Below are 57,671 nucleotides of genomic sequence, written 5' to 3' on the forward strand. Positions count from 1 at the left end.
AGTCCATCCAATGGGCCGCACTGTCCCCAGACGCGGTCAAGCAACGTTTTGACCGCCTCTCCATCGCTAAGATCGCAGGCAAACGGCTGGATCCGGCCGCCCGCCGCTTCGACCTTTTCGACTGTTTCGGCCATGGACGAGCGTCCGACCGCGACCACTTCGCCGCCAGCCCGGGCGACCGATACCGCGATGCCTTGGCCGATCCCGGTGTTGGCACCCGTAACCAGCACGCGCTTGCCGTCGAGGCTGAAGGCCGAGAGATCGCTCATCGCAACGTCTCCATCGGGACCGGGTCGGCGTCGGTGTAGTCGACATTGTCCCCCGCCATCGCCCAGATGAAGGCATAGCTGGAGGTGCCGCAACCGGAATGTATAGACCACACCGGCGACAGCACCGCCTCTTCGTTCGCCATCACGATATGGCGGGTTTCGGAAGGCTCTCCGAGAAAATGGAAAACCCGCGCCGGCTCCGGAAGGTCGAAATAAAGATAGACCTCCATGCGTCGATCATGGATGTGCGCCGGCATCGTGTTCCACACCGACCCTTCCTTCAGTTCCGTCATTCCGACGACCAGCTGGCAGGTCTCGATCCCATTGGTGAACTGAAAGATCGATCGTTCGTTCGATGTTTCCAGGCTGCCGAGATCGAGACGTTTCGCGCCCGCGATCGTCAAAAGCGCTGTCGGGTAAGTACGGTGCGCGGGGGCTGACAACAGATAGAACTTTGCCGGCTTCGACCGGTCGTCCGACGAGAACACCACGTCCGACCCCATGCCGACATAGATCATGTCACGGGGACCGAGCACATGGCTCTTTCCGGAAACGACGGCCCGCCCCGGCCCGCCGATGTTGACGGCAATCAGCTCGCGGCGCTCGAGAAACGTCTTCGTTCCCATCGGCTTGATGGCTTCGAGCGTCAGCTCCGCCTCGACCGGCATCGCCCCAGCGATCACCATGCGGTCGTAATGGGTATAGGTGAGGTTGACGCGATCGCTCGCAAACAAACCGCCAATGTGGAAATTGTGACGCAGCTCGTCGGTTCCCATCGCTGCGGCAGCAAGCGGATCGATGGCGTGGCGGGATGTAAAATCGGGGATCGTCATATCAAGTCTTTCGGTCGTTGTGGCAGGATCGAGGATGTCAGAGCGGTACGCCGCGCATCAGCGTTACGGTTGTCCCCGTCTCGGACACGCGCCGTCGCAGCGCTCCGACGTCGGGTGCTGCAGGCAAGCGGGATAGTTTCCTTGTCCCCTCTGTCGCATCGGCCTGCGCAAGCACGGCGACGGCGAGCGTGCTGACGCCGACTGGAACAGTACCGCGCAATTGCGGAACCAAGGTTTTTGCGGAAACCAGGTTGGTGTTTGGGGCAGCGATATGGCAGCGGCCCTCCCGAGGGTTCGTCGAACCGATGTCGAGGATGGCTGACAGGTCCGTCGCCGTGGCAACGACAGCGCGGCCGGCACCCTGTTTGCAAACTTCGCCGGCGTCTCGCCCGACTGCAAAGCCGCCTTCGATCGTGGCGAGCGTCCGCGGCGTGTCGATGCGGTGAAGCCGAACCTGGAAATCGCCGTCCCAGTAAAGCCAGGTCTCGACCAAGACATCGGCGAAGGGCCGCCAACGCGCATAGAGAAGGTTGTTGGCGACGAGCGCCTCTTCGTTGGTTTCGCGCACGCGGAAATGCACGCCGTCATCGCTGAAGCCGATCATGGATTCGAGCACGGAATTGTCGAACCGCCAGAGATCGTTCTCGATGCTGAAGCCGTATCGCCCCGAATAGGCGAACTTCGCGTATTTCTCAGGCGCGAAGCGGATGAAGGTGTTCTCGGCGCTCGTGTGCTGGCCACAGGAGAGCGCAATGGCATCCCCTGCCGGATTGGCGATCAGGAAACCGATATGGCGCTGCGTGGAGACGGCGGATCGCTGTGGGCAGGCGTCCTCATCGCTCGCCCAGAACGGATGGTCCGCCGGCAGCATCAGCGGAAGGAAGGCCTTCAGCGCCCAATAGGGCGATTGCGCGGAATTGTACGGTTCCGACATGATGAGGTTGGGATAGGCGTAGCCGACGGGCATCACGCCATCGCGCGCGGCGAAGGGGCGCTTCGCCCACCAGCGCAGATGACGCAGGAAGTAACCCTTCTGTTGTCCGAAGGGGATCTCCTCTTCGCCTGCGAGCGCCATGGCGCCGAAGAGGCCGGCAATGGCAAAACGATAGGTCATCGAGCGACCGAAGCAGAGCGCCGGTCCGTCATCGGCAAACCATCTCGCCATGTCTCCGGCGATCAGTCGGGCCCGCTCCCGATACCTTTTCGTCCAGTCGCCGCCATCGAGGGCCGCCAGGATCAGGCCATAGAAGTGAAAGGCGAAGGGAATGTAGTGGTCGGCGCGGCGCGTATCCCCATCGTGATACCAGCCATCGCCGAGGTAGAACGCGTCGAGTTCCTGCCGGTACTGGTCGTCGAGTTCTCGATCACAATCGACCCCGACATGTCTCAAACCCATGCTGACGAGCAACCGGAAGAACTTCCAATTGTTGTCGCTATATTCGCAGGCATGGCCTTTGAGCAGATAGGCAACAACGTTTCGCCGTTCGGCCGTAGACAGGGGCGCCCAGAGCTTGTCTGGAACGAGCCTCAGTGCAAATCCGATCGCTGCGAGTTCCACGAGGCGCTGGCTGCGGTCGAACGGGTCGCCCCAGTATTCCGGATGGGCCGGATCACAGCCATTGGCAAGACCGCGCGCGATCGGCGTCCAATCGATCCACGTTGCGCCGCCGACCTCGGCCGGTGCCAGGCCCCAGAGCAGACGGGAATAGCCCTCCAAGTCGGCGGACGCCTGGTCGAAATGTGCCGCATGCGCATCCAGCCGGATGCGAGCGCCGCCGGCAGACCGATATTGTTCAACCGGCTCCACCAGCGCCTTGAGCGCGGCCTCGACATCGGCGCGGCTTTTGAGCGGATTGCCCGCCCACGGTTTAAACAGGGTTTCGGGGAAGATCATGTCGGTCATGCCAAAGGTTTCCGTTCGAACATTGCCGCGCGGGGGGATGACTTCCCGCGCGGCCCGGCAAAGTGGAGCGGATGCTCAGGCCTTGAGAATGCGGTCGGCCGATGAGACGAGTTCGTTGCCTGCTTCCGCCGGCGTCAGCTGGCCGAAGGCGACCTTGTCGGCGAGCGGCCGGAAGACGCGCTCGTCAAGTTCACCAGCACCGAGCGGCACGGCCGGCGGGTAGGTGCCGACGCGATCCGCAATGCCGTTGACATAGTCGACCTTCTTTTTCGCCGTGGCGTCGATCGAGGGAAGAACGGCGGTCTGCACGTCGGTGTTTACAGGCACGCCGCGCTCGACCTGAAGGATCTTGCCGGCCTCCAGGTCGTTGACGAAAAAGTCGATGAATTGCGCTGCGAGTTCCGGGTTCTTCGCGGTGCTTGCGATCGACCAGTGCAAGCCGGGGCGATAGAAAAGCCCGGAGGGACCATCCGCACTGCTGACCGGCAGCGACGTGATATCGAGCGTGCTCTTGGAGATCTTCTGGAAGGCAGGGAGCTGGTTTGAGAAGGCAATCGCGATGGCCGCGTTGCCGGTCGCCAGCGGGTTGCTGTCGACCAGCACCTTGTCGAGCGCTTGTATCTCGGCGGAGACGCAGCCGCCGTTCTTGGTGAGGCTCTCCCAATAGCCGAACCAATCGGCCGCATCGCTGGCCTCATAGCCGAGCTTTCCGGCTTCCGTGTAGAGCTTCTTGCCGCGCTGATGCAAAAACGCCTCGAAGGCGTATGTGTAGCGCGACGCGTTTCCAACCGCCCAGACGTTCTTCTTGCCTATTGCCTTGGTAAGGTCGATCGAGAACTTGGCGAAGTCGTCCCAGGTGGTTTTGGCCGAAGGCGGGATAAGCCCGGCTTTCGTGACCGCATCAGCGTCGTAGATCATGGCAAAGGCGTTCAGCGACAACGGCATACCGGTCACCTTGCCGTCGACCGTTCCAAGATCGAGCACACCTGGCACCAGCTTGTCCGTGCGGATGACCTTGCCGAGATAGTCGTTGAGCGGCAGGTTGGTGGACCGGCGGCTATAATCGGCAAAGCGGCTGGGCTCGAGCTGGAAAATGTCCGGGGCGTTCCCACCGGCGATCATCGTCGTCAGTTTGGCCCAGTAATCGCTCCCGCCCACTTCGCCGACGATCTTGGCGCCGGAATGCGCCGCCTCGAAGAGCTTGGCAACGCCAAGCGTGCGCTCGGCGCGGCTGGGTGTACCCCACCAATAAAGGCGCATGGAATCCTCCGCAAAGGCGCGGATCGCGGGCATCGTCGCGAGCGTGGCGCCGGCCCCGAAAAGCGCGGCGTTACGCAGAAAATGGCGTCTGTTGATCATGTTCTCCTCCTCCATGATTTGTTCCTTGAGATCTCTCTTTGCGATCAATGGCCGATGCGGTCGCCGGCCCCGTCGAACAGGTGGCAGTTTTCCGCGGCAATCCGGACGTCCAGCGTTGAGCCGGCAGTGATCGGGCGTTGGCCATCGAGAGCAACCGTCAGCGACTGCCCGTCGGTGAGCCGCCCGTAAACGATGGTCTGACCGCCGAGATGCTCGACATGGACGACCGTCAGCGCGCCAAGTTCGAGCCCGCCGGTCGCGTCGATACCGATATGTTCGGGCCGCAGGCCGAGGCTGACCTTTGTGCCAACCGCGATGCGCTCCTCGATCGGGAGCCGCGCAATTCTGCCGGCAACATCGATCGAGATACCGCCGTCGCGGATGTCGCGTGCGACGGCATCGAGGAAATTCATCTTGGGCGAGCCGATGAAGCCGGCGACGAAGCGGTTGGCGGGCCGGTTATAGCGGCGTGCCGTGCTGTTCGATGACCCCGGCGCGCAAGACGACGATGCGGTCTGCAAGCGTCATTGCCTCCACCTGGTCATGGGTGACGTAGATCATCGTCGCGCCGATATCCTTGTGCAGCTTGGCTATCTCGACGCGCGTCTGGACGCGAAGCTCCGCATCGAGATTGGACAGCGGCTCGTCGAACAGGAAGATCTTCGGGTCGCGCACGATTGCCCTGCCGATCGCTACGCGCTGCCGCTGGCCGCCAGAGAGTTGCTTCGGCTTGCGGTCGAGCAGATGGGTAATCTGCAGGATGTCGGCGGCCTTGCGGACCCGCTTGTCGATCTCCGGCTTCGGCATCTTTGCCGTTTCGAGACCGAAGGACATGTTCTTGTAGACGCTCATATGCGGGTAGAGCGCATAGGACTGGAAGACCATGGCGATGCCGCGCTGGCTCGCCTCCTTCTCGTTCATGCGCTCGCCGCCGATGGAAAGTTCGCCGCCGCTGATCGGCTCGAGCCCCGCAATCATGCGCAAAAGGGTCGACTTGCCGCACCCCGATGGGCCGACGAAAACCACGAACTCTCCGGAGCCGATCGCCAGATCGACGCCGCGGATGATGTCGAGATTGCCAAAGCTCTTCTTGATCTTGCTCAAAGCCAGCGTCGTCATCGTTTCCGTCCCTATCTCTCAATTCCAGTTGGTGTCAGCGCTTCATGCCGGTTGTCGCGATGCCTTCGATCAGCAGTCGCTGGAACAGCATGAAGAGGATGAAGATTGGCAGCACCGTCAGCGTCGACATGGCAAAGAGCGAACCCCAGTCCGACGTCCCGGTGGAGTCGACGAAGGTGCGCAGACCGAGCTGGGCGGTGTATTTTTCGATGTCATTCAGGTAGATGAGCGGCGCAAAGAAATCGTCCCAGGTCCAGATGAACGAGAAGACCGCTGCCGTCGCCAACACCGGCGTTGAGAGCGGCAGGATCACCTTCAGGAAGATGCGCAGCGGGCCGCAACCATCCATGATGGCCGCCTCGTCAAGCTCGCGCGGGATGCCCCGGAAAAACTGCACCATCAGGAAGATGAAGAAGGCGTCGATCGCCAGGAATTTCGGCACCACCAGTGGCAGGATGGAGTTCACCCAGCCAAGCTTCAGGAACATCACATATTGCGGGATCAGCACCGCATGCTGCGGCATCATCAAGGTGCCGAGCATCAGTGTGAACCAGAAACCGCGCCCCTTGAAACGTAGGCGCGTGAAGGCATAGGCCGCCATCGAGCAGGAAATGAGGTTGCCGATGACGACGAGCAGCGAAATCACCAGCGAATTGAAGAACATCCAGCCAAAGCCGATACTCAAGCCGGTCCAGCCGCGGCGATAGGCATCGACTGTCGGGTCAGTCGGGATCAGCCCCGTCGAGGTGAAGATCTCGCTGTCCGGCTTGAACGAGCTCGCGACCATCCAGAGCAGCGGATAGAGCATGAGAAAGCTGACCGCGACGAGCAGCGCATAAAGCAGAGCACGTTTCCACGGGGATGTGCCAGATACGCCGGCGTCGGCGCGCGAAGCGATGGTGGTCGTCGAAAGAGCGGCATCAGTCATCGTAGTGAACCCAGTACCTGGCTGTCAGGAATGACATGGCGGTGAAGAAGGCGATGATGAGCACCAGGACCCAGGCCAGCGCCGAGGCATAGCCGAAGCGGAAATTGGTGAAGGCCTCCTGGTAGAGGTAGAGCGTGTAAAACAGCGTGGAGTCGATCGGACCGCCGGTTCCGTCGCTGATGACAAAGGCCGAGGTGAAGGCCTTGAAGGCATCGATCGTCAGGATCACGGCATTAAAGAAGATCACCGGCGTCAAAAGCGGCAAGGTGATCTTGAAGAACTGCCGGGCCTTGCTGGCGCCATCTATGCTTGCCGCCTCGTACATGTCCTGCGGGATCTGACGCAGACCGGCAAGAAAGATGATCATCGAGGATCCAAACTGCCAAACCGCCAGGAGAACGAGCGTATAAAGCGACGTCGAAGGGTTCGAGATCCAGCTTGGCCCTTCGAAACCCAACAACGCGTTAAGCGCCTGATTGAGTAATCCGTCGCCGGCAAACACCTGTCGCCACAGGACCGCCACGGCGACGCTGCCGCCGACCAGTGACGGCAGATAGAAGATCGCACGAAAGAGCGACAGGCCTTCAAGCCCCCGGTTCAGCGCCACTGCCACGGCAAGCGCAAATAGCAACTTCAAGGGAACCGACAGCAGCACGAAGGTGAAGGTCACGTTCATCGCCGTCCAGAAGCGCGGATCATCGGTCGCGATGCGCACGTAGTTCTCCGCGCCAACCCAGTTTGCTGCGCCAAGGCCGCTGTAGTCGGTCAGAGACAAATAGAACGAGGCGACAGCAGGCCCGAGCGTCAGCAGAAAAAAGCCGATAAGCCACGGCGTGATAAAGCCGTACCCGGCCAGGCTCTCTGCGAGCCTGAACCCGCTGCCGGCAGCCGGCCTTTCAGTTGTCCCTAATGTGGACATTGTATCTCTCTCCAGCGATGCCCGGCTCCTCCCGAGCATCCGACTCCTAGCGGTTAGAAATTTTCCCGTCAACAGAAAGTTTCGTAGTTGACGAAATTATCGTATTTGTGCGAAAACTTCACGAAACCAACGTGAGGCTTATCATGCGCATCGAACGAAACAGCTACTTCAACGCCGTCGAAATGGTTGGCAATCGCCCCAATCGCGAACGTCACCAGCAGGCTTTGGAACGCTGCATTGCCAAATTGCGCCAGACCATGCCGACAATCGGTCTGCGCAATCCGAAGATTGGCCTGCCGGATCAGACGTGGAGCTATTGCGGGCCCTTTGACTGGGTCGTGAGCTTTCACGCCGGCCAGCTCTGGCTTGCGCTGGAACTCACGGGCGATCCCAGCTTCCTGAACGCCGCCCGGGCCCGCCGCGCCATTTTTCGCGACATCTTGCGCCATCGCGATGCGCAAGACCACGATCTCGGCTTCCAGTTTTCTTTGAGCTGCGTTGCGGAGTGGCTGCTGACAGGCGACCAGGAGGCTCGCGATCTCGCTCTTGAAGCTGCGGCGAGGCTGCTTGAGCGCTATCGCCCGGATGCACGATATATCCAGGCCTGGAATGCTCGCTCGATCCACGGTGGCATTCGCTCCGAATTCGTCAATGGGCGCGTCATCGTCGATACGATGCAAAACCTCGCGCTGCTACACTGGGCCCACCGCGAGACCGGCCGCGGCGATTTTGCCGAAGCCGCCGATGGCCACGCCGAAACGACCCTGAAGCACCTGGTTCGCGCCGACGACACAAGCTTCCACACCTTCCTGTTCGACCCTTCAAGCGGTAAGCCCCTGCGCGGGGAGACCCATCAAGGATATGCGGATGATTCCTGCTGGTCACGCGGCCAGGCCTGGCTGATCCATGGCTATGCGCAGTGCGCGGCAACCACCGGCAACCCTCACTTCGCCGACGCCGCCAGACGTCTGGCTGCCAAGGCCGAAGCTCTGATGGGCGACGACGGCGTCCCCGTCTGGGACTATTCGGTTCCTGATGCCAAGTCAGCGCCCCGCGACAGTTCCGCCGGCGCGATCATGGCGGCCGGCATCTTCATCCTCGCCGGGCTTTGTGAACCGGAGGAGGCACAACGCTGGTACGCATTCGGCGATCGCCTGATCGGTGGCCTGCTCGACACTTGCGATCTGACGGGCGATCCCAAGGCCGAAGGGCTGCTCGCCCATGGCGCAGCCCATGCCAGCGCCGGCTATTCCGATGCGATGCTGCCCTACGGCGACTATTATTTCATGGAGGCGCTGATGCGTTCGCTTGGGCACACGCGCTTCTTCTGGTAGTGGACGATCATGACCATGCAGCCGCGATCAATCTCGCCCACTCCGGCCAGATAGGAACCTTCGTCGAAATGGATGACGAATCGAACGCCCCGACACTCAAGGACATCGCCGACGCCGCGGGCGTTTCGGTCGCGTCCGTATCGAAGGTGCTCAACAATCGCGGTGGCGTCGGCGACGAAAGCCGGCGCAAGATCCTCGACCATGCGGAGCGCCTGGGCTACCAGGTCCGGGCGGCCCGCTCGCTCATCCGCGCCGGCGTCGAGAGCACTGTGCTGGTGATGCCGGCACAGTTTTATGCCAGTTCGGCTTTCTACGAGGACGTGATCCAGGGCGTGCTTGCAGAGGCCAGCACAAGCTCGCTCAGGATCGACGTCAGGCTTGTCTCGCTGGATGCGGAGATCGCGATCAGCGAAATCTCTGACATTCTGCGCGACATCCGGCCGGGCGCCCTTGTCGTGCTCGGCATGGACCATCCCGTCATGATCGACAGGATTGTCGATAGCGGCATCCCGGCCGTCATCATCAACGGCATGGACCGGACGATGCGGCTCTCATGCGTGCTGCCCGACAACTGGTCTGCCGGCTGGCTCGCTGCACAAAGGTTACTTGCGGCCGGCCACCGCGAGATCGTGCACGTGACAATTCCCCACCGCCTGTCGCTACGCCGGCGCCTTGAAGGCTTCCGGATCGCGCTGGAGGAGGCCGGAATTGCCTTCGACGAAAACAGACACATCTTTGATCTCGGTCGCATGGGCCTGCAAGAGCCCGACACCACGCCGGCGATACGGCAGGCCATAAAGCAGGGGCGTTTCACCGACACAACCGCGTTCTTCTGCAGCACCGATCTAATCGCGATCAACGTCATGCAAGCTCTCGAAGCGAGTAGTCACTCGGTTCCGGAAGACTTCTCGATCATCGGGGTCGACGATATCGCGATCGCCCGGCACAGCCGCCCGCCGCTGACGACGATGCGGATCGACCGGGGTGAGCTTGGCCGTGCCGGCATCCAACTCCTGCTGGAACGGATCAACGACCCCGAAATCAATGTGCGCCGGGTCAATCTCGGCGTCCGCTTGGTTGAACGCTCCACAGTCGCCGTACCAAGGAGCAGCCCTCACGCGAAAAGAGCGTAAGAGGTAGCAGGAACGAAAGCGCCTCTGCCTGGCGCGCACCACGTTCGACGGACGAGACCCGTGTGTCGGGAGCGCGGAGCCGTAAAATGATGTGGTCAACCACACGGCCACTCTCACGCGTGGCCGCACCTCACCTGCCATCGATGGATGGCCGCGTCACGCCCCACAAGCCATGTCACGCAACTGTCACGCGCAATAGATCAACGAGACTGCTAAGAAGTAGAAAAGTTATCATTGCTCGAGTGGCAACATGCCCCGATACCTCTTTCATATTCACCTGTCCGGCAGGATCAGTCGCGATGACCATGGAGCGTTTCACGCCAATGACAGTCAGGCGGTGACCAATGGCAGGTCGATCGCCGACAAGATCGCTGAAGACGACAGGCACCGTAGCGTCATCGTGACTGTCGAACGAGCCGGCGGCGTCGTTCTGGCCCGCGTGACTGCCAGGAGAGCAATGCCACCCTGGCAATCTGCGAGTTCGAAATTCGAACACGCTTGGAGAGAACTGTCCGACCTTGACGTTAGCCAATTCCGCAGGGCGCGTTAGAAATCCTGGCCCTGTTTTATTGACGTCAGCGAGGCGTCCCCTTTCGGTTAGGGGATGGCTCGCACGCGACGGTCGCCGGTGGTCCATAAGCCCTATGCCGCGACAATAGTTGCGAGCACGCTGACGCAATCACCGGATTTGACGAGGCCGGGGAAATGGCGAGCGACGAGGATGCCGTCCATCTTTGCCCGTATGTTCAGCGGTTCGTCGCCTGTACGGCCGATCGGATAGATGCGGGCGACGATTTCCCCGCTCCTCACCTGGTCGCCGAGATCGACGAACGGTTCAACAAGGCCGCCGTTCTCGGCAAAGCAAAAGCAGTTGCCGTCGGGCATGTCGAGCCACGTGGTTTCGCCGCTTTCGACTGCCCCTTTCAAGATACCTGCCGCCTTCAGCACGTTGGAAACGCCCGCCTTGGCGATACGCGCGCTCCTGGCCGTCGCCGTGCCGCCACCGCCGAGCTCGGTGGTGATGAAGACCTTGCCCATCTCCTCCGCCGCCGTGTCGTACATGCCGACGGCATCGATCTCCAGCATCTTCATCGACCATGGGGCGCCGAAGGCCCTGACGAGTTCGAAGGATTTTTCCTCCTGTGCCTTGTCTGGCAGCACATGGGCGGCGCAGAAAGGCAGAAAGTCGAGCGTCTTTCCGCCTGAATGAAAGTCGAGCACGATCTCGGCAAGCGGTAACAGCGTGCGCTGGAAATAGTCCGCGATCTTCTGGGTGACCGTGCCGTCCGGCGCGCCTGGAAAGCTTCGGTTCATGTTGCCCTTGTCGATCGGCGAGGTGCGGGTGCCGGCCAAAAAGGCCGGATAGTTCATCGCCGGCACGATGATGACGCGGCCCGTGACGTCATCGGCCTTCAGCGTGCGGGCGAGATCGAAGAGCGCAATCGGGCCCTCATACTCATCGCCGTGGTTGCCGCCGGTGAGAAGGGCCGTCGGGCCCTCCCCGTTCTTCACGACTGTCACCGGGATCATCACCGAGCCCCAGGCGGAATCGTCGCGGCTGTGAGGCAGACGCAGGAAACCATGCTGAACGCCCTCGGCCGAAAAATCGACCGTAGAACTGATCGGCGAAGGACGAAGGTTGATTTCCCGCATGGCTCAATCCTTCACGAGCAGTTTGCGCGGCACGTTGGCGAGGCACTCGACACCGCTCTCGGTGATCAGGATGCTTTCCGTGGTCTCAAAACCCATGTCCTCGAGCCAGAGGCCCGTCATGAAGTGGAAAGTCATGCCGGGTTTGAGTTCGCTGCGGTCACCTGGACGCAGGCTCATCGTGCGCTCGCCCCAGTCCGGCGGATAGGAAACGCCGATGCCGTAGCCTGTGCGATTGTCCTTCACGATGCCGTACTTCTTCAGCACGGCGAAGAAAGCGTTTGCGATATCCTCGCAGGTATTGCCGGGCCGTGCCTTTTCGAGGCCTGCCTCCATGCCTTCCAGCGTCGCCTTCTCGGCATCGAGGAACGCCTGTGTCGGCTTGCCGAGAAAGACGGTGCGCGACAGCGGCACGTGATAACGGTGGTAGCAGCCGGCAATCTCGAAGAACGTACCTTCGCCTCTCTTCATCGGCCGGTCGTCCCAGGTCAGGTGCGGCGCGGAAGCCTCCACGCCCGAAGGCAACAGCGGCACGATTGCTGGATAATCGCCGCCGATGCCATCGACCCCTCGGGTACCGGCATCGTAAATCTCCGCGACCAGATCGCATTTGCGCATGCCGACCGCGATCTTGTCGAAGATGCGTTCATGCATCTTTTCGACGATCCTTGCGGCGTTGCGCATGTAGCGGATTTCGGCCTCGCTCTTGACCGCGCGCTGCCAGTTGACGAGTGCGGTCGCATCGATGAAACGCGCATTCGGCAGATGCTTCACTAGTGAAGCGAAGGCGGCGGCGGAGAACCAGTAATTGTCCATCTCCACGCCGATCGTCAGCTTGTCGAGGCCCCGTTCGGCGAGCTTGGCCGAGAGGTAATCCATCGGGTGGCGCTCGGTGGACTGCACATAGTGGTCCGGATAGCCGACAATGTTCTCGTGTTTGAGGTAGGCGGTGAATTTGGCGCCGTTGGCATCCTGGCCGCGTCCGTACCAGATGGGCTCGCCCGTCGGCGGCACGACGACGCATTGGTGCACGTAGAAAGACCAGCCGTCATAGCCGGTCAGCCAGTTCATGTTCGACGGATCGCTGACGATCAGCACGTCGATGCCCTTGGCTTCCATCGCTTTTCGCGTTTTTTGAAGACGCGTTTCATACTCCGGAAGTGAGAACTTCAGGTTCGCTTGTTTCATCGGTTTTTCCTCTATACCCGGCGAAAAGCCGGTCTCAACTCTCGAAGATCGTGCCGGCGCCCGCCATTGCCGCGCGGGCGCCAGCAAGCGTAGCTATGGCCGTGTCCTGAATGCCCGTGCCGGTAAGGTCCGCCACGGTGATCTGCTCGGGGCCGCTGCGGCCCGGTTTGCGCCCGGCGACGATCTCGCCGAGTTCGGGGAAGATCGTATCCTCCGTCACGAGGCCCGCTTCGATGGCATGATGCAATTCGCCGAGCCTGCGCGTCTGCTTCAGGCTATCGGCGACATAGAGGCCGGCGGTGGCGACAATGGCGGGTTCGATCTCGTTTTTGTGCTCGGCGTCCGACCCCATGGCCGTGACATGCTGGCCAGGCTGGAGCCATTCGGCCCGAAGCACCGGTGTTTCGGAAGGCGTGGTGGTGACGATGATCTCCGCACCATCGACAGCCGCCCGGCCGTCGGCCTCCGCCCGAACCGGAAAGCCGAGCTTCACCGTCAAGTCCGCAGCGACGGCCTCGGCTTTAGCAGCATCTCTCGCCCAGATGCGCGCTTCGCGGATCGGCCGCACCAGACTTAAGGCCTCAAGCTGCAACCTTGCCTGCATGCCGGCGCCGAAGATGGCGGCAACCGCGGCATCCGAGCGCGAAAGTTGTCGAGCCGCGACCGCGCCGGCCGCCGCTGTGCGCACATCCGTCAGGTAACCGTTGTCGAGGAGGACGGCCTCTACCAGGCCGGTCTTCGCCGAAAGCAGCACCATCAGGCCGTTGGTGCTCTGCAGGCCGATCTTCGGATTATTGAAGAAGCCGGGGCTGATCTTGATGGCGAAACCGTCGAGACCGGGCACGTAAGCCGTCTTAACATCGACCTCACCGCGCTCTTCAGGGATGTCGAGCCTCAGGATCGGCGGCATCGCCACCGCTTTGGTGGCAAGCGCGTGAAACGCTCCTTCGACGCAGGCAATGGCATCGAGATCGAGCGGAACGATACGCCTGAGTTCCGCCTCGGTAAGAATTCTCATCGCCGTCATGCCGCGGTCTCCGCTAGCGGATCGACACCGCCATTGATGACCCGTCGATGCAGGTCCATGTCGACATTGCGGCCGGAGAGGATGACCGCCACCGGCCCCTCCAGCCGGCCAAACCGGCGGGAAAGCAAGGCCGCGATGCCGACGGCCCCTGCCCCCTCGATCACCTCGCGCTCCTGGGAATACGCATGCCGGATACCGGCCGCGATCTCGGCTTCAGACAGCAAGATCACGTCGTCGAGCAGCGCGCGGCACATTTCGAAGGTCACGGCGTTATCAAGGCCGATGCCGCCACCGAGGGAATCGGCAAGGCTTGCCACCTCCTCGACTTGCACCGGCCGCCCTGCGTTAAGGCTCGCCTTCATTGCCGCGCCACGTTCCATCGTAAGGCCGATGACGCGGGTCTTCGGTGACCGCCCTTTCACGGCCGCGGCGACACCGGCCGCAAGCCCACCGCCGGAAAGCGGCACAAAAACCGTCGCCACATCCGGCATTGCCTCGACGATCTCCAGACCGAGCGTGCCCTGCCCGGCAACGACCGTTCGATTATCGAAGGGTGGCACCATGACGAGACCCTCTTCAGCCACCAGCCGATCCACCTCAAGCTGGGCTTCGTCCTGCGATTTGCCGACGATCAGGACATTGGCCCCAAGCCTTCGGATGTCCGACACCTTGTTGTTGGGCACGAGTTTGGACACGCAGATTGTCGCGACTGATCCTTCGGCCTTGGCGGCATGGGCGAGCGCCCGGCCGTGATTGCCGGTCGAGGCGGCGACGACACCCCTCGCCCGCTCTTCCGACGTCAGCGAGAGCACGGCATTCGTGGCGCCGCGGAGCTTGAAGCTGCCTGTCGCCTGGTGGTGCTCAAGCTTCAGGCCGACGGGCACACCGAAGCGTTCGCAAAGCGAAGCGGAAAGCACGAATGGCGTATTCAAGACCCGGCCCTTTATGCGCCGCGCCGCCTGTTCGATATCCGCCACTGTTACGGGAAGGTTCGACATCGCTAGCGGTCCAAATAGGCAAGTGTCATGAGTTGCCCGAGATCCGGCCGTGCCGTCTCATTGCCGCAGAGGCGCAGGCAGGCCCAGGCGGTGGCGAGATTGCTGGTAACGACCGGCTTGCCGATGACGGCCTCGATCTCGGCCGCGACGCCTGCCGCGCGCACCGCCGTACACGATATGAAAAGCGCGTCGCTGTCTGGCGCCGTCGCTTGCTTCGCAAAGGCGACGATTTCGTCCGGAGAAATGCGCGCCATCTCCCGGTCGTCATCAAGACCGAGGCAAGTGAAACGGGCGATGTCGAAGCCAAGCGACACGAAATAGTTAGCCATCGGCTCGCTGGTCTCGATCGTGTAGGGCGTCAGTACGGAAATCCGCTTGGCACCGAACGCCTTGAGGCCAGACGCCGCCGCCGCAGTCGGCGTGACGACGGAAGCACTTGGCTTGGCCGCATGGACCGCCGCCTTGACTTGCGCGTCGCCGATGACGACGGACGCGGAGGTGCAGGAATACATGACGATGTCTAGAGGTTCGTCCGGCAGGATCAGTGCGGCCGCTGATGTCAGCGAGGGCTGCATGGCGCGCAAGTTCTCCGGCGTCACCGGGTTCGCGTAGGGAATGCGCGTCGCATAGACGCCAATCTGCTCGCTTGCAACCATGCGATGGAAGTCCACTTCCGTGGTGTGGTCGGTCGCAAGGATGATCAGGCCGATGCGCTTGTCGAGCGGACGCTCATCCAGCTTCGGCATGCGCGAGGAAAGTGTAAGATCGACCGCTCGCATCAGCGCTCCTCCACTTGGGCGTATCGTTCTTCCAGCCAACGCAGGAAGACGACGGAGATCAGGCTCATGATCAGGAAGAAGACCCCGACCAGCGTCATCGGCTCGATGTAGCGATAGCTGCTGTTGGCCACGCTTTTCGCCTGGTTCATCAGTTCGAGCACTGTGATGGCGGAAAGGAGCGGTGTCTCCTTGAACATGGCGATCAGATAGTTGGCCAGCGCCGGGATCATCGGCGGGATCGCCTGTGGCAGGATGACGTGGACCCAGGTCTGGCGGCCGGTGAGGTTCGTCGCCTTGGCCGCCTCCCATTGGCCGCGCGGCACGTTCTCGATACCGGCGCGGTAGACCTCCGCCGCATAGGTGCCATAGTGGAGCCCAAGGCCGATGATGCCGGCGAGCATTGCCGGCAGGCGAACGCCAATATCCGGCAACACGAAGAAGATGAAGTAGAGCTGGACCAGGAGCGGCGTGCCGCGAATGAACTCCACGATGAAGCCCGTGACCTTCGCAATCGGCTTAGGCGCGGTCATGCGCAGGATGGCAAAGACGAGGCCGATGATGGCAGCGAGTGCCGCGCCGAAAACGGTTGCCAATATGGTGATCTTCAGACCCTCAAGCAGGGTCGGCATGATTTCCCAAACGAAATTCCAGTCCCATTCCATCGTCAGGTCCTCACGCCATCAAGGCCGCGTGTTACCCGGCGTTCCAGCCAGCGCATGCCGTTGGAGATGGCGAGTGCCATCAGGAAGTAGAGCACGAGAATCGTTGCGAAAGGAACGAGCGTGCTGCCGGTCTGGGCGCGGACCACCTGGGCCTGAAAGGTCATGTCGGTGAGCGAGATCAGCGACACGACGGCCGTACCCTTCAAGAGCTCGATCGCGTTGTTGCAGAAGGTCGGAAGCATCAGCGGCAGGGCCTGCGGAAGGACAACGTAACGCATCGACTGATAGCGCGAGAGATTGAGCGCTATGCAGGCCTCGCGTTGCTCGCGGCCGATCGCTTTGACCGCGCCGCGCACGACCTCCGCCCCATAAGCTCCCACGTTCAGTCCCAGCGCCAGTACGCCGGCCTGAAGCGGCGACAAGGTGACGCCGGCGAATGGCAGCACGAAGTAGACCCAGAACAGCTGGACGAAGATCGACGTGCCGCGGAAAAACTCGATATAGGTGGTGGCAAGCGCGCGAACCACGAAAATGCGGCTGACGCGCCCAAGACCCGCGACGAATGCCATGACGAGCGCGAGCAATGAGCCGAGCACGGTAAGCTCAAGCGTCACGAGCGCGCCTTCAAGGATCAGCCCTATGTAGCCGGACCAGTCGGTCATCGTTCTTCCATATACGAGGGAGCGTACTGCCTCTCCCCGGTTTGGGAAGAGGCCCGATTGCTGCGGCCTTACTTTGCGGCGCAGAGCTTTTCGCGGGTCGTCGACATCGCGGCCGCGGCAGAGAAGCCATAGGGTTCGATGATCTTGGCAAACTCGCCCGACTGCTTGAGCTTTGCGAGTTCCACGTCGAAGGCATCGCGCAAGGCTTCCTCGCCCTTCTTGAAGGCCGCGCCGTCGCAATAGACCGGCGCGCCTTCAACCGGCGCCACGACTTCGACACTGGGGTCGTTCGCCTTGGCGACAAGAGCGTTGATGGAAAGCACCGGCAGCGAATAGACGTCGATACGGCCGTCCTGCAGCATCTTCAGGCCGCTCTGGCCATCCGGAACGACAATGACACGATCGCGCGGGACGCCGGCTTCGAGCGCGAGCTTTTCTTCCGTACCGCCACCTGGCGCGCCGATCTTGGCGTCCGGGTTGTCGGCGATATCCTTGTAGCTCTTGAGCTTCAGCGGGTTGCCCTTTTTCAGCGCGAAGGCTTCGGCGTCACAAAGGATCGGTTCTGAATAGGCAACCGCGTTGCAACGTTCCGGCTTCATGAAGAGGCCGGCAGTGATGACATCATGACGGCCGGCCTGAAGACCCGGGATCATCGCGCCATATTCCGAGATCGAGGCGACGATGTCTTCGACACCGAGGCGCTTGAAGACCTCACGCGCGACGTCCGGAGCTGCGCCAGAAACTTTGCCGTCGGCGGCAACTGCCGTGAAGGGCGGTTCGTTGGCGATGGCGACACGGGCGAAACCCTGTTCCTTCAGTTCCTCAAGCTTGCCGTCGGCCCAGGCTGGCGCTGCGGCAACCATTGCCGTGAGGGCGCCCGCGCTGGCGGTTATGGTCAAATAGGTTCTCATGCTCATAGTTGCGAACTCCTCTGGCTGTCCCGGGTTTTTGTTTGGAGCCTTGTTTCCGGGCGGCAAAGCCGCTCAGACGCGGTGCCCTGCCGCGATGATCTTGCGCAGGAAGGTCTGCGTGCGTTCCTGCTTGGGCGTGCGGAAAATCTCGTCCGGCTTGCCCGCCTCGACGATCTTGCCGCGGTCGAAAAAGAGAATGCGATCGGCAAAATCATGGGCGAAACCCATCTCATGCGTGACGAGCAGCATGGTCATGTCTGTTTCGACCGCAAGCTTGCGCATGACATTCAGCACTTCTTCGACCAGTTCCGGGTCGAGTGCCGAGGTCACCTCGTCAAACAGCATGATCTTTGGCGAAAGAGCCAGCGCCCGGGCGATCGCAACGCGCTGCTTCTGTCCGCCGGACAATTGCGCGGGCATGCTCTTTGCCTTGTCGGCCATGCCCACCATGTCGAGAAGCTCCATCGCCCGCTTCTCCGCCGCGGCCTTCGCCATGCCTTTCGTCAGCATCGGCGCGAGCGTGACATTGTCGAGCACGCATTTGTGCGGGAAGAGATTGAAGTGCTGGAAGACCATGCCGATCTTCTCGCGCATCTTGTGCAGATGGCGGTCGTCGGCCGGCGCGAGGCTGCCGTTCTTCGGCATATGATATAGCTGGTCGCCGTCGACCTCGATATGGCCGCCGCTGATCGCCTCCAATGTCATGAGAATGCGCAGGATCGTTGTCTTGCCCGATCCGGAGGGACCGATAAGCGCCAGCTTTTCACCCGGCAGCACGTCCATCGACAAACCGTCGAGTACGGTCAAGGGACCGTAGCGTTTGGTGATGTTGTCGATGCGGATGATCGGCGCTGCCATGCATGTCTCTCCCTATTGAGACAAGTGATGGAGCAACGATGCGCGGCAAACAAAATCATGTCAATGTCAATAATAATATCAGTACAATTATTCTGACATCGCCCATTTGCAAGGCAGTTCACTCAAATCGCGAGCAACAGCGCTTCTGGATTTCCGCTGGCGAGTGAGGCGAGAATGCCAAGTCCGGTGCGCAATTCCTGCTCGGTGGTCGAGCCGAGCGAAATGCGCACCGCCGGCTGCCAACCCTGGTCGGCCGTGCGGAACGAAGAGCCGGGCGCAATAGCGACACCGCGCAGACGCGCCTGGGATACGAACCCTTCCTCCGCATGCCCTTCCGGTAAGGGTAGCCACACATGCAGGCTCTGCGGATGGCTATAATAGGGCAAGCCCGCAAGCGCATCCTCGGCGATCGCGTGACGTACGCCAAGTGCCCGGCGCTGCCAATTGACGAGTTCCATCGCCGTGCCGTCGCTGACCCAAAGTGTTGCGATCTCGGCGATTGAAGGCGTCGCCATCCAGTTGGAGACGAGATGGCGGTTGGCAACCGCTGCGACATAGCGATCCGGAGCGGCAAGATAGCCGATGCGCAGGCCCGGTACCGTGATCTTTGTGAAGCTGGTGACGTAGAGGGTACGCTCCGGCGCATAGGCCGCAATCGGCGGTGCCCGACCTTCCACAAGCGGCCCCAGGATGTCGTTCTCGATGATCGCGATATCGTGGCGTCGTGCAACCTCGGCAAGCGCCTGCCGGCGCTCGGGCCCCATCAACGCCGCGGTCGGATTGATCACCGAGGGCTGGAGAAAGACGGCGCGGATCACGCCGGTGCGGCAAGCTTCATCCAACGCCTCGGGGATCATGCCTTCGCGATCGATCGGCAAGCCCTCGAGATGAAGGCCAAGGTAGCTGGAAAGCGGCACGAGCGTGTGGTGGCTGATCGCCTCGGTCGCAACGGTCGAGCCCGGCGGAGCGACGCTCATCAGCGCCACTGTCATGCCTGAGGTTGCGCCATTCGTCAGACTGATATTGAGGGGTGATACATCGAGACCGCACTGCGACAGCCACTCGGCCGCGACGGTGCGATGGCGCGGGAAAACCATATTCGGCCGGAAGGAAAGCGCCGAACTTGACGGCAGGTTCTCCGCCAGCCACCCGAAGGCTGCGCGCATGCGCTCCAGATGGAGTTGCTCGCACACGGGCTTCAGGATCGAGAGATCCACCAGTTCGCCAAGACGCTCCGGCAGGTAGGGTGGCTCAGGTTCCTTCGGCCTTGTCTGCACGAAGGAACCGCGACCAATCTCTCCGGAAATGAGCCCTCGTCGGATCAGTTCGTCATAGGCGCGGCTGACGGTTTGCACGGAAAGTTTCAGGTCGTCGGCGAGCTTGCGATGCGGCAGCAGGCGCGTCCCGTTCGGCAGATGCCCTTCCTGGATGGCGCGGGCGATCTGCTCGGCGAGGGAGAGATAGGCCGGCCGGCGCAACTGGGATATGTCGGGTCGCCAATTTGTCATGATTTCGACAGTGCTCAAAATCAGTTCAATTGACAATGCCAAAATGGTTTCCCATTGTCTTTTCCTCCGCTTTGACACGATCCCCGCCCGGAGGGCGCCCCGAATGAAACTCGACGCCATCGACCTGCGTATCCTGGAGGCGATCCAGCAGAACGGACGCATCACCAAGCTGGCGCTGGCGGAACGGGCGGGTCTATCACCAACGCCCTGCTGGCTGCGCCTGCGCAAGCTGGAAAGGGCCGGCATCGTCACGGGATATCACGCGCGTGTTGCGGTGCGACGCGTTGCGCCTGTTGCCAGCGTGATGATGGAGGTGACGCTCGCCAATCATCGGCAGGTGGATTTCGAACGCTTCGAACGGGCTGTCGCGACAACGCCCGAGATCGTGGCCTGCTGGTCGGTCGGCGGTGGCGTCGATTACATCCTGAAGATCGTGGCGCGCGATATCGATGCGTACCAGCGCCTTGTCGACAGCCTGCTTGACCGTGAGCTCGGCATCGACCGCTACTTCACCTACATCGTCACCAAGACGGTGAAGGAGGAGACCGTGCTTCCACTCGAGACGTTGCTTCCCCCTTCCGAATAGAGAGATTGTCTACGGCCGGGCCAATCTTTAGCCAAAGTCTCTGACGCCCACCCCGGCAATGGACAATCTGTCCCTCGCCCTCTGGCAGACTCCCTCCAGACACCAAGAGGAGGCTGCCATGACCGCCGTATTTGCCCGCACGACCTTTCACGACGCGCTTGCCCGCCTTGCCGATCCGCACCTCTTAAGGGAGCTCTCCTATGTCGGTGGGCGCTGGATTGCTAGCCGCGACGGCGCAGGCTTCAAGGTGACGGACCCTGCCTCGTCGGCGACGCTTGCCTGGGTCGCAGCCCTTGGTGCCGATGAGGCCGCAGAAGCCATCTCGGCGGCGAGTGACGCACTGCCCGCCTGGCGCAGCATGCTGCCGCAGCAGCGTTCCGCTATTCTTCGCAAGTGGCACGACCTGATACTGGAGGCGCGCGAGGACCTTGCGCTCTTGATGACGCTGGAACAGGGCAAACCACTCGCCGAATCGCGCGGTGAAATCGACTACGCGGCCTCCTTCGTCGAATGGTACGCGGAGGAAGGAAAGCGGCTGAATGCGGAAAGCGTCACCAGCCATCTGCCCGGAGCCGAAATGATCGTGCGGCGCGAGGCGCTGGGTGTCGTCGGGATCGTGACGCCGTGGAACTTCCCCTCAGCCATGATCACCCGGAAGGCCGCAGCTGCCCTTGCCGCCGGCTGCACGGTCGTTGCGCATCCCTCCAGCGAAACGCCGCTTTCAGCGCTCGCCCTTGCCGAACTTGGCGAGCGGGCTGGGCTTCCCGCGGGTGTCTTCAATGTGGTGACCGGCGATGCCGCCACGATCGTCGGCCGCATGAATGCCGATCCGCGTATTCGCGCCATGAGCTTCACCGGCTCGACGCAGATCGGCAAGCTGATTGCGGGCCAGTGCGCTGACACCATGAAGCGGATGGTGATGGAGCTCGGTGGCCATGCACCATTGATCGTCTTTGCCGATGCCGACATCGAGAAGGCTGCCGACATCGCAATGGCGGCGAAGTTCGCCACATCCGGGCAGGATTGCCTCGCCGCCAACCGCATTTATGTCGAGCGCCCTGCACTTGCGGACTTCACGCGGGCGTTCAAGGCTCGCATCGAAGCGCTGAAGGTTGCCTCGGGCCTCGAACCAGACGCCGAGATCGGCCCCCTGATGCACGAGCGTGCCATCGCCAAGGTGGAAGAACAGGTCGCCGATGCGCTGAAGCGCGGCGCAAAGCTGCTGGCGGGCGGCAAGCGCCACAAGACAGGCGCTCTGTTCTTCGAGCCGACCCTTTTGACGGATGTACCGGACGATGCGCTGATCATGCGTGAGGAGACCTTCGGCCCGGTTGCCGCGGTCACCGCCTTCGACAGCGAGACCGAAGTAGTCGCCCGGGCAAACGACACCGAGTACGGCCTCGTCGCCTATGTCGTCACCGAAAACGGAGCGCGCCAGATGCGTCTTGCACGGGCTTTGGAGTACGGGATGGTCGCGATCAATCGGGTGAAAATCACCGGTGGACCGATCCCCTTCGGCGGCTGGAAACAGTCGGGCCTTGGCCGCGAAGGCTCCCGCCACGGCATCGAGGCCTTCACCGAACTCAAATATCTCTGCATCGATACGGCCGCCTGACCGCAGGCGCCACATTTCATACGCGAAAGGAAAGACCATGCTCGAAAAAAGCAACGAACTCAGCGCCTGGGACCGTGATCACTTCTTCCACCCCTCCACGCATATGGGCATGCATGCGCGTGGTGAAACACCGACCCGGGTGATCGGCGGCGGCGAAGGTGTGTATATTACCGACACCAGCGGCAGGACGAGCCTTGATGCCTTTGCTGGCCTTTATTGCGTCAATGTGGGCTACGGCCGGCAGAAGATCGCAGACGCGATCGCCGAGCAGGCGAAGAACCTTGCTTATTATCACGCCTATGTCGGCCACGGTACGGAAGCGTCGATCACGCTTTCCAAGATGATCATCGATCGTGCGCCGGCGGGCATGAGCCGCGTCTATTTCGGTCTTTCAGGCTCCGATGCCAACGAGACCAACATCAAGCTGATCTGGTACTACAACAACATCCTTGGCCGGCCGGAAAAGAAGAAGATCATCTCCCGCTGGCGCGGCTATCACGGCTCCGGCGTCATGACGGGCTCCCTGACCGGCTTGCATCTATTCCACAACGCCTTTGACCTGCCGCGCGCGCCGATCCTGCACACCGAAGCACCCTACTTCTTCCGACGCCCCGATCGCTCGATGGATGAAGAGCAGTTCTCGCAATATTGCGCCGACAAGCTCGAGGAGATGATCCTTGCGGAAGGACCGGAGACGATCGCCGCCCTCATCGGCGAGCCGATCCTCGGTACTGGCGGCATCGTGCCGCCGCCGAAGGGCTACTGGCAGAAGGTCCAGGCTGTGCTCGAAAAATACGACATCCTGCTCGTCGCAGACGAGGTGGTGACCGGCTTCGGCCGCCTCGGCACCATGTTCGGATCGGACCACTACGGCATGAAGCCCGACCTCATCACCATTGCCAAGGGTCTGACCTCGGCCTACGCGCCGCTTTCCGGCACGATCGTATCGGATAAGATGTGGCAGGTGCTGGTGCAAGGATCTGACGAACTGGGCGCGATCGGCCATGGCTGGACCTATTCCGCCCATCCGATCTGTGCGGCCGCGGGGGTCGCCAACCTCGAACTGATCGACGAGTTGGGCCTGGTTGAAAATGCCGACAGCACGGGCGCTTATTTCCGCTCCGAATTGACGAAGGCACTCGCTGACCACAGACATGTGGGCGAAATACGTGGCGATGGCCTGATGGCCGCAATTGAGTTCGTCGAGGATAAGGACGACCGGGTATTTTTCGATCCGGCAAAGAAGATCGGCCCGCAAGTTGCGGCTGCCCTGCTTGAGCGCGGCGTCATCGGGCGGGCCATGCCGCAAGGTGATATCCTCGGCTTTGCGCCACCGCTTTGCCTCACAAAGGATGAGGCCAATGTTGTGGTGAAAGCGGCGGTCGAGGCCGTCACATCTGTCCTTGGCAAAGCAAAGGCAAGATGAGTGCAGATGCCAATACACGCAATTTGAACCTTGTTGTCGATGGGGAAGTGCTACGCCGCCCCATCGACAACCGTTGAGCCAGCAGTGCAATGGAAGCCCTATTGGCGAACGCCGATCTCGACCCTCGGGTCTAACGTCGAGCTGTTCCGGCATGGAAAACATCTAGCCAATCCGTATACCCTATTGGATCGGCACCAAAAATCGACCGGCAAGTAATGTTGACTCTGGTCTTCACTCGGTTGAAAAAAGGGCGACCATAAAAAAGGGATCACTCATGCCTGACGAAAACACGACGCCAACCACCCTGGTTGCGGAGGACGCAACGACTGTGCACACACCCGAGCGAGCAAAGCGAAGCGCGACGAAGCGTCAGAAAGCGGCTGGGGAAACCACACGGGCGACTTCGAAGGCAACAGCATCAACGCAACCCACCAAGTCCCGTAAGTTCAGCGAACAAGATAAACTCGAGAAGCTGAGGCAGATCGGGGCCCAGGTCGCAGACGGCACGAGCACGATCAAAGATGCGATTAAAAGCGCAGGAATATCCGAGCAGACCTACTATAACTGGAAGGGTAGCTTAAAGGCGGATGATAAGACGAGCAAAAAGCCCGCGTCGGCCAGCGACGAGTTCGCCGAACTGGTGAAGCTAGACGACGAGAACCAGAAGCTGCGAAAACTCCTGGCGGAAAAACTGCGCACTGAGAATGCCGACCTGCGCAAGAGGCTTGGCATAGATTGAGGCCCGGAGAAGCCACGCGCTGAGCGCTGTGGCTCCACCGCTCCTTTGGCGGGCGGCTGAGATGCGAGGTTGCACCCGACGTTGTGCAGCCGATCATGCCGCAGCACGTCGATCTACATTGGGTTCAAACTATATGAAAACGCCACAACGCAGGTTCGTTGTTGAGTTCAAGTCCGGCCGCCGTCAGCCAAAAGTGCAAGCGGGTTCGATCTGGGGCAACACAGATCTCAAGACCCTTGCGCGCGAGGTTGAAAACGAAGCGGCTCATCTGTTCGGCCGTCAAGAATTGAATGCCGACGGCGGCATTGATCCCGCCTCTGATGCTCATGTCCCGAGTTTTGTTGACGAACCGGCCGTGATCACGGCGCCCGAGCCGGCGAATGAGGTGGCTGACCAGGTCGCTGCGGCGCATTTAATTTCCAATGTCGCTGATGAAGCTCGCGAGACCGCAATCGGCCCGCTCACTGTCGCCAGGACCCGCGGTTTACCGAAACGCGCCAGCGGGAAGCATCCTCCCCGCCCCTCCCCGAGGACCGCTTCGGAACCTACAGAGCAACAGTCGGATCTGGAGTCGAGATCGGCGCCAACGATGGTCTTGGAAGAGTTGGTTTCACTTGATGCGGAAAACAGCCGCCTCCGAAAACTGCTGGGGGAACAACTCCGTGCGCAGAACGTAACTCTCAAGAAGATGCTGGAACGGTTTTAGTTTCCGCTCCTTCGTTGACGCTGAGTTCCGCGACGGCCCGCGTCCAAGTGACGATCATTCGTGTCGATGGCACACAGATTGTAGATCCTTCCTCGATGACGTCGACGGAGCTCGGAGCTGCGCTGGCCTTCTTTTGGAGTGGCCTGCGACGGTCATGGAAACAGACGCCCCCCCGTCAGCGAGCAGGGCGACATTGCCGATCTGTAAGCCGGTGCAGGCCAAGAGCCACCATCGCGCCAAATGACGTTAGGCAAATCGCACCAGAGGAGGCCGAAAGGACGGGCAGGCTACCTCGGGGCAGGGCATTCATTCTGATCACACGGATGAAGATGCCTCCCCGTTCTTCTGCTCAAGTACCGCGTCCAGCGCTTCCACCAGGACAGAGTTCGAAAACGGCTTGGAGAGAACTGGAGCTGTGTGGCTGGTCCCAAGCAAGGCCGACGTCCCATATCCGCTTAGGACAAGAAACGGAATCGATTGCTGATAACACGCGTCAGCCACGGGAAGCCCGCTGTGTCCCTGGAGGTTCATGTCGAGCACGACGACGTCGATTTTCGTCGCGTCGTTAAGTAATTGCAGCGCCCGATCCACAGTCGGAGCAAGGCCCACAATCTGCATTCGAGCCGCAAGCAGAGTGTCCTCGATTGACATTGCCACCAGCATTTCGTCTTCAACGACGAGCACTCGACGTCCCGCTAATGTTGTTGAAATTGTCAACTTTACTGCGCTCCCGAGGGCTGTTTGCTACTGAAATCCATGCTCATTGTGCATCTGAGGCCATCCGGTTCGAACCGCAGTTCGACCGGATATCCGAGTTCGTGGGCTAGACCTCGGTTTAGAACCCGTAGACCGAACCCTTGGCGGTCCGGTTCAGACGTCGGAGGTCCGCCGCGCTCCTCCCAAAGAATGCTGCATACCTCCTGGCATTGCCATGATAATGCGACCCGACCAACCTGGTTCGAAAGTGAACCGTGTTTGATCGCATTGGTCAGCAACTCGTTGAACGCCATGGAAAGCGCCAGAGCTTTTTTCGGATCGATGCGGATCGCAGCGCCTTGGATCGAGACGCGCCCGTCCTCAATCCAAGCGGTAAGAACCGTTTGAGCGATATCGCTCAGGTTTACGGCCTGCCAAGCCTCCCGCGTAAGCAAGTCGTGCGCCTTGGCAAGAACGAGCAGACGAGTGTTAAAAGCCTGGGCGAACGCCTCGGGCGTTTCGGAGCTTTTCAATGTTTGCTCCGCGAGGGAATTCACGGTAGCCAGGGTGTTCTTCACCCGATGATTGAGCTCTCCCACCAAGAGCTTCTGCCTCTTCTCCGCCCTTCTTTCCTCTGTTCGATCCCGGAAGATCTTGAGGTAGCGATCAGGCCCGCTCTCCTCGACACGAAGCATGACACCTGAGCCCCAAAACCGTGACCCATCCTTGCGATAATGCCAACGCTCGTTCGCGGCACGTCCCGTTTCGGCCGCGGTTCGCATTTCCTGTTGTGGGATTTCCAAGGCTCGATCCTCAGGACTGAAGAAAATACTGCCGGAGAGACCAAGGACCTCGCTGTCGAGATAGCCCAAAAGGCGTTCAGCGCCACTGTTCCAGCTTGCGATCCGTCCGTCGGCGTCGAGCGTTATGATGGCATATTCGCTCGCGCTGTCGAGGATGACACGCAACCGTTCATTGGTGCGGCGAAGTCCCTCTTCGGCACGTTGATGCGCCTCTTCCGATTGCTTCCGCTCGATGCTGAACCCGAGTTGCCGGGCGATAGTGAGGCACAGGGTGGCTTCGTCAGCGGTATAGACGTGAGCGACGTCGCGGTAGGTCATGAATTTGCCAACGACGATGCCATCGACGGTCACAGGAATGAATGCGAGGGAGCGGATACCCTCCCCTCGTATGGCGTTCTTGAGCGCCTGAGGCTCGTCAGAAAGCTCTATGTCGCTTACGAAAATGGGAATAGGATCTCGATCTCCCGGCTTCCACGGCGAGTGTCCATCAACTGCCCGACGATAGTCCTCCGAGAGCCCGCGGGAAGCGACGAATCGCATCACTCCGTGGCGGTCAAAAAGCAGGATCGAAGCCCGCGAACACCCCAGCGCCCGCTCGATCGCATCGAATGTCGCATCGAAAGCATCGGTCTCGGACTCTGCGCGGTATAGGGCCTCCGTGGGCAATTCTGCAATAATACCCGCTAATGGGATTGGAAGTTCTTTGGGTTGAAGCGGTTGGCACGAAGTGGACTGAAGCGTTCGATGGGTCGGTCAATTTCGTTCCAGAGATAGTCGCCCGTGAGCGCGATGTGGGCCCATGGCAGCGGTGCGACTTGGGGCAAGCACTTCGTCGGGGATGAGGATGCCCTGGCTGCGGATATAATCGACGGCGCGGCTAGACTGTGTTCCACAGGATGACGGCGTTGACGACGAGGTTAAACCCGGAAGCCCGGCAGGATGGTTTCAGCGATGCTATCGCGCAGCTCGCCGAGTTGTTGGACAAAGACGGCACGGGCAAGGCATGGCAGCTTTCGCCTTTGTTGATGAAATCCCGCTGCTTGATTGAGATCTGGCGAGTGTCGCGGAAATACCGTATGCAACCGCGGCGCTGAAGCAATCGCTTCCGCTTGGCGGCGGTAGGGCACCGTTGAAAAGTGGTGGCGGAGGCATGCATCGTCGATTTCCGAACGGTAAGTTGCCGGGAGAGCCCTTTTCCAGCGTCTGCGCACGCGCAAGAAAAAGGTCATCCACCATCGTCGCTTGGGAAGTGAGATGGCGCCATTCCTGTCCAGCGTCTAAACGCGCGCGTGAAATGCGCGGGATCGCTGTAACCCACCCGATAGGCGATCTCGGTCATGCTGTAGCCGCCTTCGCGGATCAGCCGGATAGCCTCGCTTCGCCGAGTCTCATCAAGCAGTTCCTCGAACTCGACGCCGCAGTATTTCAGGCGCCTTTGCAGGGTGCGGACTGACACGCCAACTCTTCCTGCCGTGACTTTCAAGCTATGCTCGTGCTCGTCCGAGAGCCTGTCGCTGAGCAACCGTGCCACCTCCACCGTCGAGGTCAGGGCGGTCGTCGCCTTTGAGGGTCCGGTTTCCTGCGTTTTGAGAGGCAGATCAAGCAACTCGCGATCGATTTCGATCATGTCGTGCTCGCACCCCAATTCGATATTGGGCCCCCAGCACTCTTCGAGTGCCTCGGCCCCCCGTGTTTTCGTCGCGGTCAGTCGAACCTTTATACCGGACGGCTCCCCCGCCAAAAGCGGCACTTTTCGCAGAACCGCGAGACTGCCGAAGATGAACTGCCTGGGATCGAATTCGCAGCGGTCTGTGAAGCGGAAGACGATGCGAGCGGTTTTGCCCTCCACCAGGAAGCGGACCTCTGAACCGCGGTGGATCGAGGACACATTGTCGGACGCGAGCGCGCAGGCCTGTGCCACGTCCCTTGCTGCCAGAACGGATTGTCCCCACCCGCCGAACTCACGGAGGTCGGTGGAGGAGCCGATATGCGCGCCAGCGAACGGGTCCCCCGCGACAGCCGCCAGCTCGTTGCCCAAGCGAAAGCACTGGGCGCGTGGAAGCCAGCCATCGGCATTCTGGAACACGTTTGGCGAAATGCCGAGGCGTTTGCAGAACTCAATCGCCGAGACACCGTGCTTCGCCAGATAGGGCGCGATGGCCAAGAACGTCCGGATCCTGATCGAAGGTGCGGTATTCAACACTCACAACGCTAAATTGGCATGAAAAGGCAAGACGGAACATGTGCACTATAGCAGTATGCGGTCGATTGGGAAGACTTTCGCGAAGAAGTTGTGCAAGCGGCGAGGCCGGAACGGCCGATCGTCTGCGAGCCGCGTCGGAGGAGCTAGGTATGAAGGTGAGCGGATGAGCAAATTCAAACTGAAATGGCCTGGGGTAGCTCGGCGCCCGTACATATTGATGATAGCGGCCACCGTCTGCGCGGCGGCGTGGTCCGCTTCGGCCCAGGATGCGATAGAGCCCGAGGCTGCCAAGATTCTCGCTGCGATGAGCGACAATCTCAAATCGATGCCGTCTCTTAGCGTCACCTATGACGCAGACCAGGAAATCGTCGACCTGGAGGGGCAGAAGATCCAGTACAGCGCATCGGGTACTATTGCGCTCGATCGCGCCAAGGGTTTTCTGTTGACGCGCCAAGGCCCATTCGCCGACGCGGAGGTAGTGTTCGACGGCAGCACGATATCGCTCCACAGCAAACGCGTAAACGTCTACGCGCAGCTGCAAAGCCCGGGGCCAAGTGTTGAAGCGGCAGCAGGCGAACTTCGCGCCGCTACTGGACTGGATGCGCCGGGGGCCGACCTGTTGGCAAGCGACCCCTATGCCGTTCTTACTGACGGTGTGACCAAGGGAACCGTCGTCGGATCCGCGTTCGTTGGTGGGGTCGAGTGCGATCACCTCGCCTTCAGAACAGATATTGTCGACTGGCAGATCTGGGTCAGCAAGGGCAGCAATCCGTTGCCACTCAAATATGTCATCACGACCAAATGGGTAACCGGAGCGCCAGAATACTCGCTGCGGTTGAGCAACTGGAAGTCAGCTGGCATCGGTGCCGCTCAATTTAAGTTCACACCGCCAGCAAACGCCAAGAAACTCGAACACGTACATGCCGACGTCACCGGCGACATCTCGCTGGAGGTAGGGGAATGACGATCCGCAAGATGTACGGAAAGATCCTTTGCGCCACAGTCGCCGGCCTCGCCCTGCTCGCCGGCGACTATCTTGTACCGATGCCGTTCGGCTCGTTCGTGTCGGAGGCGCAGGCGGTCGTTGGGCGGCCCGCGACCCCGGGCAGCGTTGCCGGTGTTGCGCGCCGCACCACCCGCCGTGTAATCCGCCGCTCCGCGGTCTACGTCGCCGCGCTGCCCACCGGCTGTGTGAGGACCAGCGTCAACGGCGTTGTGATCTGGCGCTGCGGCGGGGTCTACTACCAGCCCTATGATGGGCGTTACGTCGTCGTCTACATCGACTGAACCCATATTGCATCGCAGTTCAATTTTTTTCTTCGGACCATTTTCCCACTGTTCGTGCATCGCCCTCGATGTTGGGCGCTACCGTAGTCGAACGATCGTCCGTCTGTAGAATTTGCCCCTGATTAAGGAACCACATGATGAGTTACTCGATGAAAGCCCTGCTCGGAGGGGCCTCTGTACTGGTACTTCTTGCCGGGCTCGCCCACGGGCAGACGGCGCCGAAAATGGAGATGACGACGCCGATACCGGATTCCATCATCACCCCGGACAAAGTTGAAACCCGGCTTGGAACGTTGAATTTCGTCGATGGTTTCCCAGACAAAGCCACCTCCGAGAAACTCTACGACAACCTCGACTTCATGCGCGGCGTCGACGCCTTTCTCAATGCCATGCCGGGTGCGTCGGTCGAAGCGCTGAGGGTTGGCCTTGCCAGCCAGGGAGTGGACAACAACCAGACCATCCTCATTTTCGAAGACCTGATGGACTCGCACTCGCTGTTCCTGACCGGTAATACCGAGAGCATCTACAATTTGATGTGGCTCGACACCAAAGCCGGGCCACTGGTGATCGAAACACCACCCAATATCCTGGGCATGATCGATACCCACTGGTTCGAATATGTCGGAGACGTCGGAAATGCCGGTCCGGACCAGGGCAAGGGTGGCAAGTACCTTCTGCTGCCACCCGGCTACAAGGGCGAGATCCCAGACGGCTATTTCGTGCTTCGCAGCTCAACCTACGGCAACCTGTTTTTCTGGCGGGGCTTTCTCGAAGATGGCAGCACGAAGACCGCAGTCGAGAACACCAAGAAGTTCGCCAAGGTTTATCCTCTGTCGGAGGCCGGCAATCCGCCGCCGATGAAGTTCATCAATGGCACCGGCAAGAAATTCAACACCATCCACGCGAACAACTTCCACTTCTACGAGGAAGTAAACGACATCGTTCAGTACGAGCCGAACGAGGCCTACCACCCGGAAGTGCTGGGGCAACTTGCCGCCATCGGCATTGAGAAGGGCAAGCCCTTCGCGCCTGACGAGCGAATGAAGAAGATCCTCACCGAAGCCGTGGCGGTCGGCAACGCAACGGCGCGCACAATCACCTTCGATACGCGGATGAAGGAGGCCTATTATTATCCGGACAGCGCCTGGTTCACCGGCTTTGTCGGCGGTAGCTACGAATTCCTTCGGCAGCCCGGCGTTCGCTATCTGGATGCCCGGGTGCTGTTTCACTACTATGCGACGGGAATCTCACCGGCGATGGCGATAAAGCGTGTCGGCGTCGGTTCGCAATACGCTGGGGCAACAACTGACAGCGAGAAAAAACCTCTCGACGGTAGCAAGACCTACAAGGTTCACCTGCCGCCGAACATCCCTGCCAAGAACTTCTGGTCATTCGTCGTCTATGACAACCAGACCCGATCCATGCTGCAGACCGACAAGCAGTTCCCGAGCATAGGCAGCGACAAGAAGGACCTTGTCGTCAACGCAGACTCCTCGGTGGATGTCTGGTTCGGCCCGACAGCACCGGCAGGTCACGAGGCCAACTGGGTGCAGACCGTTCCCGGCAAGGGGTGGAACGTCCTCCTGCGCCTCTATGGGCCGCTAGAGCCGTGGTTCGATAAGACCTGGAAGCCGGGTGAAATCGAATTGGCCGAGTGACACCTGAATATCTGCGATGAATTGATCGCGACACAGGTGCTCGCCCCCATGCGGGTTTTCATCTGCAGCGCCGATCCGACTGGTTTTGTCGGATCGGCATCAGCTGCGGTTATTTGCCGCCGTATTTGAGAGCGGCCAGCGCTCGTTGGCCGCGTCGGAGTTACATGTTCATCATTCGCTTTCTGTTATTGAGCCTGCTCTTCGGTCTTTCGACCGTTTCTCCATTACACGCGCAGGCGCCGGCGACGAGCACGGCAGAACCGTCAAACGTCACCGAACTGCTGCGCCTTCTCGAAGCTGCGGACGTGAAGGCATGGTTGGCGCAAAGGCAAGCGGCAGTTCCCGAAACAGAGGCTACCGAGGCAACGCGGGTCATCGACGACTTGGAGGTCCGCTCGCGCACCCGTTTCAACGCCCTACTGTCTGCCGTGCCACGTGTGGGCAGCGAACTCTATCACGTAGCCTCCTCGGTCCGGCAAGAGGCGCATGATAGTGGCTTTGCCCCCGCGATCCTGCTGATCGGCATTATCGTGGGCATTGGCTTTGGCACGGAATGGTTCCTTCGTCGTTCAGTGCCAGCCGTGACCTTGCCCAATCAACTCTTGTCGCAGATACAGACGGAGTTTGCGCCCCTCTTGATATTCACGGCGACGATTGCCTTCGTCTTTCTTATCTTCGCCTGGCCGCCGCTCATGCGTGTGGTCGTGCTTTATTCGCTCGTCGCGACGGTCGCCTACCGAAGCGTGCTGGCGCTCTGCCGGCTCGCGATGACCGTTTCCGTGCCGATGGCGAAAGCCTACCCCCGTGTCCGGCTGTTCGTCGCGGTGTTAACAGCGGCGATGGCATTCTCTGCCATATGCGAGCGGCTCGCCGTTGCCCAGGATGTCTGTTCCTTGATTGCCATTGCATTTTCTGGCCTGCTTCTTCTGATCGCGATCGAAGCTATCGGCCGCAACCGCTCCAGCGATGATGCACAGCTTTTGGGACGACGCGTGCCTCGGACCACCGGCATTGCCGGCGTCGTAACACTCTGGCTGCTCTGGTGCGGTGGTTTCCTGGCGCTGTTTTGGCTCGGCATTATGTTTGTCGTTGTGCCCCGTGTCCTGTCAATCGCTGACGAGCTGAGCCACGCGTTTGCGGCTTCCCGCTGGAATGACGATGGTGCGACAGATCCGAAGACAGTGCTGCTTGTTCGGGGCGCCCGAGCTATCATCATCATCATCGCAGTGGATTGGATCGTATTCGTTTGGCATCACCATTTCCAGCCCATTACCGGTCAGCTGGCGCTCGCCAAGACAATCATAGCCGGCGCATTCAACAGCGTCGTCATTTTGCTGGTCATCGACCTCGTTTGGCAGTTGGGGAAAGCTTACATTGCCCGTCAACTCGGCCGCGTTGGCGATGGAGGAGCACTCACACCGAATGAGAACGCCCGCCAAGGCCGGCTTCGCACCCTGTTGCCGGTCTTTCGCAACGCCTTGGCCGCGGGGCTTCTTGGTGTGGCCGCCCTTACCGTTCTCTCGCAGATGGGGGTTCAGATCGGCCCGCTCATCGCCGGTGCGGGCGTGGTCGGCGTGGCGATCGGGTTCGGTTCACAGACGCTCGTCAAGGACGTCGTCAGCGGTATTTTTTACCTTTTGGACGATGCATTCCGCGTCGGGGAATATATTGAGGCGGGAAGTTACACCGGCACAGTCGAGTCTTTTAGCTTACGATCGGTGCGGTTGCGGCACCATCGCGGACCGATATTCACGGTGCCCTTCGGTTCGCTTGGCGCCATCAAGAATTTGAGCCGTGACTGGACGGTTGATAAGTTCCGCGTCCGTGTCCCCTTCAAAACTGATCTTGATAAGGTTCGCAAGCTGATCAAGACGATCGGCGGGCAATTGCTCGCCGATCCGGAGCTCGGCTCGTCATTCATCGAGCCGCTCAAGCTCAAGGGCGTTGAGCAAATTGGCGAGTACGGCATCGAACTCGGCGTTGGCTTCACCTGCAAGCCAGGCGATCAAACCATGATCCGCCGCAAGGCATATGCGATGCTAATGCAGGCCTTCGGCGACAACGGGATCGATTTCGCTCAGCCTGTGGTCCAGGTGAGCGGTGATGACAAAGGTTCAGCTGCTGCGGCTCACGCCACGCGGCAACTTCAAGGCATCACTGCTCCACCGGGGCCAGATGGGCTAGCTTCCTGAGAGGAATTATGGACACACCGCCGATCGTCAACGACCTTGCCTCTGTCATACAAACATCCCTTGCGCCGGTCTTTTTGTTGGCTGGTACCGCAGGCTTTGTCAGTATCTACACCATTCGCCTCGGGAGAGTATCGGACCGGCTGAACGAGGTCGCGGATAAGGGTAAGCAGGGCAAGTTGTTTCGCATGCAGCTCGCCTATCTGCGGCGAAGGGCACTTGCACTGGAGGTTGCGGTAGTGCTTGGAGTAGTGGCCGGCATTTGCACGGGAGGCGCAATCCTAAATCTACTTGCTGGGTCTCTGGCCATAGGCATACGCCATGAAAATCTCTTCTGGTTCTTTGGAGGCGCCATAGTCTGTCTCATTGGATCCCTCGTTGCATTCCTGTTTGAAATGGTTATCGCGGGACGAAACATGCTGCGGCAGATTCGATCCGAGCAGGTAACCACGGTGCAAGACTGATCAAGCGACTGGGCACCAGCATAACCGACATCTCGGTTAACTTGAATAGAGGCCGCTGCCCCCGCTGGAAACTCTGAATTTTGTGGGCGGTCAAGTGCCCTTGGCATTAAATGGCAAGCGACGCACTTGCGCTTACTGTAACGCTGTAACCAAGCGTTGTGAACGCGTTGTCGTCATGGGGGTCAAGGGGCGAGCGTGACTTTGAAATCGACTCACGGAACCACCGTTGCAGGGCGCGCGCGCGCCGGCATGATCCTCATCGAAGGCGGAACCTTCTCGATGGGGTCCAATGGACACTATCCCGAAGAGGGGCCGGTGGATCGCGCAAGCGTCGATAACTTTTCCCCAAGGCCGACAATATGCTCTTATCCAGGTACTCTCAGCCAAAATGCCGAAGGACCACAGATGAAGCCGCCACCCGTCGTTTCAGATCTTGTACCCATCATCCAAACCTCCCCCTCTTTCTCATTGCCGGCACGGCTGGCTTCGTGAGCACTTAGACCGGGTATCAGATCGCGGGAATAAGATTCTGCGGGCTCCTGTCCAAAGAAATCGAGCCACCTCAGAACTGAAGGAGACGAAGCCTTGAAGACAAAAAGTGCCATAATAGCCACACTGTTAATCGGTCTCGCGTTAGCGGGGGCGACGCGCGCAGAAACACTTAGCTACGCCGACGCCGTCACGAAACTGGCGCAGGACTGCGGTGCCGACATCAAGAAGTTCTGCCACGGCCTCAATCTCGGCAACGGGCGGATTGCCGATTGCCTCCAGAAAAACGCAGCCAAAATCTCACCGCTCTGCATCGGATCGATATCGACTGTGCTCACCTCGATCAGCCAACGGGAGCAGGCCCAGGCCGCATACGCGAATGTCTGCAAACACGATATCGCGCAGCTCTGCTCGAGCGTGAAGGGCGACGGTTACCGCCTGGCATGCCTTATCAAGGCCGAAAAGCGCGTGGGTAACGCGTGTAATCAGGCGATCACCGATGCCGGCTGGAGGTAGTCATATGACCAGGATTCGTTCCCTACTCCTCACACTTTCACTCGCTGCATCGATGGCACCGGATTTCGCGGCCGCTCAGGAGGTCTCCGAACAACGGATCGTCTCAGGGCTTGGCAAGATCGTTCGCGCGGCTCCGTTCATCGACATCGCCATTCTCCGCCAGGAAGCTATAGACGGGGGCGGAGTGGCGATGGCATCACTTCCGAACTGGGGCAAGATCGCCAAGCTTCCGCAAATGGTTGTCGAGATCGACTTCGAGAACGACTCGGTCATGATCAAGCCAGAGTCCTACAGGACGCTCGGCTTGATTGCCGATGCGCTTCATCATCCGAATCTCTGGGCCTACAAGTTCCTCATTGTCGGCCACTCGAGTTCAACAGGCAGCGACAAACATAATTTGGACCTCAGCGAGAAACGGGCCGCAGCCATAGGGGAGATTCTCTCAACGACATTCGCGGTCGACCCTGATCGACTCTACGCAGTTGGTGTCGGCGAGTATTTCCCAATCGACGGCTCGAAAGGCGATGCGGCCAGCAACAGACGCGTCCAGCTTGTCAATCTGGGTGTCTTTACAGCGCCGTAACGCTACCCTCCGGCCGGGAGACGACTAGTTTAATGTCCGGCGACTAGAACGAGTAATCAGGGACGGCTGGCCACCCTACCGAGTGACAAACGACCGGGCTGCGCTTTCGCCGAAGAAAACGCAGGCACTGTGGACCGATAGCTCGCATGACGCGCCGACGATCCCACGGGCTTCCACCGGATAAGCTCTTCCAAAGAGTGTCGATACGCAGTCAATGTTTACATGTGCAGGATGAGGCTACCTGTGAATGAACCAATGGCCACTGCTGGCCGAAGACATTGGAGTTTGTCATGAAGATTGTTATTCGCAGAATGATGATGGCGACCGCCGTCATGCTGCTGACGACCGGAGCGGCCCATGCCGACCCGATCGAAGGCGATTTTAGAACCCCGAAGACGGGCGCAACGGCAAAGGTGGCAGCTTGCGGAGCTGGCTTCTGCATGACCTACACGAGCGGCGCGTTCAACGGCAAGCAGTTCGCCGCTTTCGCGTCCACTGGCAACGGAAAGTATTCCGGCAAGCTGATCGACTTCACCAACGGCGGCAAGGAGTATACCGGCAAGGCCGAGATCGCAGGCAGCGACATCAAGGTGAGCGGCTGCGTGATGGGCGGTCTGGTCTGTAAGGACGAAATCTTCAAGAGACTTTGACGTCACTGGTGGGACGGCGAGCCAACGGCGCAGGGGGGAACCTAAAGGCCCGCCGCCTACCGGGATACGCGAAGCCGCCCCTTTTTGTTGGCCGCAGTTTGGTACAGGCGGGTTATGAGTGTCGCCGCAAAACCGGACAATTGCGTCCAGGGTTCCAGAACTGTCCTGCAGTTCGCGTCGTTTCGATAACTTATCGAACAATATAGGATACGGCAAATGTTGACGAAGCGAGATCTACTTCGATCCACCGCGGTAATCGCCGCTGGCGCCGCGCTTGCGAGGCCAAGCCTGCTGATGGCACAGAGCTACCCCGGCCTTGTCGAGGCCAAGGACATCGCCGAGGAAGGCTTCATCTACGGCCTGCCGCTCGTGATGAATTACGCGGTCATGCACGAGTTCGCCGTCGATCCGAAGTCCAGCCAGTTCAAGGCGCCATTCAATAAGATCGACAACATGCACCACGTCGCCACCCCGGCGGACACGGCAATCATTACGCCGAACAGCGACACGCCGTACTCCATTCTGTGGCTGGATTTGCGTGCCGAGCCGATGGTGATCACCGTGCCGGCGGTGGAGAAGGAGCGCTATTATTCGGTGCAGTTGATAGACGGTAACACCTATAACTTCGGCTATATCGGTAGCCGCGCTACGGGAAACGTTCCGGGTTCCTATCTGGTTGTTGGACCTGACTGGAAAGGCGAGGAGCCTGCCGGCATCAAACAAGTCTTCTCGTCAACCACGCCGTTCGTGTTCGCCAACTTTCGAACCCAGCTGATCAACGTTGAAGATCTGCCGAACGTGGAAAAGGTGCAGGCCGGCTACAACGTGCAGCCGCTCTCGGCCTTCTTAAAGCAACCCACACCGCCCGCCGCCCAGAAGATCGACTTCTTGCCAGCCACAACGCAGGGCATCAAAGACAACTTCTTCGACTATCTCGATGCCGCCCTCGAATTCGTGCCGCCCACGGAAGAGGACAAGGCCATTCGCGCCAAGCTCGCACGTATCGGTGTGGGCCCGGGTAAATCATTCGATTTCAAGGAGCTTCCGATCGCTCACAAACTAGAAATCGGCCTTGGTATGAAACGTGGTGATGACAAAGTCACGAAGTTCGCGGCCAGCGGAAACAAGGTGATCAACGGCTGGAGCGTCGGTTCGTTCTTTGGCGATCGCAACTTTTACAAGGGAGATTGGCTGAAGCGTGCCGCCGCGGCCAAGGCAGGGCTCTATGGGAACGACGCCGTGGAAGCCATGTATCCCTTCACCCGCACAGATGCGAAAGGTGAAACACTCGACGCCAGCAAGCATAACTACAAGATCACTTTTCCCGCCGGACAACTCCCGCCGGTGAACTCTTTCTGGTCGGTGACGATGTACGACGGCAAGAGCCAGCTCCTGATCGAGAATCCGATCAATCGCTACCTCATCAACTCACCGATGTTGCCAGGCATGAAGAAGAACGAGGATGGTTCGCTCACCCTCTATATTCAGAAAGACAGCCCTGGCGCGGACAAGGAATCCAATTGGCTGCCTGCGCCGAATGGCACAATCTATCTCGTGATGCGCCTGTACTGGCCGAAGACGGAAGCGCCTTCTATATTGCCGGTCGGCGAAGGGACGTGGCAGCCGCCCGGCATCATTGTGGCCGAATAGTTCTCCCCCGACTGTGCTGATGCTTGGTTGGCGCCTCTGCTTCTTGTGGTCATCATGACCGAGGACGGTTGCCGCCGGCCGGCATTTGCACCGGCGGCGCAACACGGCGACTGGATTTGACGAACCCGGTCGGCTGTCCACCAAGTTGGAAATTGGCGGCTTCTGAAGTAGTTTTGGCATGAAATGGCAAGCGGCGATCTGAGGCCTATTGTAACGCTGTAGTCGAATAACGAACGAAATGTAGATAGACGCTTCCCCCCCTTGTTCGATCGCGAAGTATAAACAACCACGATTAGATCTTTTAGCCCTCCAGTTGAAAGCCCTGTCGTTGTTCCAACGGCTGAAGTGCAGTTCTTGTCGAACAGGAGTGAATAGTTGACGCGCTACCTACCCCTGGACGCCAACGGTGGCGCGAAATCAAGACCGTATTTATCCTTGGTCGTTGGCCTAAGCGTCACTCTGCTCTCTGCTTGTGCAAGCAGGCCGACAGGCGTCCTCGAGCCAGTCGCAGCCGTCTCGTCGGCCAGCCAGGTTGAGATGTTGATCGCGACGACGCGGGGTCGAGCCACAAAGCGAGGCGAAATGTTTAGCGGCGAGCGCGCGCCTAGTCCGACCTTTGCGGACATTACGGTGTCGATCCCGCCTGACGCTGCCCGTAAGGCGGGCGAAGTCGCCTGGCCACGCAAACTTCCGCCCAACCCGAAGACGGACTTCGCAACGCTGAAAGCTGAGGAAATCGACCGAGCGACGGCCGAAAATTGGTTGAACACGAAAGTGCGAAAGAGCCCGGATGGTAGCGTCCTTGTCTTCATCCACGGGTTCAACAATCATTTTGAGGATGCAGTCTTCCGCTTCGCGCAGATCGTCCACGATTCAGGTGCCCGGAGTGTGCCGGTGCTCGCAACGTGGCCGTCTCGCGGCAGCCTTCTGGCCTATGGCTACGATCGCGAAAGCACGAACTATACGCGCAATGCCGTGGAAAACTTGTTCCAGTATCTGGCGCGCGATCCGGAGGTGAAGGAGGTCTCGATCCTCGCGCATTCGATGGGTAACTGGCTTGCACTCGAATCCCTGCGCCAGATGGCCATCCGCAATGACGGACTTCCGGGCAAGTTCAAGAATGTCATGTTGGCGGCGCCGGACGTCGACGTCAACGTTTTCAGCTCGCAGATCGCCGATATGGGCAAACAACGTCCGCGCTTTACACTTTTCGTGTCCCGTGATGATCGCGCCCTCGCAGTTTCTCGACGTGTCTGGGGCAATGTTTCCCGATTGGGCGCCATTGATCCGGAGCAGTCTCCCTACAAGGAGGAACTGGCAGTGAACGAAATCTCGGTCATCGATCTCACCAAGATCAAAGCGGGCGACAATCTGCACCACACCAAGTTTGCGGAGTCGCCGGAGATCGTACAACTGATCGGTACTCGTCTGTCGAGCGGACAGACCTTAACCGACAGTCGCCTGGGACTTGGCGACCACATCGTGGCAGCGACCGCGGGAGCCGCGCAAACGGTTGGAACCGCCGCGGGCCTGGTTGTTTCCGCTCCGGCCGCGATCGTCGATCAGAACACAAGGCAAAACTACGCTCAGCATGTCGAGATGCTTGTCGGGCCATCCAGTGGAACGACCACGACCAACAGCGTTTGCGGGAAGAATAATCGGGTTAGGAGCGAGAATTGTAGCCAGTAGCGCGCAAGACCTTAACGCAAATAGCATTTGGCCAAACTGCGATCTTCATCGATGTCTGCTCGGGACGCGGATCGATCTCGGTCGCATCAGCGACCACCAATGGGGGATAGCATGAAATTATACTTGGTTCGTGCTCTGGCGGCGATCGGAGCTTGTCTCGCTAGCAGCGGGGCGATGGCTGCGGACGTCTATTCGCCGATGACGACGGAGGTTCAGCAGACGACTACAGAGGGCGGCTGGACCTTTTCTTTTGCACCCTATTTCTGGGCAGCTGGATTGTCGGGCGAACTTGGGCAATTCGGATTGCCTGCGGTGGACGTCGACGCCAGTTTCAGCGACATCTTCGATCACCTCGATTTCGGCGCCATGGCGATGGGCGAGGCCCGTAATGGACCTTACAGCATCTTCGGCGATGTCATGTACACCAAGATTTCGGGGCAGGCTGGCACGCCAAGAGGCATTCTTGCCACAGACGTCGAGCTCAGATCCGAGACTTTTGCCGGGATGCTCGGTGCAGGGTACTCCGTTTTCGAAACCAGCACCGCGCGGCTCGAAATCGTCGGCGGCCTGCGCGTGTGGTCCGTCGAAAGCGAGCTTTCCTTCAGCGGTGGCATTCTCGATGGGCGCTCCAGAAGCGATGGTGAAACCTGGGTGGACGGTTTGGCCGGCCTTCGCGGCACCTATTCGCTCACTCCCGAAATCTATCTGACGGGGTGGGGGTTCATTGGGGCAGGTGGCGCCGATCTCGACTGGGATGTCGCGGCGACGATCGGCTACCGGTTCAGCGACACGATTTCGGCGGTTGCCGGTTACCGCGCCCTCGGTGTGGACTACAGCGACGACGGGTTCGTGTTCGACACCGTTCAGCAGGGGCCCATCCTCGGCCTGGTGGTACGGTTTTAGGATGCTCATGGGCTGTTCGCGACGTTCCGCGGATGTTTATAGACAACGAGCGGACCGATCGTGGTCCGCTGACTGTGCCGTTACGCGAGCTGCACCACTGCCGTCTTGAGGCAAAGCAGCACAGAAAAACTTCGAATCCAGGGGCCGAGGTCACAAAATGAAGCCGCACCACAGAATGATTTGTTTGGCAGTATCTTTCATGGCCAGCGTTGGGTCAGCCGTTGCTCAAGAGTCCGGCGCGGACCTCGCCAAGAAGCTCAGCAATCCGATTGCTTCGCTCATCAGCGTGCCCTTTCAGTTCAACTATGACCGCGGTTACGGCCCGGAGGACGGCAACCGCGAAGTCCTCAACATCCAACCAGTCATCCCAATCTCGCTAAACGAAGACTGGAACATCATCTCGCGCACAATCATGCCCGTGATCTCGCAAAATGACATAGCTGGGCAATCCGGGCACCAGTTCGGTCTCGGCGATATCACCCAGAGCCTTTTCGTTTCCCCCAAGCAACCTGGACCAGGCGGGATCATCTGGGGCGCTGGGCCGGTCTTCCTGATCCCAACAGCGACCGATGAACTGCTTGGGAGTGGAAAATGGGGAGCTGGCCCCACGGCTGTCGCCTTGAAACAGGACGGACCCTGGACATACGGGATACTGGCCAACCATATCTGGTCTTTCGCCGGCCAAAGCGACCGGCAGGATGTCAGTTCGACGTTTCTGCAGCCATTCGTTTCCTATACGACACCCGATGCATGGACTTTTTCGCTGAACACTGAAAGCTCATACGACTGGATGCAGGACGAGTGGTCGGTTCCGGTCAATTTTCAGGTGTCAAAGCTGGTGAAATTCGGTGAGCAGCCCGTGAGCTTCACAGCGGGTGCGCGGTACTGGGCACAAGCACCCGAGCACGGTCCAGAAGGATGGGGTTTCAGAGCGGCTGTAACGTTCTTGTTCCCGAAGTGACGGCGAGCGGCCGCTTGAACCGCGACTATCTGGAGCCCGTGGAACTCTGCAACAATACTCGCTAAGGGGATTTGATGGTGACGGGAAACAGGTGATTTCCGCGTAGCGCCCTCAAGGCTCAAGGTGATCTCAAAAAGACGGCGGTTTTCTGCGCGACAAACCCTGTCGGTATGTGACATTGTACGGCAAATTCAGATTTGGGGTTTGTCGTACATGCTTATCGGTTACATGCGGGTATCCAGTTGTGACGAGCGCCAGTCGGTCGCTCTGCAGCGTGACGCGCTGCTTGCGGCTGGCGTGGATGAACGCCATCTGCATCAGGATCGCGCGTCTGGTGCGCGCGACGATCGACCCGGCCTGAAGGCCTGTCTGGAGGAACTGCGCAGGGGCGATGTTCTGGTCGTATGGAAACTCGACCGGCTGGGGCGCTCGCTTTCGCATCTGATCCGGATTGTCGAGGAACTGAAGGCGCGCGGTATCGCCTTCCGGTCTCTCACCGAGGCAATGGATACGACGAACTCGCATGGCTCATTTTTGTTCAACCTGTTTGGCTCGCTTGCCGAATACGAAAGAGCGCTGATCACGGAGCGGGTCAATGCGGGCCTGGCCGCGGCGCGCCGACGCGGTCGCAAGGGCGGCAGGCCACCGGCAATCGACGCCGAAAAGGTCGAACAGATTCTTGCGGCTCTGGAAGGCGGCGCCAGCAAGGCGTCCGTTTGCCGGACTTTCAAGGTGCCGCGCTCCACGCTGATCGACACACTGAGGCGGATTGGATGGACCGGGCCCGGGAAGAAAGTCGCGCCCGACACCTCACTTTGAGGGCAGGCACGATCGATGTCCTTCCTCGACGCGCAGTCGCGTGCCATTCTGTTCGAGCCACCCGAAGCTTATGAAGAAGCGTTGGCGCGCTATGCGCTCTCGGTTGAGGATATTGCCTTCGCCAAGGGGCATCGCCGTTCGCACAACCGATTGGGCTTTGCGATCCAGCTTGCGTTGGTCCGGGATCTGGGGCGGCCTCTGCGGGCGGGCGACGCTCCGCCTCAGGCAATTATCTCGGTTGTCGCCGATCAGCTCGGCATCGAGCCTGCCGTTTTTGGCCTCTATGCACAACGTGAGGAAACACGCCGGGAACATGCGCGCGAGATCGTTGCCGCTCTTGGGCTGCGTGCTGTCCGGGCGAGCGATTACCGTAGTCTGATCACCGCGGCCGCACGCGAGGCGGCCGCTACCGAGAAGGGTATGCCGATCGCACAGGCGGTTATCGAGGCGCTGAAGGACGGGAAGCTCCTCGTTCCTGGTCCCGAACTGCTGATACGCCTGGCGATGGCCGGTCGGGCAGCGGCGCGCAGGCATGCTTATCGAGAGTTGATCCGGGGTTTGGGCCAGCCCTCCGTTGAGGTCCTTGACCAGCTTGTCGCTAACCGGATTGGAGACCGAAGCCACCTCGGCTGGATCGCGGAAGCGCCCGAAGGGGCGAAGCTGAAGAACCTCAAGGGTTTGATCGCCCGCCTTGAGGTTTTGCGTCCCGCCGCCATTCCGGATGAAAGGCGCAAGACGATCCATGCCAACCGCTATGGCATCATCGCCCGGGAAGCCCGCATCCTGCATGCGCGTGAGATACGGCGACTGACAGTCGAGCGTCGCTATGCCACGTTGACCGCCTTCGTCATCGAGAAGCAGGCGTCGATCACCGATCTTGCGGTCGACATGTTCTGCAAACTGATTGGCAGCGCCCGCCGCAAAGCCGAGGTCAGCCGCAAAGAACGCCGGCTGAAAGAAGCGGAGATCCTTGCCGGTGTGGCGCTCAATCATCTTCAGCTCGGTGAGGCGCTTGTGACGGCACGCGGGAGCAACGCTGATTTTGCCTCCGCAATCGCATCCAGCATCGGCTGGGAAGGACTGTTGGCCAGTATGGCGGCAGCCACATCTGTTGTTCGTCCTGATCGCAGTGACGAATTCGACGAACTGGTGGAGCGGCACAAGTCGATGCGCAAGCTGGCGCGGCTCCTGTTCGACACGTTTTGTTTCCGGTCCTTCCGTCCCGACGAACCGCTTCTGGCCGCAGTGGATTATCTGCGCGCGCTCTACCGCGGACGAAAGCTGCCCGCCCACGTGCCGCTTGCCTTCCTGACCCGCAAATGGCGACGACGTGTCCGGTCCGGCGGCGGCGAGATCGACTTCCGCGCCTGGGAAGTGGCGGTGCTGGTCCACCTGCGGGATCGTCTGCGGGCCGGCGACATCTGGGTCGATGGCAGCCGGGCATGGCGAAGTTTCGAAGATTATCTGTTGCCACGCGCGACCTTCGCCCTGATGCGCGCGGAAAAAAGGCTGGGGCTTGCCATCCCGGACAGCTTCGCGGCCTGGCGGGCCGAACGCACTGCCACGCTTGACGCCAAACTGAAAGCCCTGGCTCAAGCGGCTGCGTCCAACGCCATTCCGGATGCGGTGATTTCCGACAAGGGTCTGTCGATCTCGGCTATTCGCGAGGAGGAGCGCGATAGGGTCGTGGCGCTCAGCCGGCTTCTTTATATCCTTGTTCCACGGATCAGGATCACCAGCCTGCTCGCCGAAGTTCACAGCTGGACCAGATTTCTCGACAGCTTCACCCATTATCGCACCGGTGAGACGGCGAGCGATGAGGCGGCGCTGATGGCCGCGATCCTTGCCGACGCGACCAATGCAGGCGCTGAGCGCATGGCCGAAAGCTCGCGTGGTGTCACCATCCATCAGATGATGCTGATGGTGGACCGGCATCTGCGCTCGGAAACGTATGCCACGGCGACCGCCGTTCTGGTCGATGCGCAGCAAGTCCATCCCTTTGCCGCGATCTGGGGCGATGGCCATATCTCCTCCTCGGACGGTCAGTTCTTTCCGGCCGGCGGCCGCGGCGAAGCCAGCCTCGATTACAATGCAAAATATGGCAAGCGGCCCGGCGCCTCGCTCTATGGCTTCCTGTCCAACCGCTTCGCCTCCTTCTTCTCCCGCATGATCCAGGCATCCGAGAGCGAGGCGCCCTACGTGCTCGATGGGCTCCTTCACAACGAAAGCTCCATCGAAATCCATGAGCACGCCACAGACACCGCCGGCGCGACCGAAACGACGTTTTCGATGTTCCATGCCTACGGCTACAGGCTCATTCCGCGGATCCGCAATCTCGGCAATCGCAGGCTGTTCGTCATCGATCCAGATCCGGCTTACGCCCCGCTTGACGCGCTGATCGCGGGAACTGTCAATATGGATGTCATCGAGCAGCACTGGGATGAGGTATTGCGCCTGAAGGCTTCGATCGGCGCAGGTCTGGTGCCGCCGTCGGTGATCCTCAAGAAACTTGCCGCGTCGCCCCGGCAAAACCGGCTCAATCAGGCGCTGCGCGAAATGGGCCGCATCGAGCGCTCGATCTTCATCTGCGACTGGTTGCTCGACACGAAGCTGCGACGCAGATCGCACGCCATCCTCAACAAAGGGGAAAGCCGTCATGCCCTTGCCCGCGCCGTCTTTCTCCACCAGCTTGGTGAGCTGCGCAATCGCGTCGCTGAAACCATGGCCTACCGGGCTTCCGGCCTCAACCTCGTCGTCAACGCGATCATCCTGTGGAACACGGTTTATCTCAGCCGAGCCGTCGATTACGTGCGCGGCCAAGGCATCGCCATTCCAGACGATCTTCTCTCCCAGGTCGCACCGCTTCCATGGGCGCATATCGCGCTCACCGGCGACTATCTCTGGAACGAAATTGACAGACCCCTTGAACGCTTCAGGCCAATTCGAACCAACCGCTTCAATCCAAAGAACTTCCAATTCCCTTAACGGGTGCTATTGCAGAGATTCCCACGGAGCCCCGTATAGTCCGTCCGTCAATTGGAACAGCGCCTCCAACTCGTCGGCCTTCTTAATCCAGGGCGTGTCGTCGGCAGGTTCACGTTGGCTCATATGCGCCCCGCTGGGACGAGCCCGTACGGGCTCGGTTTCGATAGGGACTGCGACAATGAGCGTTTATATTTCCGCAGGCCCGGGTAAAGTTTAGGTGTGGCAGGCAGACCGGAATTCAAGCCCGAGCAGCGTCGAGTCCTGTCCGCAGGGCGAATGAATATCTCTGGTCGCGCGCCCTTATAGAATGAGCGATTAACCTATTAAATGGGACGTCGGCGAGTACCGATTTTAGGAGCAACCGGGAATGGGCACTAACCCCGGTAAACTGCTCGATTAGCAGCTTTATGCCAGCACACCACAAACAAAAGTGCGTCAAGCGTCCTTGCGGGGACCGATCAGTTTTTTAAACTAGCTAGCGGGATGCGGAGCGCCAGACAAAGCCCATCTGTCCGCCAATTTCGCGCCAGCGATCCGTTCAATCCCAAGATTGCCGCTTTCTCCAACGTTGTTCCAAATCCCGTCCTTTCGGAGCTCTGGGACAACGGATGTGATCCGTGTTCACTCCACTTGACGTGAAGTTCTTCGTCGAAAGTCGAAAGGTCGATGCTCAATTGCCCCGCAGGGCCGGAAAGGGCACCATACTTGACAGCGTTGGTGGTCAGTTCGTGCAGAAGGAGCGCCATTGACGTCAGTGCCTTGTCGCCGAGGGGAGCGTCCGTTCCGGAGATCAGGATTCGAGAGCCGTGAGCGTGGTCGTGTGGCGCAACGATCGCCTTCAACAGAGCCACAACCGTCGTCGCAATATCTCCGCGATCGTCCTCCCCGACAAGGTCGGGCAGCGTAAGTTCGTGGGCGCGAGACAGTGCGTGTAGCCGCGACCGTAGATCAGCCTCTAGATCGGAAACGGTTGTGGCTTGCCTGGCGCTCACCGAGATCAACCCGGCGGTGAGGCTGAACAGGTTCTTGATGCGGTGATTGATTTCCCGCAGCAGAATATCCTTGTGCTCTGCTGCCTGCTTAAGCGCCTGCGCCTGGGCAGCGAGTTCATCTCGTTGAGCGGCGAGTTGCTGCCTTTGCCGGTACAGTTCGAAGAACACGTCGACTTTGCTTGACAGAACGTCCGGTTCAATCGGCTTTTGGATGAAGTCCACCGCGCCAGCCTCGTAGCCGCGAAAACGGCGTCGGCCGTCTGCAATACCCGCCGTCACAAAGATGATGGGAATGTGTCGCGTGCGTTCGTTGCCGCGCATCAACTCGGCAAGTTCGAAACCGTCCAGACCCGGCATCTGAACGTCGACAAGCGCGAGCGCCACGTCTTGTCGAAGCAGGATCTCAAGCGCCTGATCGCCGGACCGCGCCTTCATGAGAAGGCGATCGTCTCGGCGGAGCAGTGCCTCCAGCGATATGAGATTTTCCTCGAGGTCATCGACCAGTAGAAACGGGACGGGCTCCATAGTTGTTCTCAGACCTCTTTCAAGTATTCGGCAATGGCATCGAGCGACAGGACGAGGGCGCTCGGGCATGATTGGATTGCAGCTTCCGGCATGGCGCGAGCGTGAGCGCCTTCGGGGTTTTGCACGATCACCGTTCCGCCTGCATTGTGGACAGCCGCCAGGCCGTCTGCCCCATCTCGGTTGGCGCCGGTCAGGACAATCGCGATAAGATCCGGCCCGAAGGCATCGGCAGCACTTTCGAAAAGTATGTCGATTGACGGGCGTGAGAAGAGGACAGGCTCATCAGAGGAAAGGGACAGGTTCCTGTCCGTTTCAACGAGCAGATGATAGTCCGGCGGTGCAAAATAGATCGTGCCGGCCTCGAGCGACTGTTTGTCCTCGGCCTCCTCGACAGGCAACCGGCACTTTGCACGAAACAGGTCGACCATAAGGCTCGGCCTGTCGGATGGAACGTGAACGACCACGATCACGGGCAACGGGAAGCTTCGCGGCAACGCCGGCAGGATTGCCGAAAGTGCTTCGACAGCCCCCGCCGAAGCGCCAATGATCACCGCTTGAGCTTTTGCTGGCGTCATTCGACACGCCTTTGGTAGATCTTCTCCTCACGCACGAAATCCGTGAACGCATCGGCATGAAGGGAAAAGCGCAAATTCTCCTTGGCGCCGAGCCCGAGGAAACCTTTGCGAGCGAGCGAGTCCTTGAAAAGACCCACCGCGCGGTCCTGAAGCGCGCGGTCGAAGTAAATCATGACGTTTCGGCACGATATGAGGTGCATTTCTGCAAAAACGGCGTCGGTCACCAGGCTGTGATCCGAAAACACGACATGGCGGCGCAAGGTCTTATCGAACAGCGCCTTGCCGTATGCCGCCTGATAGTAGTCCGACAACGATGATTTTCCACCCGATTTGCGATGGTTCTCGGTGAAAAGCTGTATCCTGTCGAGTGCATAGACGCCGGCCTCGGCCGCCTCCAGCGCTTCATGACTGATGTCAGTGGCATAGAAGATCGTTCGATCTTCGAGGCCTTCTTCGCGAAACAGGATAACCAGCGAATAAAGCTCCTCGCCGCTGCTGCAGCCAGCAATCCACACCTTCAAGGAAGGGTAGGTCCTCAAGTGGGGAACGACCTTTTCCCGGATCGCCTGGAAGTAACTCGGATCGCGAAACATCTCGCTCACTTGGACGGTCAGAAAACGCAGCAATTGCGGCAGCATTGCCTGATCGTGCAGAAGTCCCTCCTGCATCGCCGAGAAAGTATCGAACCCCAGTTGTTCGCGCGCCTTTTTCAGGCGGCGCTTGATCGAGGCCATCGCATAGTTGCGAAAGTCATAGTGGTATTTGAGAAACAGTGCTTCCAGCAGCAACCGGATTTCGATGTCTTCTACCTTTTCAACGGCGGTGGCTTCGCTCATTTGGGCATCCATACACGCACCAGCGACAGCAGCCTGTCGACGTCCAGCGGCTTGGCCATGTAATCATTCGCCCCAGCCTCAATGCAGCGCTCCTGATCGTCCGGCATTGCCTTGGCGGTCAGCGCAATGATCGGCAACTTCTTCCAAGTCGGGTTCCTTCGGATTTCAGCGGTCGCGACCAAACCATCCATCACAGGCATCATGACGTCCATCAGCACGAGCTCAATCGGGCGCCCGGGGCCAGATGAAGCTTTTTCGAGAACCTCCAGTGCCTCGCGGCCGTTGCGCGCGATCTCGACGATCGCACCGCGCGGTTCAAGAATGTTGGTTAGCGCGTAGACGTTTCGGATATCATCTTCCACCACGAGAATGCGACGCCCCTCCAACAGCGCATCGCGGTTGCGCGCCTTGCGGATCATCTTTTGCTGTTCGTCCGGCAGTTCCGATATCACCTGATGCAGGAACAGGCTCACTTCATCGAGCAGTCGCTCGGGGGATTTTGCCCCCTTGATGATGATCGACTTCGAGAAGCGCCTCAACTTCTGCTCGTCATCCGCCGAGAGTTCGCGTCCAGTATAGACGATGACAGGCGGGAAGGCATAAGCGCTCTGTGAGCTCAACGTCTCCAGCAACGAATATCCCGACGCGTCAGGCAACGACAGGTCAAGCACCATGCAGTCGAAAGTCTGGTGCTTCAGGAGGTCAAGGCATTCGGCGGCGGTGCTGGCGGTCACCGTCTCGACGTCCTGGGTGCCGATCAGTTTTGCCACCGCTTCGCGCTGCACCGGATCGTCCTCGACGACCAGGACGCGATGCATTTGTTTCGTAAACCGCGCCTCGAGCTTTTGCAGAACCTTCAACAGTTCTTCTCGATTGACGGGCTTGATGGCATAACCGGCAGCCCCGAGAGAGTAGGCACTCTCGGCGTGATCGCTCCCCGACACGACATGGATCGGGATATGACGGGTCAAGACATCATGCTTCAGCCGGTCGAGGACGGCGAGGCCCGATTGGTCCGGCAACCCTATATCGAGCACGACGGCGCTTGGCATGAATTCCTTCGCAAGCAAAAGCGCCTCTTCGGCGGTTGCCGCGACAATTGCCTGGAAGCCCATTTCCCGCGACAGATCACGCACGATGCCGGCAAAAGTGTCATCATCTTCGATTACCAGCAGCACGCGTTTTGTATTTGTCAGAACATCTCGGTCGTCGTCGATCCGGCGGATCGGCCTGGGCGTAACCGTACCTGCCTTTTGCGCCGTGACCGTCGTTGCGAGCGTTCCTGGACTTGGCGCAAGAGCTGTCGGCTTGGCCACATCGAACCGTTCCCCGATGGTAACGGTAAACGTACTACCCCGTCCCGCCTGGCTTTGAAGCACGATCGTTCCGCCCAAAAGCCGCGCCAGTTGCCGAGAGATGGAAAGGCCGAGCCCGGTGCCGCCATACTTACGGCTGATTGTGCCATCGGCCTGGTGGAAGGCATCGAAGATCGCCCGCTGATGTTCCTGTGCAATTCCGATTCCGGTGTCGCTGACGGAGAAGCTAACCTTGCCCTCGCCAACCGAACCAATCACCAAGGTGACCTTGCCGGTCTCGGTGAACTTGATCGCATTTGAAAGCAAGTTCTTGAGAATTTGTTCAAGCCGCAACGGATCGGTCTCGATAGTGAGCGGACATTCCTCAGCAAGTTCAACGGAAAACCCGAGTTTCTTCTCGGTCGCCAGCGGCAGAAACACCTGACGAAGGTTGCCGGCCAGTCGCTCGAGCGAAACGGTTTCCGGCCGGATTTCGACATGCCCGGCCTCGATCTTGGAGAGATCGAGAATATCGTTGATCAGGTTCAAGAGATCATTGCCCGAGGATTGGATCGTCTTGGCAAACTTCACCTGCTCCTCAGTCAGGTTTTCGTCGGGATTGTCCGCAAGCAGCTTGGCCAAAATCAAGGAAGAGTTCAGCGGCGTGCGCAACTCGTGGGACATATTGGCAAGGAAGTCGGATTTGTATTGGCTTGCCTGCTCTAGTTCCTTCGCCTTGGCCGATATCGATACGTTCGCGCGCTCCAGCTCGTCGCGCTGAGCCTCAAGCCGCTGGGCTTGTGTTTCCAGCTGAGCATTGGTCTGCTCAAGTTCAATTTGCTGCTGCTCGAGGTGCGCCTGAGATTCCTTCAGCGCCCGCCCCTGCTCTTCAAGCTCTTCGTTTGAAACGCGCAGCTCCTCGCTTTGCGTTTGCAACTCTTCGGACTGCCGTTGCGTTTCCTCCAGCAGGTCGTGAAGCTGGCCGCGATAGGTCGCTGCCTTCACGGCAATCGCGATAGCCTCCGATGCGCGGTCAAGAACGGTGACGATGGTCTCGTCGATTGGCCCAAGAAAGCCGAGCTCGATCACCGAATTCACTGAACCATCGACCTTTCCGGTCTGGATCGCGAGATGGCGTGGTTTGTCCATCCCAAGCCCGGAACCGAAGGCCAGGTAACCATCCGGGACATCGTCGACGACGATTGAACCCCCTTCCGCAACCGCTTGACCCAAGAGGCCTTCGCGGGGTCGAACCGTCATTGGCAAGTTCGCCTCGGGCGGAACGCCACGACTACAAGCCCGCTGGAACGAACCATCACCGCGAATGAAGATCGCACCGGCAATGGCGCCTGCGTAAGGCGCCAGGAAGTCGAGAATACTTTTGCTCAGCTGCTCGATCGACTGATCGCCCATCATCGCCGACGCCAACCCGACCTGACCAGCCTGAAGCCATTCATCCCTTCGGCGGACGATCGTGGCCTTGCGAATGAGGAGGGCGATTGCTGCGGTCAAAGCAATTCCGAGAAGACCAGAAAGGAGAGTGCTGAGCCGCGCAGTCTTCTGCGCATTCTCCATTTCGGCCAATCGATCAAGGCGCACTTCCAGCTCAGCGCCCGACATGGCCGCAATCTGCGCGCGGACGGCATCCATTTCGATCTTGCCGCGATCGGAGTTTACCATCGCAATCGCCGCCTCAAGACCGTCGGCCCGTCTCCGATCGATGGTCGCCCCGAGTTCCGCGAGCTTGGCGTCCACATGTTGCCTGAGAGCCACCAGCCGCTGACTTTGGCCCGGATTGCTCGCAGTCAGTTGACCGATCTGATCGAGTTTTGGCCGAATGGCGCGAACTGCCGCGTTGTAGGGGGCAAGGTAGCCCCCACTATTGGTCAACAAAAACCCACGCTGACCGGTCTCGGCATCCTGAACAAGCGACAGCAGTTCGTCGAGAGAAACAATGGCAACGTGGGTTTGTACAATCCTCTCGTTGCCCCGTTGCAGGGCCTCCAGGTTGAGATAGGCAACGACGCTGCTTGCGACAAAAAAGAAGAGGGTGCCTGCCAGGCCGAGGGCCACGCCCGCTTCTAGGCCCAAAAGCGCGCGGAACGAGCGCGAACTCAAGCTCGATCTTCTGGTTGCGGTGGCGGACATTCAGACTCCGAGGAAAGAGCAAGCATTGAGTGGAAACAGCGACCGTGTGCTGACGGTGCGTGGCTGGATTGCGAAGACGTTCTGGTTCAGCGGCGGTTCCTGCCGAAGTCGGAATTCGACCAGCCCTGACGGATTCGCGCTGATTCTATGTTGCATTATCAAACCTGCCCGCCGAAGCGTACAAACTTTTGAAATAACAGGCCGTTTGTTCACCCGTCTGCCCCCAAAACCTTTCCCGCTAAACCGCGGAATGCTGAATTTGCGAGCTCTAACTATGGCTCCCTCGTTCTTTTTCCATCTCCCTGCCGCCACCTCATTCTCGCCAGGCACCGCCTGTCACATTTTGGTGACAGTGCACAGTGGTCACTGCAGTGATTTCACAGAGAGAAGCGCGGCCACTCCAGGAAGCGGTCCGCGGGCCCGACCAACCGCCACCGGGCAAATCCGTCTCCGTGGGCGGATTCCACCTTGGCGTTTAGGGCCTGCGGCACTGTCCTCTTTAGAACGACCGCGCCAAAACCCGAGCGCGGCAACTGATAGTCGCGACCTTCAGGGCCAGGGTGCTCATCCCAAGACATCGAAAAGGCAAGGCCTGCCGGGGAAGTGGCCAGCGCCCAGGTAATTGAAATCGTGCCGGCACGCGACCGCAATACGCCGCCCTTTGACGAATGAAGGGCTAACTCGTGGATCGCCATCCCAAGATTTTCGATTGCAGCTGGGGCAAGCGCGATGCCCGGGCCAGAAATCTGACAGAACGCTTCAGCATGAAACGCTGCGATCTGCTTTTCGACCAGGCCTCTTAGATCTGTTGCTTGCCAATCTGCCGACGCAATCAGGTCGTGGGATGCCGAAAGGGCCCATATGCGGTTTTCAAGGTCCTTCTGGAAAACCGCAGGTTCCGTTTCTTCGCTCCTGCTCTGCCGGATCATCGAAAGAATGATGGCATAGTGGTTCTTGACCCGGTGGTTGACCTCCCGCAGCAGCAGGCGAATTCGCCTTTCACGGTCCTTTGCGGATGTGATGTCGCGCGCAACCTTGGATGCTCCGATGATGCGGCCCTTGGAGTTGCGGATCGGGGAGATCGTCAGCGAAACGGTTACAAAGCTGCCGTCCTTGCGCTGCCTGACGGTTTCGAACGGTTCAATCCTTTCACCTTTGCGCAGGCGCTGCAGCAGATCTCGCTCTTCGTCGTGAAGATGAGTGGGTATGATCGTCAGGATTGATCGCCCGACCATCTCCTCGGCTGAGTAGCCGAACATGCGTTCGGCTGCGCCGTTCCAGGTTCGCACGGTACCATCGAGATCCTTGCTGACGATGGCGTCGAAGGACGACTCCACAATGGCCGCAAGCCTCGCTCGCAAGATATCTTCACTCCCCGCCTTGTCGAAAGAACCCAAGGGCATAGCTTACTGCTCCAACTTCACGAACATTCCCTTTCCCAAGGGCTACCAACCCCGTGGAAAGACGTGGACGTTGTTATTGTTCCAATGCCCTGAGCAACGAAAGCATGAGCGCTACGCGCCGGTCGCGATCACCGGAGTGCGGACGGCTGAACGGGTTCGATGTGCACTTGATCGATGCAAGCAAGGAAACGCCGACATTGAGGGGCTGGACCGGCCGGCTGGACATCAGGAACTTGCGCTGTCTCTCGACGTTACCTCTGTCAGAGAAATGCTGCCGCGTCCTTGCGAGGCCGACAGCAACCTTGAGAGGGAAAGATGACCAAGGGCGGGACGCGGGCCGATTTTGACCATGGCCGCTTCGCGAAGGGCCTCGCACGCGGCTTCGCCGGCGCGTTGCTTTTTGCGCTGCCTATGTTCCTCACGATGGAAATGTGGGAACTCGGCCTCTACATCGACCGCGACCGGCTGCTTATTTTGTTTGTGGTCAACATTCCGCTGCTTGTCCTCCTTGCGCGTCGGATCGGCTTTGAAAATGTATCGACGTGGCGCGAAGCGCTGCGAGACGCAAGCATTGCATACTGCCTGGGTATCGCGGCGAGTGTCTTTGTTCTTTTCATGATTGGCGTCCTAAAGATTGGCCAGGCCCTGCCGGAAGTGCTTGGAATGATCGCCATTCAGGCGGTCCCAGCCAGCATTGGCGCCTTGCTCGGCCGCAGCGAACTGGGGACACGAACCGAAAGCGGCGAGGACGAGAAGGATCCGATCGGCGAGACGCGGGGCGATGGTTACGGTGGCGAACTTTTTATGATGGTCGTTGGGGCTCTGTTTCTCGGTCTCAACGTCGCCCCAACCGAAGAAATGATCCTGATATCCTTTAAGATGTCGCTGTGGCACGCCATTGCCGCAATCTTGGCGTCGATCCTGCTGATGCATGGCTTCGTCTACGCCCTGTCTTTCATAGGCGGCCATGAACTCGATGAGAACACACCTGGCTGGCATGCCCTTATCCGCTTCACAACGCCGGGTTACGTCATCGCATTCGCGATCAGCCTCTATTGCCTATGGACGTTTCATCGGCTGGACGGCCTCGATCCAACACAAGCGATTGTCGCCACGGCTGTCCTCGCCTTCCCGAGCGCAATCGGCGCAGCCGCAGCGCGCCTCATTCTGTAGGTAACGTGATGGCAAAGACCCCGAAACCAGGCTCCGTTGAAAATCGTCGAGCGCATTGGATCGAATGGACGACCGGTGCGGTTTCCACCATCCTGATCACGGCGCTTATTGGCTGGATCAGCTATCAGGCTGCAACCCAGGCCGATGGGCCTCCGGACCTCTCGGTGACGATCGTCAGCAGCGCGGGGAGTGCTGGCGGATATCTGGTCATGTTCGATGTTAACAATGCAGCCGACCGAACGGCGGCCGCCGTCGTCGTACGTGGCGAAATCACCGACAACGATAATGTCATAGAGACCGCGGAGATCACGCTTGACTACGTGCCTGCGCGATCGAAGGCGCGGGGTGGACTGATCTTTCGCAACGATCCTGCAGGTCGCTCCCGTGTTTCCGCGACCGGTTTCAGCGAACCGTGACCGACGACGTGCGCCAGGGCGGTGTCAAGGAACCTGTTTGTGCTCTCGCGGTTAGGACCTGAACGCCAACGGGAGTGCACGATGACTTTGACGCTCAACGACATCTCCAACGAACTGAAGAATATCGACTTCGGCATGCTTTCGACAAAGAAGGCAGACGGAACCATCTCCAGTCGACCAATGAGCAACAATGGCGACGTGGACTATAGGGGGGACACCTGGTTCTTTTGCTTTGAGCAGTCACAAAAAATCACCGAGATCAAGGCAGATCCGAAGGTAGCCCTGACTTACACCGCTCGTCCGAGCCTTCTCGGCAAACCCGGTATTTTCATTGCAATCCAAGGGAATGCTTCGCTCGTGGGTGACAAGCAGACGTTTGCCGAGCATTGGATGAGCGAGCTTGAAAGATGGTTTCCCCAAGGCGTGGACACACCCGGTCTTTTAATGATCAAGGTTCACGCGTCGAAAGTCACCTACTGGGATGGCGATGAGACGGGGAGCATCTTCGCCCCTGACGACCACCCACAAGACTAGCGCGCAAAGCCCTCCGTCCTATGCACCGGCACCCGCGCTCGCTGTTCACTCTCAAGGCGGCCAAAAGCCCATAAAAAGCGCACATCTAGACCCACAGTTGCACGCGCTCCTAACGCACCAAACGCTTGGATGTTCCTTGAAAAAACTTCGCTTTTCGGCCCGCTATCAACGGAACAGAACGACCCGTTTTGCCGTTCAATCGCGGTGAACGCCGGTGTCGTATCGGCCCAATGGAGAACATACAAATGCTGAAACGGATTGCTACTTTCGCCCTCATCGCGGCATTTGCCAGCCCCGCTCTGGCACAGCAAAAGGTCGTTTGCGATGAAGCTTCAATCGCTAAGGCCGAACAGCAAGTCGCGCAAATCTCCGACGGCGCAAAAAAGATCGAGTCCACCAAGGAACTCACCATGGCGAGAGATGCCATGATGGCGAACGACATGGAGAAATGCACGTCGCATCTCGACAATGCCATCAAGGGCATGGACGCCATGTAGAGTCCGTCCGAAGGGAGCATTGATGCTGAAGCGCAGTGTTCCCTCAGTCTGCTGCATATAATCCATCATGCTGCTCACCGGGTCGAAACGAACGGAGATGTGGCTCTTATGATCTCAAATTTTTCCTCCGGATGCCCGCATCTCGAGGATCGAAACGAGGAACAAAATCATGAAAAATATCCTGCTAGCCGCGGTCTTCCTCGGCGTATCGAGTTTGGGCGCGCTCGCGCAGACCGCCACACCTCCCGCTACGGCAGATGGTGATACGCCTGCCGTGGCAACACCAGACACCACCAATCCAACAGCGCCCGTCGCCGGTGCCAACAGTTTCACTGAAGAACAGGCCAAGGATCGCCTTACTGATGCCGGCTACACCGATGTGACCGGTCTAAAGCTCGACGACAAGGGCGTCTGGCGTGCAACTGCCTCGAAGGACGGCAAATCCATGCAGGTCGCGCTCGACTACCAGGGCAACATTGTTGCCAACTAACTCCAGAACGAGGAAATCCCCATGAAAACCGTTAGTGGACTTTTTGACGACTATTCGGACGCCCGCGCCGCTGTGTCAGCCCTTGAAGATCGCGGCGTGCCGTCGGACGACATCAGCATCGTTTCCAACAATGTTGGGGATCGGTACGGCACTGCAAACGAAAGCAACGCGGCTGAAGGCGCTGGGACAGGCGCCGGTGTCGGCGCTGCGGTCGGTGGCATTGGCGGCCTGTTGACTGGCCTTGGGGTCATGGCCATCCCGGGTGTCGGTCCGGTGGTCGCAGCCGGTTGGCTTGCCGCGACCGCGGCGGGTGCTGCCGCCGGCGCGGTAGCAGGTGGTGCCGCCGGCGGGATTATCGGAGCGATGACGGATTCGGGCGTTCCGGAAGAACATGCCCATGTCTATGCGGAAGGCGTACGGCGCGGTGGCGCGGTCGTCACGGCACGGGTCGACGACGCGCTCCAGGCGGATGCCGAAGCGATCCTACGCCGCGGTAGCTGGGTCGACCCGGTGCAGCGTCGAGCTTCTTATTCAGAGCAGGGCTGGCGGCGCTTTGATCCGACGCTCGCTCCCTATACTCCCGATGAGGTTGAACAGGAGCGGCGGCGCTACAGGCGCTGATGTCCCCAAGGCGTCTTCTCGGGTCCTAAATTCATCCGTTGCCGGCATACCGGCATAATGCCGCTGGCAACGGATAAGCATTGCCTAAACCAACGAGGCAGGGCCTGCAGTCGGCTAAACTGTCTCGAGGTTCATAGAGCCGCGCCCGACAAACAGCACCATCATTCGTCTCAACAAATAACGGAACAAGTGCGTAGCTCACTCGTTCAAGAAATGTACCTGAAATAGCAATGGAGCGTCCCCAAAATGGATTGGAACCGTGTTGAAGGCAACTGGAAGCAGATTAAGGGTAAGGTCAAGGAGCAGTGGGGCAAACTCACCGACGATGACCTCGACCAGATCAACGGTAAACGCGAGCAACTCGAAGGCAAGATCCAGGAGCGTTATGGATATGCCAAGGATCAGGCGAGGAAAGATATCGACGACTGGTATTCAAACCAGCGTTTCCATTGATCCAAAGCTACCTCCACTCTTTATGTTCAAAGGCCGCCGTTCCGGCGGCCTTTCTG

The 57,671-nt window shown here is 59.7% G+C and carries 53 protein-coding genes and 1 pseudogene (1 of these 54 only partly in view); 29 read left to right on the forward strand and 25 right to left on the reverse strand.

Annotated features, from left to right (window positions below):
- The 7 genes and pseudogenes from kduD to ASD63_RS32520 all read right to left on the reverse strand — a co-directional run.
- A protein-coding gene (gene kduD, locus ASD63_RS32490; RefSeq protein ID WP_034794766.1) for a 2-dehydro-3-deoxy-D-gluconate 5-dehydrogenase KduD crosses the window boundary here: on the reverse strand, positions 1-269 show its 5' portion. Its footprint begins 496 nt before the window's first position; only the first 269 of its 765 coding nucleotides appear in the window; the start codon lies at positions 267-269; its stop codon lies off the left edge, out of view.
- Entirely contained in the window at positions 266-1,102 is an 837-nt protein-coding gene (gene kduI, locus ASD63_RS32495; RefSeq protein ID WP_034794769.1) for a 5-dehydro-4-deoxy-D-glucuronate isomerase, read from the reverse strand. Before kduI ends, kduD begins: the two co-directional genes overlap by 4 nt.
- Before the next feature lie 37 nt (positions 1,103-1,139).
- Positions 1,140-3,005, reverse strand: a complete 1,866-nt coding sequence (locus tag ASD63_RS32500) for a DUF2264 domain-containing protein (protein ID WP_089045761.1) — start codon at positions 3,003-3,005, stop codon at positions 1,140-1,142.
- 75 nt (positions 3,006-3,080) lie between these two features.
- Positions 3,081-4,364, reverse strand: coding sequence for an ABC transporter substrate-binding protein (locus ASD63_RS32505; protein WP_162253372.1), 1,284 nt, complete (start codon positions 4,362-4,364; stop codon positions 3,081-3,083).
- A 44-nt stretch (positions 4,365-4,408) separates the two neighbouring features.
- Positions 4,409-5,483, reverse strand: a pseudogene (ugpC, locus tag ASD63_RS32510) (sn-glycerol-3-phosphate ABC transporter ATP-binding protein UgpC).
- A gap of 34 nt (positions 5,484-5,517) precedes the next feature.
- Positions 5,518-6,291, reverse strand: coding sequence for a carbohydrate ABC transporter permease (locus ASD63_RS32515; RefSeq protein ID WP_226020913.1), 774 nt, complete (start codon positions 6,289-6,291; stop codon positions 5,518-5,520).
- Between the two features lie 112 nt (positions 6,292-6,403).
- A complete protein-coding gene (locus ASD63_RS32520) occupies positions 6,404-7,330 on the reverse strand; it encodes a sugar ABC transporter permease (RefSeq protein ID WP_060530540.1) in 927 nt (308 codons plus the stop codon).
- A 143-nt stretch (positions 7,331-7,473) separates the two neighbouring features.
- On the opposite strand from ASD63_RS32520, the gene ASD63_RS32525 reads away from it, so the two are divergent.
- Together ASD63_RS32525 and ASD63_RS32530 are read left to right on the forward strand one after the other, a co-directional pair.
- Positions 7,474-8,664 (forward strand): glycoside hydrolase family 88 protein, encoded by a 1,191-nt coding sequence (locus ASD63_RS32525; RefSeq protein WP_051659314.1) that lies wholly within the window; start codon positions 7,474-7,476, stop codon positions 8,662-8,664.
- A gap of 68 nt (positions 8,665-8,732) precedes the next feature.
- A complete protein-coding gene (locus ASD63_RS32530) occupies positions 8,733-9,797 on the forward strand; it encodes a LacI family DNA-binding transcriptional regulator (RefSeq protein ID WP_127890390.1) in 1,065 nt (354 codons plus the stop codon).
- Positions 9,798-10,439: 642 nt separating this feature from the next.
- Here the strand turns inward: ASD63_RS32530 and doeB are convergent.
- The 10 genes from doeB to ASD63_RS32585 form a co-directional block, all read right to left on the reverse strand.
- Positions 10,440-11,450, reverse strand: a complete 1,011-nt coding sequence (gene doeB, locus ASD63_RS32540; RefSeq protein ID WP_034794788.1) for a N(2)-acetyl-L-2,4-diaminobutanoate deacetylase DoeB — start codon at positions 11,448-11,450, stop codon at positions 10,440-10,442.
- Positions 11,451-11,453: 3 nt separating this feature from the next.
- Positions 11,454-12,635, reverse strand: coding sequence for an ectoine hydrolase DoeA (doeA, locus tag ASD63_RS32545; protein WP_034794791.1), 1,182 nt, complete (start codon positions 12,633-12,635; stop codon positions 11,454-11,456).
- A 34-nt stretch (positions 12,636-12,669) separates the two neighbouring features.
- On the reverse strand, positions 12,670-13,662 hold the full coding sequence (eutC, locus tag ASD63_RS32550; RefSeq protein WP_034794794.1) for an ectoine utilization protein EutC: 993 nt from the start codon (positions 13,660-13,662) through the stop codon (positions 12,670-12,672).
- Positions 13,659-14,660 carry a hydroxyectoine utilization dehydratase EutB gene (gene eutB, locus ASD63_RS32555; RefSeq protein ID WP_034794796.1) on the reverse strand — a complete coding sequence of 334 codons (1,002 nt, stop codon included), beginning with the start codon at positions 14,658-14,660 and terminating at the stop codon, positions 13,659-13,661. Before eutB ends, eutC begins: the two co-directional genes overlap by 4 nt.
- Before the next feature lie 2 nt (positions 14,661-14,662).
- Positions 14,663-15,442 carry an ectoine utilization protein EutA gene (gene eutA / locus ASD63_RS32560; protein ID WP_089045782.1) on the reverse strand — a complete coding sequence of 260 codons (780 nt, stop codon included), beginning with the start codon at positions 15,440-15,442 and terminating at the stop codon, positions 14,663-14,665.
- Positions 15,439-16,101, reverse strand: a complete 663-nt coding sequence (ehuD, locus tag ASD63_RS32565) for an ectoine/hydroxyectoine ABC transporter permease subunit EhuD (protein WP_034794801.1) — start codon at positions 16,099-16,101, stop codon at positions 15,439-15,441. The genes eutA and ehuD overlap by 4 nt, the downstream gene beginning before the upstream one ends.
- 2 nt (positions 16,102-16,103) lie before the next feature.
- Complete coding sequence (gene ehuC / locus ASD63_RS32570; RefSeq protein ID WP_034794803.1) at positions 16,104-16,763, reverse strand: ectoine/hydroxyectoine ABC transporter permease subunit EhuC; 660 nt, start codon at positions 16,761-16,763, stop codon at positions 16,104-16,106.
- A gap of 68 nt (positions 16,764-16,831) precedes the next feature.
- Positions 16,832-17,680, reverse strand: a complete 849-nt coding sequence (gene ehuB, locus ASD63_RS32575; RefSeq protein ID WP_089045759.1) for an ectoine/hydroxyectoine ABC transporter substrate-binding protein EhuB — start codon at positions 17,678-17,680, stop codon at positions 16,832-16,834.
- A gap of 66 nt (positions 17,681-17,746) precedes the next feature.
- A complete protein-coding gene (gene ehuA / locus ASD63_RS32580; RefSeq protein WP_060530541.1) occupies positions 17,747-18,532 on the reverse strand; it encodes an ectoine/hydroxyectoine ABC transporter ATP-binding protein EhuA in 786 nt (261 codons plus the stop codon).
- A gap of 122 nt (positions 18,533-18,654) precedes the next feature.
- The gene (locus ASD63_RS32585) at positions 18,655-20,076 is read right to left on the reverse strand and encodes a PLP-dependent aminotransferase family protein (RefSeq protein ID WP_234798907.1); all 1,422 of its coding nucleotides are present in this window, start codon (positions 20,074-20,076) and stop codon (positions 18,655-18,657) included.
- A 67-nt stretch (positions 20,077-20,143) separates the two neighbouring features.
- Here ASD63_RS32585 and ASD63_RS32590 point away from each other — a divergent pair, with 67 nt between their 5' ends.
- From ASD63_RS32590 to ASD63_RS34690, 5 genes are all read left to right on the forward strand, one after another.
- The gene (locus tag ASD63_RS32590) at positions 20,144-20,626 is read left to right on the forward strand and encodes an Lrp/AsnC family transcriptional regulator (protein ID WP_034794810.1); all 483 of its coding nucleotides are present in this window, start codon (positions 20,144-20,146) and stop codon (positions 20,624-20,626) included.
- Between the two features lie 118 nt (positions 20,627-20,744).
- Positions 20,745-22,241, forward strand: a complete 1,497-nt coding sequence (locus tag ASD63_RS32595; RefSeq protein ID WP_034794812.1) for an NAD-dependent succinate-semialdehyde dehydrogenase — start codon at positions 20,745-20,747, stop codon at positions 22,239-22,241.
- 37 nt (positions 22,242-22,278) lie between these two features.
- Positions 22,279-23,667 (forward strand): aspartate aminotransferase family protein, encoded by a 1,389-nt coding sequence (locus ASD63_RS32600; protein ID WP_034794814.1) that lies wholly within the window; start codon positions 22,279-22,281, stop codon positions 23,665-23,667.
- Positions 23,668-23,941: 274 nt separating this feature from the next.
- Positions 23,942-24,406: a transposase gene (locus ASD63_RS32605; RefSeq protein WP_034794817.1), complete on the forward strand. Its 465-nt coding sequence runs from the start codon at positions 23,942-23,944 to the stop codon at positions 24,404-24,406.
- 133 nt (positions 24,407-24,539) lie between these two features.
- Positions 24,540-25,112, forward strand: coding sequence for a hypothetical protein (locus ASD63_RS34690; protein ID WP_034794820.1), 573 nt, complete (start codon positions 24,540-24,542; stop codon positions 25,110-25,112).
- Positions 25,113-25,427: 315 nt separating this feature from the next.
- Here ASD63_RS34690 and ASD63_RS32620 read toward each other — a convergent pair whose 3' ends face one another.
- Both ASD63_RS32620 and ASD63_RS32625 read right to left on the reverse strand, forming a co-directional pair.
- Complete coding sequence (locus ASD63_RS32620; RefSeq protein WP_156624212.1) at positions 25,428-25,796, reverse strand: response regulator; 369 nt, start codon at positions 25,794-25,796, stop codon at positions 25,428-25,430.
- Between the two features lie 35 nt (positions 25,797-25,831).
- The gene (locus ASD63_RS32625) at positions 25,832-27,277 is read right to left on the reverse strand and encodes an HWE histidine kinase domain-containing protein (RefSeq protein WP_051659316.1); all 1,446 of its coding nucleotides are present in this window, start codon (positions 27,275-27,277) and stop codon (positions 25,832-25,834) included.
- A 239-nt stretch (positions 27,278-27,516) separates the two neighbouring features.
- On the opposite strand from ASD63_RS32625, the gene ASD63_RS35390 reads away from it, so the two are divergent.
- A complete protein-coding gene (locus ASD63_RS35390; protein WP_156553124.1) occupies positions 27,517-27,705 on the forward strand; it encodes a hypothetical protein in 189 nt (62 codons plus the stop codon).
- A 131-nt stretch (positions 27,706-27,836) separates the two neighbouring features.
- Here ASD63_RS35390 and ASD63_RS32635 read toward each other — a convergent pair whose 3' ends face one another.
- Positions 27,837-28,775 (reverse strand): AraC family transcriptional regulator, encoded by a 939-nt coding sequence (locus ASD63_RS32635; protein ID WP_210339085.1) that lies wholly within the window; start codon positions 28,773-28,775, stop codon positions 27,837-27,839.
- A 202-nt stretch (positions 28,776-28,977) separates the two neighbouring features.
- On the opposite strand from ASD63_RS32635, the gene ASD63_RS32640 reads away from it, so the two are divergent.
- The 14 genes from ASD63_RS32640 (at position 28,978) to ASD63_RS34700 (ending at position 45,657) form a co-directional block, all read left to right on the forward strand.
- Positions 28,978-29,778 (forward strand): DUF2092 domain-containing protein, encoded by an 801-nt coding sequence (locus tag ASD63_RS32640; protein ID WP_082573051.1) that lies wholly within the window; start codon positions 28,978-28,980, stop codon positions 29,776-29,778.
- Positions 29,775-30,101, forward strand: a complete 327-nt coding sequence (locus ASD63_RS32645) for a hypothetical protein (RefSeq protein ID WP_034794838.1) — start codon at positions 29,775-29,777, stop codon at positions 30,099-30,101. The genes ASD63_RS32640 and ASD63_RS32645 overlap by 4 nt, the downstream gene beginning before the upstream one ends.
- Before the next feature lie 137 nt (positions 30,102-30,238).
- A complete protein-coding gene (locus tag ASD63_RS32650; protein ID WP_060530567.1) occupies positions 30,239-31,759 on the forward strand; it encodes a DUF1254 domain-containing protein in 1,521 nt (506 codons plus the stop codon).
- 164 nt (positions 31,760-31,923) lie between these two features.
- The gene (locus ASD63_RS32655; protein WP_051659317.1) at positions 31,924-33,951 is read left to right on the forward strand and encodes a mechanosensitive ion channel domain-containing protein; all 2,028 of its coding nucleotides are present in this window, start codon (positions 31,924-31,926) and stop codon (positions 33,949-33,951) included.
- 8 nt (positions 33,952-33,959) lie between these two features.
- The gene (locus ASD63_RS32660; RefSeq protein WP_034794841.1) at positions 33,960-34,412 is read left to right on the forward strand and encodes a DUF2721 domain-containing protein; all 453 of its coding nucleotides are present in this window, start codon (positions 33,960-33,962) and stop codon (positions 34,410-34,412) included.
- 603 nt (positions 34,413-35,015) lie between these two features.
- Positions 35,016-35,417, forward strand: coding sequence for a cysteine rich repeat-containing protein (locus ASD63_RS32665; protein WP_034794953.1), 402 nt, complete (start codon positions 35,016-35,018; stop codon positions 35,415-35,417).
- Between the two features lie 4 nt (positions 35,418-35,421).
- A complete protein-coding gene (locus ASD63_RS32670; RefSeq protein ID WP_034794843.1) occupies positions 35,422-36,000 on the forward strand; it encodes an OmpA family protein in 579 nt (192 codons plus the stop codon).
- A gap of 290 nt (positions 36,001-36,290) precedes the next feature.
- Entirely contained in the window at positions 36,291-36,650 is a 360-nt protein-coding gene (locus tag ASD63_RS32675; protein WP_034794846.1) for a DUF2147 domain-containing protein, read from the forward strand.
- Between the two features lie 216 nt (positions 36,651-36,866).
- The gene (locus ASD63_RS32680) at positions 36,867-38,300 is read left to right on the forward strand and encodes a DUF1254 domain-containing protein (RefSeq protein WP_060530544.1); all 1,434 of its coding nucleotides are present in this window, start codon (positions 36,867-36,869) and stop codon (positions 38,298-38,300) included.
- Between the two features lie 435 nt (positions 38,301-38,735).
- Positions 38,736-39,989, forward strand: a complete 1,254-nt coding sequence (locus ASD63_RS32685; protein ID WP_234798905.1) for an alpha/beta hydrolase — start codon at positions 38,736-38,738, stop codon at positions 39,987-39,989.
- A gap of 111 nt (positions 39,990-40,100) precedes the next feature.
- Complete coding sequence (locus tag ASD63_RS32690) at positions 40,101-40,892, forward strand: hypothetical protein (protein WP_034794865.1); 792 nt, start codon at positions 40,101-40,103, stop codon at positions 40,890-40,892.
- A gap of 157 nt (positions 40,893-41,049) precedes the next feature.
- Complete coding sequence (locus ASD63_RS32695) at positions 41,050-41,853, forward strand: hypothetical protein (RefSeq protein ID WP_034794868.1); 804 nt, start codon at positions 41,050-41,052, stop codon at positions 41,851-41,853.
- A gap of 213 nt (positions 41,854-42,066) precedes the next feature.
- Positions 42,067-42,672: a recombinase family protein gene (locus tag ASD63_RS32700; RefSeq protein WP_034794871.1), complete on the forward strand. Its 606-nt coding sequence runs from the start codon at positions 42,067-42,069 to the stop codon at positions 42,670-42,672.
- A 15-nt stretch (positions 42,673-42,687) separates the two neighbouring features.
- Entirely contained in the window at positions 42,688-45,657 is a 2,970-nt protein-coding gene (locus ASD63_RS34700) for a Tn3 family transposase (protein WP_082573052.1), read from the forward strand.
- A gap of 458 nt (positions 45,658-46,115) precedes the next feature.
- On the opposite strand, the gene ASD63_RS32710 is transcribed toward ASD63_RS34700, so the two are convergent.
- From ASD63_RS32710 to ASD63_RS32730, 5 genes are all read right to left on the reverse strand, one after another.
- Entirely contained in the window at positions 46,116-47,174 is a 1,059-nt protein-coding gene (locus ASD63_RS32710; protein ID WP_034794882.1) for a response regulator, read from the reverse strand.
- Positions 47,175-47,182: 8 nt separating this feature from the next.
- Complete coding sequence (locus tag ASD63_RS32715) at positions 47,183-47,749, reverse strand: chemotaxis protein CheB (protein WP_034794885.1); 567 nt, start codon at positions 47,747-47,749, stop codon at positions 47,183-47,185.
- Positions 47,746-48,585 carry a CheR family methyltransferase gene (locus ASD63_RS32720; protein ID WP_034794888.1) on the reverse strand — a complete coding sequence of 280 codons (840 nt, stop codon included), beginning with the start codon at positions 48,583-48,585 and terminating at the stop codon, positions 47,746-47,748. The genes ASD63_RS32715 and ASD63_RS32720 overlap by 4 nt, the downstream gene beginning before the upstream one ends.
- On the reverse strand, positions 48,582-52,028 hold the full coding sequence (locus tag ASD63_RS32725; protein ID WP_060530545.1) for a response regulator: 3,447 nt from the start codon (positions 52,026-52,028) through the stop codon (positions 48,582-48,584). Before ASD63_RS32725 ends, ASD63_RS32720 begins: the two co-directional genes overlap by 4 nt.
- A 377-nt stretch (positions 52,029-52,405) precedes the next feature.
- Positions 52,406-53,431: a PAS domain S-box protein gene (locus ASD63_RS32730; protein WP_082573053.1), complete on the reverse strand. Its 1,026-nt coding sequence runs from the start codon at positions 53,429-53,431 to the stop codon at positions 52,406-52,408.
- Positions 53,432-53,746: 315 nt separating this feature from the next.
- Between ASD63_RS32730 and ASD63_RS32740 the strand changes: the two genes are divergently transcribed.
- From ASD63_RS32740 to ASD63_RS32770, 7 genes are all read left to right on the forward strand, one after another.
- On the forward strand, positions 53,747-54,604 hold the full coding sequence (locus tag ASD63_RS32740; RefSeq protein ID WP_034794893.1) for a TIGR02587 family membrane protein: 858 nt from the start codon (positions 53,747-53,749) through the stop codon (positions 54,602-54,604).
- A gap of 8 nt (positions 54,605-54,612) precedes the next feature.
- Positions 54,613-55,020, forward strand: coding sequence for a TIGR02588 family protein (locus ASD63_RS32745; RefSeq protein WP_034794896.1), 408 nt, complete (start codon positions 54,613-54,615; stop codon positions 55,018-55,020).
- Positions 55,021-55,101: 81 nt separating this feature from the next.
- On the forward strand, positions 55,102-55,554 hold the full coding sequence (locus ASD63_RS32750) for a pyridoxamine 5'-phosphate oxidase family protein (RefSeq protein WP_034794899.1): 453 nt from the start codon (positions 55,102-55,104) through the stop codon (positions 55,552-55,554).
- 245 nt (positions 55,555-55,799) lie between these two features.
- Positions 55,800-56,051 carry a hypothetical protein gene (locus tag ASD63_RS32755; RefSeq protein WP_034794901.1) on the forward strand — a complete coding sequence of 84 codons (252 nt, stop codon included), beginning with the start codon at positions 55,800-55,802 and terminating at the stop codon, positions 56,049-56,051.
- 169 nt (positions 56,052-56,220) lie between these two features.
- Positions 56,221-56,541 carry a PepSY domain-containing protein gene (locus tag ASD63_RS32760; RefSeq protein ID WP_060530546.1) on the forward strand — a complete coding sequence of 107 codons (321 nt, stop codon included), beginning with the start codon at positions 56,221-56,223 and terminating at the stop codon, positions 56,539-56,541.
- A 21-nt stretch (positions 56,542-56,562) separates the two neighbouring features.
- Entirely contained in the window at positions 56,563-57,162 is a 600-nt protein-coding gene (locus ASD63_RS32765) for a general stress protein (RefSeq protein ID WP_060530547.1), read from the forward strand.
- A gap of 246 nt (positions 57,163-57,408) precedes the next feature.
- Positions 57,409-57,615, forward strand: coding sequence for a CsbD family protein (locus tag ASD63_RS32770; RefSeq protein ID WP_034803410.1), 207 nt, complete (start codon positions 57,409-57,411; stop codon positions 57,613-57,615).
- Positions 57,616-57,671 lie beyond the last annotated feature (56 nt).

The organism is Ensifer sp. Root558 (assembly GCF_001427045.1).
Classification (GTDB): Bacteria; Pseudomonadota; Alphaproteobacteria; order Rhizobiales; family Rhizobiaceae; genus Ensifer; species Ensifer adhaerens.

Excerpts from the sequence above, each read along its gene's own strand:
- ASD63_RS32760 (WP_060530546.1), top strand. The coding sequence starts at position 56,221 with ATGAAAAATATCCTGCTAGCCGCGGTCTTCCTCGGCGTATCGAGTTTG.
- ASD63_RS32505 (WP_162253372.1), bottom strand. The coding sequence starts at position 4,364 with ATGATCAACAGACGCCATTTTCTGCGTAACGCCGCGCTTTTCGGGGCC.
- doeA (WP_034794791.1), bottom strand. The coding sequence starts at position 12,635 with ATGAAACAAGCGAACCTGAAGTTCTCACTTCCGGAGTATGAAACGCGT.
- ASD63_RS32745 (WP_034794896.1), top strand. The coding sequence starts at position 54,613 with ATGGCAAAGACCCCGAAACCAGGCTCCGTTGAAAATCGTCGAGCGCAT.
- ASD63_RS32660 (WP_034794841.1), top strand. The coding sequence starts at position 33,960 with ATGGACACACCGCCGATCGTCAACGACCTTGCCTCTGTCATACAAACA.
- ASD63_RS32695 (WP_034794868.1), top strand. The coding sequence starts at position 41,050 with ATGAAGCCGCACCACAGAATGATTTGTTTGGCAGTATCTTTCATGGCC.
- ASD63_RS32765 (WP_060530547.1), top strand. The coding sequence starts at position 56,563 with ATGAAAACCGTTAGTGGACTTTTTGACGACTATTCGGACGCCCGCGCC.
- ASD63_RS32740 (WP_034794893.1), top strand. The coding sequence starts at position 53,747 with ATGACCAAGGGCGGGACGCGGGCCGATTTTGACCATGGCCGCTTCGCG.
- ASD63_RS32650 (WP_060530567.1), top strand. The coding sequence starts at position 30,239 with ATGAGTTACTCGATGAAAGCCCTGCTCGGAGGGGCCTCTGTACTGGTA.
- ASD63_RS32640 (WP_082573051.1), top strand. The coding sequence starts at position 28,978 with ATGAGCAAATTCAAACTGAAATGGCCTGGGGTAGCTCGGCGCCCGTAC.
- ASD63_RS32690 (WP_034794865.1), top strand. The coding sequence starts at position 40,101 with ATGAAATTATACTTGGTTCGTGCTCTGGCGGCGATCGGAGCTTGTCTC.
- ehuD (WP_034794801.1), bottom strand. The coding sequence starts at position 16,101 with ATGGAATGGGACTGGAATTTCGTTTGGGAAATCATGCCGACCCTGCTT.
- ASD63_RS32675 (WP_034794846.1), top strand. The coding sequence starts at position 36,291 with ATGAAGATTGTTATTCGCAGAATGATGATGGCGACCGCCGTCATGCTG.
- eutC (WP_034794794.1), bottom strand. The coding sequence starts at position 13,662 with ATGACGGCGATGAGAATTCTTACCGAGGCGGAACTCAGGCGTATCGTT.
- ASD63_RS32645 (WP_034794838.1), top strand. The coding sequence starts at position 29,775 with ATGACGATCCGCAAGATGTACGGAAAGATCCTTTGCGCCACAGTCGCC.
- ASD63_RS32600 (WP_034794814.1), top strand. The coding sequence starts at position 22,279 with ATGCTCGAAAAAAGCAACGAACTCAGCGCCTGGGACCGTGATCACTTC.
- doeB (WP_034794788.1), bottom strand. The coding sequence starts at position 11,450 with ATGCGGGAAATCAACCTTCGTCCTTCGCCGATCAGTTCTACGGTCGAT.
- ASD63_RS32710 (WP_034794882.1), bottom strand. The coding sequence starts at position 47,174 with ATGGAGCCCGTCCCGTTTCTACTGGTCGATGACCTCGAGGAAAATCTC.
- ASD63_RS32700 (WP_034794871.1), top strand. The coding sequence starts at position 42,067 with ATGCTTATCGGTTACATGCGGGTATCCAGTTGTGACGAGCGCCAGTCG.
- ASD63_RS32590 (WP_034794810.1), top strand. The coding sequence starts at position 20,144 with ATGAAACTCGACGCCATCGACCTGCGTATCCTGGAGGCGATCCAGCAG.
- ASD63_RS32730 (WP_082573053.1), bottom strand. The coding sequence starts at position 53,431 with ATGCCCTTGGGTTCTTTCGACAAGGCGGGGAGTGAAGATATCTTGCGA.
- ASD63_RS32720 (WP_034794888.1), bottom strand. The coding sequence starts at position 48,585 with ATGAGCGAAGCCACCGCCGTTGAAAAGGTAGAAGACATCGAAATCCGG.
- ehuC (WP_034794803.1), bottom strand. The coding sequence starts at position 16,763 with ATGACCGACTGGTCCGGCTACATAGGGCTGATCCTTGAAGGCGCGCTC.
- ASD63_RS32595 (WP_034794812.1), top strand. The coding sequence starts at position 20,745 with ATGACCGCCGTATTTGCCCGCACGACCTTTCACGACGCGCTTGCCCGC.
- ASD63_RS32715 (WP_034794885.1), bottom strand. The coding sequence starts at position 47,749 with ATGACGCCAGCAAAAGCTCAAGCGGTGATCATTGGCGCTTCGGCGGGG.
- ASD63_RS32515 (WP_226020913.1), bottom strand. The coding sequence starts at position 6,291 with ATGCTCTATCCGCTGCTCTGGATGGTCGCGAGCTCGTTCAAGCCGGAC.
- ASD63_RS32725 (WP_060530545.1), bottom strand. The coding sequence starts at position 52,028 with ATGTCCGCCACCGCAACCAGAAGATCGAGCTTGAGTTCGCGCTCGTTC.
- ASD63_RS32770 (WP_034803410.1), top strand. The coding sequence starts at position 57,409 with ATGGATTGGAACCGTGTTGAAGGCAACTGGAAGCAGATTAAGGGTAAG.
- ASD63_RS32655 (WP_051659317.1), top strand. The coding sequence starts at position 31,924 with ATGTTCATCATTCGCTTTCTGTTATTGAGCCTGCTCTTCGGTCTTTCG.
- ASD63_RS32670 (WP_034794843.1), top strand. The coding sequence starts at position 35,422 with ATGACCAGGATTCGTTCCCTACTCCTCACACTTTCACTCGCTGCATCG.
- kduI (WP_034794769.1), bottom strand. The coding sequence starts at position 1,102 with ATGACGATCCCCGATTTTACATCCCGCCACGCCATCGATCCGCTTGCT.
- ehuA (WP_060530541.1), bottom strand. The coding sequence starts at position 18,532 with ATGGCAGCGCCGATCATCCGCATCGACAACATCACCAAACGCTACGGT.
- ASD63_RS32520 (WP_060530540.1), bottom strand. The coding sequence starts at position 7,330 with ATGTCCACATTAGGGACAACTGAAAGGCCGGCTGCCGGCAGCGGGTTC.
- ASD63_RS32755 (WP_034794901.1), top strand. The coding sequence starts at position 55,800 with ATGCTGAAACGGATTGCTACTTTCGCCCTCATCGCGGCATTTGCCAGC.
- ASD63_RS32605 (WP_034794817.1), top strand. The coding sequence starts at position 23,942 with ATGCCTGACGAAAACACGACGCCAACCACCCTGGTTGCGGAGGACGCA.
- ASD63_RS32680 (WP_060530544.1), top strand. The coding sequence starts at position 36,867 with ATGTTGACGAAGCGAGATCTACTTCGATCCACCGCGGTAATCGCCGCT.
- ASD63_RS34690 (WP_034794820.1), top strand. The coding sequence starts at position 24,540 with ATGAAAACGCCACAACGCAGGTTCGTTGTTGAGTTCAAGTCCGGCCGC.
- ASD63_RS32500 (WP_089045761.1), bottom strand. The coding sequence starts at position 3,005 with ATGACCGACATGATCTTCCCCGAAACCCTGTTTAAACCGTGGGCGGGC.
- eutB (WP_034794796.1), bottom strand. The coding sequence starts at position 14,660 with ATGTCGAACCTTCCCGTAACAGTGGCGGATATCGAACAGGCGGCGCGG.
- ASD63_RS34700 (WP_082573052.1), top strand. The coding sequence starts at position 42,688 with ATGTCCTTCCTCGACGCGCAGTCGCGTGCCATTCTGTTCGAGCCACCC.
- ASD63_RS32750 (WP_034794899.1), top strand. The coding sequence starts at position 55,102 with ATGACTTTGACGCTCAACGACATCTCCAACGAACTGAAGAATATCGAC.
- ehuB (WP_089045759.1), bottom strand. The coding sequence starts at position 17,680 with ATGAGCATGAGAACCTATTTGACCATAACCGCCAGCGCGGGCGCCCTC.
- ASD63_RS32530 (WP_127890390.1), top strand. The coding sequence starts at position 8,733 with ATGGATGACGAATCGAACGCCCCGACACTCAAGGACATCGCCGACGCC.
- ASD63_RS32525 (WP_051659314.1), top strand. The coding sequence starts at position 7,474 with ATGCGCATCGAACGAAACAGCTACTTCAACGCCGTCGAAATGGTTGGC.